Annotated in this window: 44 protein-coding genes (1 of these 44 running past the window's edge); 20 read left to right on the plus strand and 24 right to left on the minus strand. The window is 72.4% G+C overall.

The features are described from left to right. Nucleotides 1-583: 583 nt before the first annotated feature. Nucleotides 584-4225 carry an SCO7613 C-terminal domain-containing membrane protein gene (locus CRYAR_RS27150; RefSeq protein ID WP_157018089.1) on the plus strand — a complete coding sequence of 1214 codons (3642 nt, stop codon included), beginning with the start codon at nt 584-586 and terminating at the stop codon, nt 4223-4225. Between the two features lie 18 nt (nt 4226-4243). Here the strand turns inward: CRYAR_RS27150 and CRYAR_RS50340 are convergent, their stop codons facing one another. From CRYAR_RS50340 to CRYAR_RS27190, 8 genes are all read right to left on the minus strand, one after another. Then, a complete protein-coding gene (locus tag CRYAR_RS50340; protein WP_281174632.1) occupies nt 4244-4369 on the minus strand; it encodes a hypothetical protein in 126 nt (41 codons plus the stop codon). A 407-nt stretch (nt 4370-4776) separates the two neighbouring features. Then, on the minus strand, nt 4777-7782 hold the full coding sequence (locus CRYAR_RS27155) for a coiled-coil domain-containing protein (RefSeq protein WP_035856216.1): 3006 nt from the start codon (nt 7780-7782) through the stop codon (nt 4777-4779). Further along, entirely contained in the window at nt 7779-8396 is a 618-nt protein-coding gene (locus CRYAR_RS27160) for a hypothetical protein (RefSeq protein ID WP_035856217.1), read from the minus strand. The genes CRYAR_RS27155 and CRYAR_RS27160 overlap by 4 nt, the downstream gene beginning before the upstream one ends. A gap of 2034 nt (nt 8397-10430) precedes the next feature. Then, nucleotides 10431-11648, minus strand: coding sequence for a hypothetical protein (locus tag CRYAR_RS27175; RefSeq protein ID WP_084700998.1), 1218 nt, complete (start codon nt 11646-11648; stop codon nt 10431-10433). A gap of 84 nt (nt 11649-11732) precedes the next feature. Continuing rightward, on the minus strand, nt 11733-11855 hold the full coding sequence (locus CRYAR_RS27180; protein ID WP_035856220.1) for a ribosomal protein bL36: 123 nt from the start codon (nt 11853-11855) through the stop codon (nt 11733-11735). 179 nt (nt 11856-12034) lie between these two features. Next, the gene (locus CRYAR_RS27185; RefSeq protein ID WP_157018091.1) at nt 12035-12247 is read right to left on the minus strand and encodes a hypothetical protein; all 213 of its coding nucleotides are present in this window, start codon (nt 12245-12247) and stop codon (nt 12035-12037) included. Between the two features lie 1697 nt (nt 12248-13944). Beyond that, nucleotides 13945-14070: a hypothetical protein gene (locus CRYAR_RS50345; RefSeq protein ID WP_281174633.1), complete on the minus strand. Its 126-nt coding sequence runs from the start codon at nt 14068-14070 to the stop codon at nt 13945-13947. Between the two features lie 147 nt (nt 14071-14217). Beyond that, the gene (locus CRYAR_RS27190) at nt 14218-15291 is read right to left on the minus strand and encodes a hypothetical protein (RefSeq protein ID WP_157018093.1); all 1074 of its coding nucleotides are present in this window, start codon (nt 15289-15291) and stop codon (nt 14218-14220) included. Nucleotides 15292-15570: 279 nt separating this feature from the next. Between CRYAR_RS27190 and CRYAR_RS27195 the strand changes: the two genes are divergently transcribed. Further along, the gene (locus CRYAR_RS27195) at nt 15571-16353 is read left to right on the plus strand and encodes a hypothetical protein (RefSeq protein ID WP_035856223.1); all 783 of its coding nucleotides are present in this window, start codon (nt 15571-15573) and stop codon (nt 16351-16353) included. A 4-nt stretch (nt 16354-16357) separates the two neighbouring features. Next, on the plus strand, nt 16358-16768 hold the full coding sequence (locus tag CRYAR_RS27200; protein WP_169745089.1) for a hypothetical protein: 411 nt from the start codon (nt 16358-16360) through the stop codon (nt 16766-16768). Here the strand turns inward: CRYAR_RS27200 and CRYAR_RS27205 are convergent. After that, nucleotides 16747-18333, minus strand: coding sequence for an MFS transporter (locus CRYAR_RS27205; protein ID WP_063725768.1), 1587 nt, complete (start codon nt 18331-18333; stop codon nt 16747-16749). The two genes, CRYAR_RS27200 and CRYAR_RS27205, sit on opposite strands and share 22 nt — an antisense overlap. Before the next feature lie 175 nt (nt 18334-18508). On the opposite strand from CRYAR_RS27205, the gene CRYAR_RS27210 reads away from it, so the two are divergent. Next, complete coding sequence (locus CRYAR_RS27210; protein WP_035856225.1) at nt 18509-19489, plus strand: TetR/AcrR family transcriptional regulator C-terminal domain-containing protein; 981 nt, start codon at nt 18509-18511, stop codon at nt 19487-19489. Here CRYAR_RS27210 and CRYAR_RS27215 read toward each other — a convergent pair. Next, nucleotides 19478-20671, minus strand: coding sequence for an ROK family protein (locus tag CRYAR_RS27215; RefSeq protein WP_211247658.1), 1194 nt, complete (start codon nt 20669-20671; stop codon nt 19478-19480). The genes CRYAR_RS27210 and CRYAR_RS27215 overlap by 12 nt on opposite strands. An 85-nt stretch (nt 20672-20756) precedes the next feature. Between CRYAR_RS27215 and xylA the strand changes: the two genes are divergently transcribed. From xylA to CRYAR_RS27255, 8 genes are all read left to right on the plus strand, one after another. Beyond that, complete coding sequence (gene xylA, locus CRYAR_RS27220) at nt 20757-21944, plus strand: xylose isomerase (RefSeq protein ID WP_035856226.1); 1188 nt, start codon at nt 20757-20759, stop codon at nt 21942-21944. Between the two features lie 158 nt (nt 21945-22102). Beyond that, nucleotides 22103-23551 (plus strand): dihydrolipoyl dehydrogenase family protein, encoded by a 1449-nt coding sequence (locus tag CRYAR_RS27225; protein WP_211247659.1) that lies wholly within the window; start codon nt 22103-22105, stop codon nt 23549-23551. Nucleotides 23552-23615: 64 nt separating this feature from the next. After that, entirely contained in the window at nt 23616-24062 is a 447-nt protein-coding gene (locus tag CRYAR_RS27230) for a hypothetical protein (RefSeq protein WP_035856228.1), read from the plus strand. Nucleotides 24063-24316: 254 nt separating this feature from the next. Continuing rightward, nucleotides 24317-25276, plus strand: coding sequence for an ABC transporter substrate-binding protein (locus tag CRYAR_RS27235; protein WP_035856230.1), 960 nt, complete (start codon nt 24317-24319; stop codon nt 25274-25276). After that, a complete protein-coding gene (locus tag CRYAR_RS27240) occupies nt 25266-26099 on the plus strand; it encodes an ABC transporter permease (protein ID WP_035856231.1) in 834 nt (277 codons plus the stop codon). The genes CRYAR_RS27235 and CRYAR_RS27240 overlap by 11 nt, the downstream gene beginning before the upstream one ends. Continuing rightward, nucleotides 26096-26860 carry an ABC transporter permease gene (locus CRYAR_RS27245; protein WP_051571011.1) on the plus strand — a complete coding sequence of 255 codons (765 nt, stop codon included), beginning with the start codon at nt 26096-26098 and terminating at the stop codon, nt 26858-26860. The genes CRYAR_RS27240 and CRYAR_RS27245 overlap by 4 nt, the downstream gene beginning before the upstream one ends. Before the next feature lie 2 nt (nt 26861-26862). Continuing rightward, nucleotides 26863-27630: an ATP-binding cassette domain-containing protein gene (locus CRYAR_RS27250; RefSeq protein WP_035866672.1), complete on the plus strand. Its 768-nt coding sequence runs from the start codon at nt 26863-26865 to the stop codon at nt 27628-27630. 131 nt (nt 27631-27761) lie between these two features. After that, on the plus strand, nt 27762-29168 hold the full coding sequence (locus CRYAR_RS27255; RefSeq protein WP_035856235.1) for an amidase: 1407 nt from the start codon (nt 27762-27764) through the stop codon (nt 29166-29168). Between the two features lie 72 nt (nt 29169-29240). On the opposite strand, the gene CRYAR_RS27260 is transcribed toward CRYAR_RS27255, so the two are convergent. After that, nucleotides 29241-30299: a hypothetical protein gene (locus tag CRYAR_RS27260; protein ID WP_035856237.1), complete on the minus strand. Its 1059-nt coding sequence runs from the start codon at nt 30297-30299 to the stop codon at nt 29241-29243. Between the two features lie 122 nt (nt 30300-30421). Beyond that, the gene (locus tag CRYAR_RS27265; protein ID WP_051571012.1) at nt 30422-31360 is read right to left on the minus strand and encodes a transporter substrate-binding domain-containing protein; all 939 of its coding nucleotides are present in this window, start codon (nt 31358-31360) and stop codon (nt 30422-30424) included. A 189-nt stretch (nt 31361-31549) separates the two neighbouring features. On the opposite strand from CRYAR_RS27265, the gene CRYAR_RS27270 reads away from it, so the two are divergent. Further along, complete coding sequence (locus tag CRYAR_RS27270; protein ID WP_035856238.1) at nt 31550-32563, plus strand: sporulation protein; 1014 nt, start codon at nt 31550-31552, stop codon at nt 32561-32563. 87 nt (nt 32564-32650) lie between these two features. Here CRYAR_RS27270 and CRYAR_RS27275 read toward each other — a convergent pair whose 3' ends face one another. The 8 genes from CRYAR_RS27275 to arc form a co-directional block, all read right to left on the minus strand. Then, a complete protein-coding gene (locus tag CRYAR_RS27275; protein ID WP_051571013.1) occupies nt 32651-33535 on the minus strand; it encodes an SdiA-regulated/phytase-like domain-containing protein in 885 nt (294 codons plus the stop codon). A gap of 95 nt (nt 33536-33630) precedes the next feature. Beyond that, nucleotides 33631-34641 carry a helix-turn-helix transcriptional regulator gene (locus CRYAR_RS27280; protein WP_051571014.1) on the minus strand — a complete coding sequence of 337 codons (1011 nt, stop codon included), beginning with the start codon at nt 34639-34641 and terminating at the stop codon, nt 33631-33633. 119 nt (nt 34642-34760) lie between these two features. After that, complete coding sequence (prcA, locus tag CRYAR_RS27285; RefSeq protein WP_035856239.1) at nt 34761-35528, minus strand: proteasome subunit alpha; 768 nt, start codon at nt 35526-35528, stop codon at nt 34761-34763. 21 nt (nt 35529-35549) lie between these two features. Beyond that, nucleotides 35550-36374: a proteasome subunit beta gene (gene prcB, locus CRYAR_RS27290; RefSeq protein WP_211247661.1), complete on the minus strand. Its 825-nt coding sequence runs from the start codon at nt 36372-36374 to the stop codon at nt 35550-35552. A gap of 105 nt (nt 36375-36479) precedes the next feature. Next, nucleotides 36480-36692, minus strand: a complete 213-nt coding sequence (locus CRYAR_RS27295; protein ID WP_035856241.1) for a ubiquitin-like protein Pup — start codon at nt 36690-36692, stop codon at nt 36480-36482. An 81-nt stretch (nt 36693-36773) separates the two neighbouring features. Beyond that, a complete protein-coding gene (gene dop / locus CRYAR_RS27300) occupies nt 36774-38297 on the minus strand; it encodes a depupylase/deamidase Dop (protein WP_035856242.1) in 1524 nt (507 codons plus the stop codon). Between the two features lie 70 nt (nt 38298-38367). Further along, nucleotides 38368-40947 (minus strand): hypothetical protein, encoded by a 2580-nt coding sequence (locus CRYAR_RS27305; RefSeq protein WP_157018097.1) that lies wholly within the window; start codon nt 40945-40947, stop codon nt 38368-38370. Nucleotides 40948-41084: 137 nt separating this feature from the next. Next, on the minus strand, nt 41085-42872 hold the full coding sequence (gene arc, locus CRYAR_RS27310; protein WP_035856245.1) for a proteasome ATPase: 1788 nt from the start codon (nt 42870-42872) through the stop codon (nt 41085-41087). Nucleotides 42873-43107: 235 nt separating this feature from the next. Between arc and CRYAR_RS27315 the strand changes: the two genes are divergently transcribed. Next, nucleotides 43108-43389, plus strand: a complete 282-nt coding sequence (locus tag CRYAR_RS27315; protein WP_035856247.1) for a ferredoxin — start codon at nt 43108-43110, stop codon at nt 43387-43389. Here CRYAR_RS27315 and CRYAR_RS27320 read toward each other — a convergent pair. Continuing rightward, entirely contained in the window at nt 43386-44306 is a 921-nt protein-coding gene (locus CRYAR_RS27320) for a tRNA (adenine-N1)-methyltransferase (protein WP_084701000.1), read from the minus strand. The two genes, CRYAR_RS27315 and CRYAR_RS27320, sit on opposite strands and share 4 nt — an antisense overlap. Before the next feature lie 133 nt (nt 44307-44439). Here CRYAR_RS27320 and CRYAR_RS27325 point away from each other — a divergent pair, with 133 nt between their 5' ends. From CRYAR_RS27325 to CRYAR_RS27350, 6 genes are all read left to right on the plus strand, one after another. Then, the gene (locus CRYAR_RS27325; RefSeq protein ID WP_035856248.1) at nt 44440-45309 is read left to right on the plus strand and encodes a RecB family exonuclease; all 870 of its coding nucleotides are present in this window, start codon (nt 44440-44442) and stop codon (nt 45307-45309) included. Between the two features lie 1326 nt (nt 45310-46635). Then, nucleotides 46636-47871, plus strand: a complete 1236-nt coding sequence (locus tag CRYAR_RS43725; RefSeq protein ID WP_157018099.1) for a sensor histidine kinase — start codon at nt 46636-46638, stop codon at nt 47869-47871. Between the two features lie 16 nt (nt 47872-47887). Beyond that, nucleotides 47888-48571, plus strand: a complete 684-nt coding sequence (locus tag CRYAR_RS27335; protein WP_035866734.1) for a response regulator — start codon at nt 47888-47890, stop codon at nt 48569-48571. 50 nt (nt 48572-48621) lie between these two features. After that, entirely contained in the window at nt 48622-49314 is a 693-nt protein-coding gene (locus CRYAR_RS27340; protein WP_035856249.1) for a Clp protease N-terminal domain-containing protein, read from the plus strand. A gap of 231 nt (nt 49315-49545) precedes the next feature. Next, entirely contained in the window at nt 49546-50319 is a 774-nt protein-coding gene (locus tag CRYAR_RS27345) for an ATP-binding cassette domain-containing protein (protein WP_035866746.1), read from the plus strand. Continuing rightward, complete coding sequence (locus tag CRYAR_RS27350; protein ID WP_035866754.1) at nt 50319-52853, plus strand: ABC transporter permease; 2535 nt, start codon at nt 50319-50321, stop codon at nt 52851-52853. The genes CRYAR_RS27345 and CRYAR_RS27350 overlap by 1 nt, the downstream gene beginning before the upstream one ends. A gap of 198 nt (nt 52854-53051) precedes the next feature. Here the strand turns inward: CRYAR_RS27350 and CRYAR_RS27355 are convergent, their stop codons facing one another. From CRYAR_RS27355 to metH, 3 genes are all read right to left on the minus strand, one after another. Continuing rightward, a complete protein-coding gene (locus tag CRYAR_RS27355; RefSeq protein ID WP_035856251.1) occupies nt 53052-53699 on the minus strand; it encodes a hypothetical protein in 648 nt (215 codons plus the stop codon). A gap of 63 nt (nt 53700-53762) precedes the next feature. Next, a complete protein-coding gene (locus tag CRYAR_RS27360; protein ID WP_035856253.1) occupies nt 53763-54428 on the minus strand; it encodes an HAD family hydrolase in 666 nt (221 codons plus the stop codon). Next, on the minus strand, nt 54425-57671 hold the 3' portion of the coding sequence (gene metH / locus CRYAR_RS27365) for a methionine synthase (RefSeq protein WP_035856255.1). 317 nt of this gene lie beyond the right edge of the window; the window shows 3247 of its 3564 coding nt (coding positions 318-3564); the start codon falls outside the window, past its right edge; it ends in the stop codon at nt 54425-54427. The genes CRYAR_RS27360 and metH overlap by 4 nt, the downstream gene beginning before the upstream one ends.

Genomic DNA, 57671 nt, shown 5'->3' on the forward strand with positions numbered 1-57671 from the left:
GCGGGACGGGGCGGGGCGGGACGCGCTGCGCAGGGCGGGTACTTCTGCTCAGGCGTCGCGGGGCGGGGGGCGACAGGGTGTACGCATGTACCCGGATCATGAGGCGGCTCGGCGAGAAGCGGCTCGGCAGGAGTTGGCGCGGGCCGACGCTGCGGTGGTCGTGACGGCGCGGACGTTGTCGGTGGCGACCGGTCGCGCGCGGGCCGCGAGGTTCGAGGCCGACCGAGCGGAGAACTACGCGGCGGCGGCGTACCACGCGTGGGCCGGAGCCTCGGCGCATCGAGCGCGTTTGCTCGCCCAGCGCTTGGTCTCGCCCGGACTCGCGGGGACTGGATCCGGGGTCGCAGGACCCGGAGCCGCAGTGCCCGGGGTCGCAGGACCTGGAGCAAAGGGGTCCGGAGCAGCGGGGCGCGGCGGGGTCGGAGCCGGGTACGCGGCGCCCTATGCCGCGAGCACCGAGGCCGGCGCACCGGGGCACACGGCACCCGCATACGCGTCTCCGGCTGCCGGTGGGGCTGCTCCTGGCGTCTCCTGGCCCGGCGCGGCCGGACCTGGCGCGGCCGGGCCTGGTGGGGTGGGGCCGGTGCCGCCGTGGGTGGGGCCGGTCGGCGAGCCGGTGCGCCCCGAGGCGTCGGCCTGGTCGGTGCAGACCGTGCTGCTGGCCCTCGGCGGCGCCCTGCTGGCCGTCGCCGCGGTCGTGTTCACCGTGGTCGCCTGGGGCGCCTTCGGCATCGGCGGACGGGCCGCCATTCTCGCCGGCATCACCGCGATCACCTTCGCCGTGCCCGCGCTGCTGCACCGCCGCGGCCTGACCTCGACCGCCGAAACCATCGGCCTGCTCGGCCTGGTCCTCCTCGCCCTCGACGGCTACGCACTCCACCACGCCGGACTGGTCCCCTCCGGAGGAGCGAGATACGCGGGAATCGTGCTGGGCACCGTCGCGGCGATCGCCCTGGTCTACCCCGCCCTGGTTCCCCTGCGCACCCTCCGCCCGGCGGGCCTGGTACTCGCGCACCCCGCGGCGCTGCTCCTGTTCAGCCCTTCGCTCGACGTGCTCGCGGCCTACGCGGCACTCGGTCTCGCGCTGGTCGGAGCCGACGTCGCCATCCGCTGGTTCAGCCGGAACCAGGCGCTCCGCACCGTGGCCCTCGTCTGCGGCGCCTTCACCGCCCTCGGCACCGCCCTGAGCGCCTTCGTCGCCGCCGCCGCCCCGACCGGAGCGACAGCAGCCCCGGCCCAGCGCCTGGTCGGCACCCTCGTCCTCATCGGCCTCGCCGCAGCCATCCTCCTGGCCGCCGAAACCGCCACTCCTGCCCGCACCACCTCCACGTCCGCCCGCACCACCTCCACGTCCGTCCGCGCCACCTTCAGTCGCGCCGCTCTCCCCTCACCGCCCGCCAACCCCGCCAACCCCGCCGAGCCCACCAACCCCACCAACCCCACCCAGCCCGCAACCGCGCCCCACGCCTCCGGCGCCGACTCCCACCCGACCGGGCCGGCGCACCCGTCCACCGCGCGTCCGGCGGCACCCACCCCGGCTGACGCACCCTCGGCGGAGCGTGGGGCGGACGGGGCGTCGGCGGTGGCTCGTGGGCTGGCCGCGGGGGTCGCGGTGCCGATGGTCCTGGCCGGCCCGGTGGTCCAGTGGCTGCTCTTCGGTCCCCGCGGCTGGGGCCTGACCGGGGTCGCGGTGGCGATCACCGCCGCCGCGGCGGTCACGCTCGCGCTGCGTACGCCGTGGCGCACCGGCACCGGAATCGCGTCCGCGGTGGTCGCGGCAGTCGCGGGTATCTCACCGGTCACCGCCGTCGGCTTCACGCTCCTGGCTCCTCTGGTGAGCCCCGAACTCGTCTGGCGCGCGACCTCGGTGACCCAGCCCGTCTGGGCCGTCCCCGACGCCCGTCCCAGCCCCGACCTGGTCACCGCACTACTGGCCCTGACCGTCGCCACCGGACTCCTTCTCCTCTCCCTGGACCGCCGCCCCTCCCCGAGCACCGCACCCGACTCCACGACCACCCCCCACGAAAAAATCCAGACCGCGCCGCGCGGCGTTCAGCCCACCTCGCCGCACGGCGAGGGGATCGCCCGGCAGGCGGCGAGCAGCGCGGCGCCGCTGGGCGTCGGTGCGGTCCTCGTGTTGGCCCCGGCGGCGTTCGGTGCTTCGATCTGGGCGACCCTGCTGGTCGTGGGCCTGGCCGCGGTCGCGGCCACGGTGGCGGGGATGGTCCGGCGCGCGCCTGTCCTCTCCTGGCTCGGCGGCGTCCTGGCCGCGCACGCCACCGTGGTGTCGCTGGCCTCCCGCGAGGCCACGCTCGTCACGCTCGGCCTCGTCGCCGCGCTCTACGGGATCGTGGCCGTTCGCTCCACCGGCACGCGTCAGGTGGTCGCCACCGGGCTCGCGCTCGGCACGCTCAGCGGTTGGGCGGCGGCCGTCGCCACCGCGGTCGCGAGGGATGCGTCCGGCTGGGTCGGGGGGCCCGGTCCGGCCGGCGTCGCGGTCGGGCTTTCCGCGCTCGTCGCGCTCACGATCGCCCGGCTGACGCGGGACGCGCGCCCGCACTCGGCCACGCTGGCCGCGATTCTCGCCGGGGTCACCGCCTACACCGGCGCCGCGCTGGCCGCCGCCGTGCCCGGCCCCGGTGGCGATCTCCAGCTCGTCGACCGCTCGGTCCTCGCGATCCTCGCCCTGACCGCCGCCGCCCTGGCCGCCGTCGCCGTCCACGCCGCCCTGCCCCGTCCGGCCGCCGGAATCACGGGGAACTCCCGCCCCACCGGGGAGTTCGCCACCGAGGGCCGGCGCCCGTCGGCCGGGCGGTGGGGCGCGGTGGCTGCGGCGACGCCGGGCATCGTCGTCGCCGCGTCGGCGCTGGTGCCGACGGTGCTCGCCGTGGTGGTCGGACCGCTCAGCTGGGTGACCGCCGTCTGGCGGGGCGCACCGGCCGACGCCGCCGCGCTCGGTCCGGCGCTGACCTACCCGGGCACCGTGCTCGACCCGGTCGTGCTGCTGGCCGCGGCCGTCGTGTTCCTCGGGGTGCGGTGGCGCGCGGACCGCCGAACGGCCCTCTGGTCCGCTGTTCCGGCTCTCGCTCCGGGCCTCGCCACGCTGGCCCCCGCGCTCCACGCCCCCTGGCCGATCGCCGTGACCGTGCTCCTGGCCCTGGCCGCCACCGGCACCGTCACCGCCTGCCTTCCCCTCCGCTCCCCCACCGCCGGAATCCCGGCCACTCCCCTCCGCCGGTCGCCGAACACCACCATCGCCGCGGCACTGGCCGCCACCGCTACCCTCAACGCCCTGGCCTGGGCCCTGGCCGACCGCACCGCCACCCTCGTCGTTCTCACCCTCGTGCTCGCCGCCGCCACCGCCGTCACCGCGCTCACCCGCGACAACACCCCCCGCGGCATCGGCGCCGCCGCCCTTACCGCCAGCGCCATCGCCCTGGCCTTCGCGACCGGCGCCGCCGCCGACCTCCCGGTGGCCTACCTCCTCGTGGCGCTCACCACCGTGCTCGTCCTACCCGGCCTCCTCGCCGCTCCCCACGTCGTCACCGACGTTCTCGACGCGGGCGCCGCCGTGGCCGGCCTCCTCGCCTTCGCACTGAGCGCCTCCGCGGCCGGGCTCCTCGAGCTCGGCACCACCGGCGATCCGACGTTCGCCCTCACGACGACCCTTCTCGGCGTCCCGCTCGGGCTCGTCGGGTTGCGCTCCGACCGGCGCCGGTGCGGATGGCTCGTGCCGGTCGTGGAGCTCGTCGCGCTGTGGGCCTGGCTCGGCCGGGCCGGGGTCACCGTGCCGGAGGCGTACACGCTCCCGGCCGCCGCGCTGACCGCAGCGTTCGGTCTCTTCACGCTGCGACGCCGACCGGCGGTGTCGTCGTGGCCTGCGCTCGGTCCGGCGCTCACGGTCGCGACCGTGCCGACCCTCGTGGTCGCGCTGGCCGCGGGCACGCTCGGGGTCCGCGCGCTGCTGCTGGGGATCGCGGCGCTCGCCGTGACGCTCGCCGGCGCGGCGACCCGGCGGCAGGCTCCGTTCCTGGTCGGGGCCGTCGTGCTGAGCCTGGTCACCGCCCGGGCGCTCGTGCCGGTGCTCCCCGCGCTCGCCGACACGGTCCCGACCTGGGTGCCGCTCTCCCTCGCCGGTGCGCTGCTGCTCGCGGTCGGCGCCACCTACGAGCGACGCCGCCGCGACGCCACCCGCCTGGCCGGCTTCATCCGCGCCATGCACTGACCGGCGCGGACAACCCGCTCACGAGAACCGCCCCAGCAACGACCGCACGCACGACGTCCCGAACTCCACCGCCTCGACCGGAATGCGTTCGTCCACCCCGTGCACGAGCGTCGTGAACTTCATCGACGCGGGCAGCGTGCTCACGCAGCACCGAGGCGAGCGTGTCGAACAGCCCCAGCGACGGTTCGAGCGTGACGGGATCGTGCCGCACGACGCCCAGCTCGACGTCGTCGCCCAGCAGTGCCCGAAGCTCGGCCACGAACGACTCGGGCCCGAAGCCGGGCAGCAACCGACCGTCCAGATCGACCGAAGCAGACGTAGGGCGCACGTTCACCGCGCCGCCGGGGCGGGCAACGCGGCGGCCACCGCCGGTCCAGCACCGGCAGCATCGATCCCAGCCGCGCGGTCACCCCACCCGGCCGGGCGAGCGACCCGTGACCGCCCGGAGCACGCACGACCGCCCGCACCGTGCAATTCTGCTTCTCCGCGACCTGAACCGGGTAGAACCGGCGACACCATCCGCAACACCGCGACCGGGTCGGGAACGGACATCAGACCTCCAGGAGATCGCCGGAGTAGCTTCCCGACAGCCACTCGCCCAGCAGCGCCACCCGGGCCGCCCGGCGGTCGAACCCGTGGATCACCGGCGCCTGGTTGTACGCCATCGCGTCCGACGTCCGGCGCAGCTTCACGTACTCCCCGCACGCGTCGATCGCGTACCGCTCCATGTCGTCCTGGAGCGCGCCGACGACCGTGATGCCGCTGTCGGCGCCGATCCGCTCGAACAGCGCCACCGCCTCGCGCCGGTGCTGCTTGCCGAGGTTGCGGCCCAACTCGTCCAGCACCAGCAGCAACGGCCGGCCGGTGCCCGACGCCAACGCCGCCGCGCACACCAGCTTCACCGCCTTCTCGTCCATCTGCGCGGTGTTCCCACGACGGTCGTAGGCGACCATCACGTTGCCCTCGGCCCGGCGCCACACCGGGGTGACCTCCCAGTTCCAGCGCTTGGTCGGGTCGGCCGGCGGTTCGGGCTCGACGAACCGCAGGCCCGCCCCGTACCCCCCGTAGGCCCGGTCGAGGTCGTCGAACTTCGCGCCGACCGCGGTGAGCCGGGCCGTGATCGCCCGGGCCAGCGACGCCCGCACCGCGGCGGCGGCCTTCGCCGCCTCCTCGTGACCCAGCGACGCCGCGTCGCGGGCCCGCCGCTTCTCGACCCGCTCGTCGGCGAGGCGGGCGCGTTGATGGGCGTCCTCATGGGCCTTGAGCGTGAGGTGGTCGCGGACCGCGGCCAGGAGTGCACCGAATGTCTGTTTCTGCCGGTCGGCCTGACCGCGGCCGGGAGCCGAACGCTCCTCGCCCAGCGCCGTGACCTGCGCCGGTACCGGGTCCCCGGCCCGGAAGCACAGGGCGAGAATCTCCGCGAGCACCGACTCGGCGGCGCGCCACCAGTCGTCGGAGTCGAAGAGCTGCTCCTCGTCGGGCAGGTCGGCGAGATGGTCCTGCGCGGCCTCCACGGTGCCGCCCCACTCCTTGAGCAGGGAGTCCAGGTCGACGATCCGGCGCCGGGTCTCGAGCCGGTCGCGTTCGGCCCGGAGTTCGTCGCGGCCGTCCTCGACCCGGCGCCGGTTGCCGAGCAGCGCCTCGGCCTGCTGCTGGCGGCCGGTCTCGGCCAGGCGGGCCAGGTCGTACTCGTGGCGGGCGGCGGTGAGCCGGGGCGCGAGCGCGTCCTCGCGGTCGGCGACCTCGTCGAGTTCGCGGCGGTGCGCGCGGATCCTGGTCCGGCGGGACTCCGCGGTCACCGCGGCGCGCGCCGCGACGACCCGGCGGTCGGCGACCGCGAGCCGCCGGTCGGCGTCGGCGAGCTGCGCGGACGCCTCGTCGAGGGTGGTCCGCGCGTCGGCGACCGACGCCTGGGCCCGCTCGATGCGTGCGGCCCGCCCGGTGATCGGGGCGGCGAATCCCCCGACGACGGTCACGCCGCCCGACGTGACGGCGGCGCCGTTCACCGCCGCCGCGGCCTCCAGCCGCGAGAGGAACGCCGACGGATCGGAGACGACGATCGAGCCCGGGATCCCGGCCAGCGCCGCCGTGGCGGCATCGAGATCACCCTCGCCGATCACCACCGCTTCGCGGTACGGCCAGAGCAGCGGCTCCCGCACCGCCCGCTGCGGCTCCGCGATCGTCACCGCGTCGACGAGCGCCGTCGCCGCGATCCCGGCGGTCCGCAGCGCGGCCAGCTGCGGGGCCGCGACGTCGTCCCCGGACTCCGCCACCCGCACCGCCGCCCGGGCCGCGTCCAGCGCCGACGCCGCGATAGCCCGGGCACCGATCGCCGCGGTGCGCACCGTCGCCGCGGCTTCTAGCTCGTCGGACGCGTCCGCCACCGACCGACCGTCCGTGTCCCGCGCCGTCGCCTCCAGCTCGTCGGCTTCCCGGCCGAGCCGCTCCAGGCTCCCGGTCAACGCCCGGCGGCGGTCACGTAGGGCCTGGTGGTCGGCGTCGACCGACGCGAACGACTCCTCCGCGCGGCGCAACCGGTCGCGCAGCGCGACGTCGTCGCCGAGCACGTGCAGTTCCTCGGCGATCGTCGCGAGCCGTTCGGCCTGCGCACCGTCGTCGGCGGCGATCCGCTCCAGGTCGTCCTCGATCGCCTCCAGCTCGTCGGCGCCCCGCGCGACCAGCACCGCCGCCCGCGACCGCCACCGGTCCCGCGCCGTTCCGGCCAGGTCGCGGGCCTGTTCCCGCCGCGCGATCGCGGACTCGATGTGGTGCGCCTGCTCTTCCCACTCGACGAGCTTGCGCTCGGCGTCGGCGGCCTTCTCCAACTCGGCGTGCTCGGTGTTGCGGTGGCGCTGCTCGTCGGCGATCTCGTGGTCGAGCCCGGTCAGCGCCGCGACCGCGGAGAAGATCCGGTCGGGCTTGAGCTCGTTGAGCGGCTGGGCCAGCAGGTTCGCGGTCGCCGACGGCCGTACCGACGTCGACAGGAACGACACGCACCGGATGTGGTCGCCGAACAGCACGCGGGACAGGTCACGCGCGTTGTAGTCGCGTCGACCTGCGCGGGGCGGGAGCGCCGCCCACAGCGTGTCCGCTTCCCGCTCGCGGTCGGCCTCCGACGCACCGACCGGCACGTGCAGCCCGTTCGCCCACCGCACCAGCACGTGCGGGGTGTCCCGTGAGATCCGCAGCCACACGGTGAGCGCGCTCGGCCCCGGGTCCTCGGCCTCACGGTCGGCGAACACCCCGATCACGTACCCGTGGTCCGCGCTCGCGTACTCCCGCTCCTGCGCGGCGATCTCCGCGGAGAACAACAGGTCGGCCGATTCGCGGGCCCCGGACGCCAGCCGCCACTGCTCGTCGCCGTGCAACAGCGTCAGCGCGGCGATGAACGAGGACTTCCCGGCCCCGTTCGAGTCCTTCGGCCCCTGCCCGGCGACCGTGATCAGGCACCCCGGCAGCAGCGGCACCGGGTGCGTCGAGAGCCGCGACACCCCGATCAGCTGGATCCCGATCGCGACCCGGTCACCCACGACGTCCAGGTGGTCGTCGATCCTCACTGTTCTCCTCTGCCCGCTCGAATCGCCGCCGCCAGGGGGCTCCCCGGGCCGGCGGCCAGCACCAACTCCTCCTGCAGCACCTTGCGCGCGGCCGGCGTCAGCCGGTGGAACTGCGCCCCCGGCACGTACCCCGCGCTGCGCGTCTGCCGGATCAGGTCGGCCGTGCGCAGCCGCTGCAGCGCCTCGCTGAGCTTGCCCCGCGCCAGCTGCGTGTGCCCGCGCAACTCGGCCACCGTGGTCGGCACCGCGGAGGCCCAGCTGTCGTCGGTGAGGTGCCCCTCCGACCGCGGGATCGCCACCGAGTGCACGAGGATCGTCGTGAGCACCGCGCGGTCGTACTCCGGCAGCGCACCCCAGCCGCGGGCCACGAGTTCCTCGCGCACGTCGTCGGCGTACCCGCTCGTCCACTGCCGACCGGCGGCACGCACCAGGTCACGCCCGGTCCGGCGCAGCACGGCCCGGAGCGTCTCGCGCAGCGCCGGGTCCCGGAGCGCGGCGAACCCGACCTCGTCGACCGGCTCCCGCCCGTACTCCACCGCGGCCCAGGCGGCCACGACTTCGTCGCGTTGCCGCTCCGACAGCGCCCCCAGGATGTCGTCCGCCGGATGAGTCACCCCGCCCCCTCGCGTGTACTTCCCGCTTCTTCTCCGTACGCCGCCCCGCTGCCCACCGCCCGCGCGGCGCCCCCACCCCGAAGCGCCTCCGGCGACGAGCCCGAAGCGGGCGAGACATCGGCGTCGGAAGTCGCTGGCTTCGGGGCCGGAGCCGGCGTCGTTGCCCGGGTAGCCCCCGGAGCCGCGGTGGGCAGCTCCGACACAGCCGACGTGGTCCCGCGGGAAGCGTCCCGCGGAGGCAGCATCGTGCCGCGGGTAGCGTCCGCGGCGGCCGACCCTGTCGTGCGCGGTTTCTCCGGTGGCATAGGCGGGGTGGGCATGGTGCGGCACAGCTCCCGCAGGGCCTCGAGTTCCGCGACCGGCCAACCCGCCACCCGCGGCCCGAGCCGGATCGTTCCCGCCCGCTCCCTCCACCGCAACCAGCCGGAGTCGTTGAGCTGCCGGAACGCCTCGACCGCGAACCGGTGATGGGTTTGCGGCAACCGAGTGGGCAGCAACTCCGCCAGCATCCCCATCACCGCGGCGACCGACGTCTCCCGCCCCGGCCAGGGCTCCCCGGCCAGGTCGCTCCAACAACAGCGCAGACACACGGCGAGCACCCGGCTCGCCTCGTTCCGATGGTCCAACGTGGGCAGCCCCAGCCGCAGATCACGCAGCGCCGCCGGGGTCACCCCATCCGGCCCGACCGGCACCAACCAGGCCCCGGACGGGCCCCCCGCCGCCCGGCGGACCTCACCACTCCCAGCCCTACCGAGCGCGCGGTCAGAAGGGCCGCCGACCTTCCCCTCATCCGGAGCACCACGAGAACTCTGGTCAAGCCCAGCGTTCCCATCACGCCCAGCACGCTCGACATCCCCAGCCTTCTCAGCACCCTCAGCACGGCCAGCACCCTCGGCACGCCCAGGGCCCTGGACACTTCCGGTGCCCTGGACACTTCCGACGCCCTGGACACTTCCGACGCTCTCGATTCCCTGGACAATCCCGATGCCCTGAGCGGTTTGGCCACTTCTATCGCTACGGCCGCGTTCGTCACTTCGGGCGTTTTCCTCACGCTGAGCACGCTGGTCACGCCGAGCGCTCTGGTTGCTTCGGGTGCTCTCGCCACTTCGGGCGCTCTGGTCAACTTGGGTGTTCTCGTTCCCCGGGGTGTTCATGGCGCTCTCTGGACTGTCTGCGCCCTCGGCGGTTCCGGCACCACCACGAGTCACGGCACCGCCGTCGGACACGTCATCCCGGACAGTCACGCGATCCCCACCGGCCACGCCGTCCCCCGCGGCCCCGCGGCCCCCTGCGGCTCCGCGGCCCCCTGCGGCATCAGGATCTCCAGCGGCTCCAGGATCCCCAGCGGTCCCCTGATTCCCGGCGGCCCCATCGCCACTCATGCCCAGCGCGCTACTCGCGCCCGTGTCGGTGCTCGCCGCACCATCAGCCACGGAAGTCACGCCGTTATCCGCCGAAACACCCGCTGGCTCCAGCAACCGCCGGAACCCGTCCGGTGCCGCCACCCCCGGCGCGACCGCCAACGGTCCCTCGGCGCGAGCTCGAGCCGCCCACAACGCCGCCTCGTCCAAAGCCGCCACCTCTACCACCCGCCCCGCAGCACAAAGCTGGCCCGCATCACAGTGCGACCCAGAACAGAGCGACCCAGAACAGAGCGACCCAGAACAGAGCGACCCCGCCGCACAGAGCGGTCCCCCATCACAGAGCGGCCCCGCAGCACAGTGCCAACCCGCAGCTCAAAGCCACCCCGCACGACAACCCCGCACGACACCCCGCCCCGCATCACAACAGCTGCCCGCTCTCCGAAGCCGCCTGCCGCAGCAGCGCGCACCTGCCCCGCAGCAGCGCGCACCTGCCCCGCAGCACGAGGCGACACCAACCCGCCGCTCGTCCGCGCGCCCGGCCGGATCCCGCCCGCCCACGCCCGGGCGCACCGCAACGCGGCATCGCCCACCACACCTGCGCCCACCACACCTGCGCCCAGCGCGGTGAGCGGCGCGAGGGCAGCCGGCACCCCCGCGATCGGAGGTGCGCTCATCCGGCGACCAACACCCGGCGGAACGTTCCCTGCCCGCGCCACGACGGCACGCCCCCGGCGTCGACCAGAAGACCGTCACCCCAGACGAGCGCGTACGGCAGGGACGGGTGTTGGGCCGCGGCGGTGAGGTCGGCGAGCAGGCGGCGGGCCGTGGGCCAGTCCCCCGAACCGCCGACCAGCTCGGCGACGGCCACCGCCTCCCGCCCGGCGAGCGCGGCCTCGGCCCGGGCGGCCAGGTCGGCGGCCTCGGCGTCGTCGGCGGTGCGTGCGGGTTCGGCGTCCATCGGCTCGTCGTCGGCCGGACGGGGCGGACGGATCCGCGCGGCGGTGGGTCGCTCGGCCTGCGCCACGGCCTCGGTGAGGTCGGCCGCCGACAGCCAGGCCCGGGGCGCGTCGAAGACGAGCCCGGCGAGCGGCGCGGCGAGCGCGCTCACCGACGAACGGCGCGTGAACGTGCGCCACACCTCGGGCGGCAGCAGGTCCAGCGCCCGGGTGGCGCCCACGGCCTGGGTGAGCCGGCCCGCCGCGGCCGTCGACACGTCGCGATAGGACGCGATCGCGGCACGCAGCTCCGTGCTCGGCCGGGTGAGGTCCGGCCAGCGCGACAGCAAGGTGTCGTGCAACCCGGTGGCTTCGCCGATCAGCGCGTCGGCGTTCCAGAGCAGCGGCGCTTTCTCCCGGAGCGTGTCGATCGTGCCGCCCGACGTCAGCATGAACAGTTCAGTGACGATCAGCCGGAACGCCTTCGTGAGGCGCGCCGCGGCCTCGCGGGCGTCGTCCTCGGTCGCGGACGGGTCGTCGAGGTTGAGGCGTTCGAGGCTCAGCATGCGGTGCAGCTCGAGCTGACCACCGCGGGTGAGCATCCGGCGGACGAAGAGCAGCGAGACGTAGCTGGTGAAACTGGCGCGGTAGACGTCCTGGTGCGGACGGTCGAACGCCTTCTGCACCGCGCCGAGCTCACGCAGCACGCGGACCCGCGACTGGAACACCGGCTCGGGGAAGCCCCGGCACGCGTGGCGCATCTGTTCCATCGTGAGGCCGTCGCTGCCGGCACTCGAGAACGCCGCGAACAGCGCGTCGGCCAGGTCGACCATCTCCGGGTCGGCGATGACGGACTGCGCCGAACTGCCCAGGACCGCGAACATCTGCCGGTAGACCGCGACGATCGCGTTGTCGTGTGCGGCGCTCTCCAGCGTCAGGTCATCGAAGTCCACAATCCGGTCACTCTAACCGGGCCGGGGCCCGGCATGGAGTAGGGCCCCGGTCGGTGACCGGGGCCCTACTGTACGTGCTGCGGTTCAGCCCTGACGGGCCTTCAGCCTGGGGTTCTTCTTGTTGACGACGAGGAGCTGGCCGTGGCGGCGAACCACGATCGAGCCGTCCTTCGCCTTCAGCGATCGGAGCGAGTTCCTGACCTTCATGACGGCCGTCCTCCCTGCTTCCGATGTCCCGGAAGCCTCACGTACCCGATAACGATTTTCATCTGGGGTACATTCCCGGGCTCTCGGCGATCGAGGCCCGCATCAGTGCGGGCGGTGGGTGTCGCCGCGACGTCGCGGCGGTGGCCGGCGCTCCTCGTCGGGCGCGCGGCGTCGTCGCGTCAGGCGGCGACGGGGGCGCTCCGACCGGGAAGCCGGTCGAGCGACGGCGTGAGGCCGTACGCGGCCTGGGCGCGCAGCGCCTCGCGCGTGTAGGAGTCGGCCAGCTGCCAGGCCAGGTCGTCGCGGTCGTCCGCGACCGCCTCGTTGATGCGAGCCGCGTACTCGTCGTGAAGTTCCTGCAGGTGCTGCTCAATGCTCAGTGCCGTAGGCACGGTGACCTTCCTCGGTTCGTTCGATCGGAACACTTGTTACTGTACCGATTCAGACGCCAAACGACCACTGAATATTCCGCCCGGAGCCGCCGCGCGGCGGGCATCACACGGATGACTACCCTGAGTCGGCCTCGCCGCGATGACCAGTCGCGACGAGAGCGTCACCGAAGGAACAAAAGACCACTGAGGACACCGGAATATGTCCGATCGGACGAGGCGCGACCACCCACCCGGCCCCTAGCGTCCGGCGCCATGACCTCCGGAACCACCCCCAGCGCCGCTGGGGCAGCCGCCGCTGCGTCCGTCAACAACCCGGAGGCCACTGTCCCGCTCGAGCCGGTCCGGAGCGCCGGCCCGACGGCAACGGTTCCCTTGGTCACGATCGACCCCGATGCCGACGAGGCTGCGGACGACGCGCCGCTATCCGCCGCTTCGCCGAAGCCGACCGCCGACGCCCGATCCGCTGAGTCCGCGTCGGCCGACGGGCCGGAGCAGGTTGACACCGAGGTCGGGCGCACTGCGGCTGCGGAACAAGCCCCGCGGTCCGACGAGGAGCGCACGAACGCCTCGGCGGAGAACGCCGCTGATGATGCGGCCGCACGAGCGGATTCATCTGACCCGGCCGTGGCGCCGGTCGTTGAGCCGCCCATTCGTGCAGCCGCCGGGGACGATCGCCGTCCGAACGCCGCTCCACCGGGCTCGGCCGACGCACGCTCCGGACAAAGCCACCGGCCGACGCCGAACGGTGGGACGTCCGAGGTGAAGCCTGCTCGTCCAGCACCGACCCCTACGGCCGCGGCAGCGATCGCGCTGATCAGCGCCCGCCGCGGTGCACCCACGCCGCGCGACGCGGACTCCACCCCACGTGAGGCGAGTTCGACCCCACGCGACGCGAGTTCCACCCCACGCGATGCGGGCTCCATTCCACGCGGCGCGCGGCCGACGGGATCGGATCACGCGCGTCCGGCCGGTCCTGGCGACGCACGGCCGACCGGGCCTGGCGACGCACGGCCAGGCGGGCCGGGTGACGCGCGGCCGGCCGGGCCGGGTGACGGAGCCGTGGCCTCGCGTGACGCGTCCGGCGACGAGCAGCGGGGATCTGCGCCCGGTGCGGGGCGGGACCGTGAAGGGACCGGGGCGCGGGACCTGGACCGGCAGGGGCCTTCCGACCCCCGGGCGGCCGGTGGCACCTCGTCCGGGCCGCTCGACCGCGTGACCGAGCCGGGTGCGGGCCCGGCGAAGTCTCCTGCGCCCTCCGCGAAGTCGCCGACCCGGCCGGTGGGACGTACCTACGGCTCCCCGTCGAACGACGCTCAGCCGTCGAGCGGACCGAGCACCTACCACCGAGCCGGGAACCCACCCGCACGACCGGTCGGCCGTACCTACACCACGTCGTCCGGCAACGCTCCCGCGCCGGAACCGGCGACGGGCTCCGGCAACGAGGGCCCGCCTGCCGGCCGGACCGACACGCGGTCCGGCGCTGACGACCGGTCGGCGAAACCGGCCGGGCGGATCTACTCCGGCGGGTCGAGCGCCGATCGGGGAGCTGACGGCTCGGAGGCCGGGGGAAGACCCGACCCGACGATCCAGCGCACCGGGCGGACCTACTCCGGTGCGGTCCCGGCGGACAGCAGGTCCGCGGCACGTGGTCCTCGGACCGACGAACCGAGAACCGCAACCCGGCCCGCCGGGCGCACCTACTCCGGCACCGTCCCGGTCGGCGACGGCATCCCGGCGACGCGAGCCCCTCGCACCGAGGAGTCGCCGAGCGGCAACCGGCCTTCCCCACGCACGTACACCAGCTCGGTCTCGGCGGACGACACCGGTCGGACGACGGCTCCGACGCGGCCGGGGAGTCGACCGGCCGGCGGCGACCAGCAGGGCGCCCCGGCGCGTACCCCCGGGGCGGGCGAGGCGCGTACCCCCGGGGCGGGCGACGCGAAGGTCGGCACCCGGCCGGTAGGACGGACCTACTCGGCCTCGGCGTCACCTCGAACCGAGGACGACGCCGAGCCCGCCGAGCCGAAACAGGCTTCGGAGATCTTCAAGGTGGCGCCGGGGTCGGCGCTCGCGGCGCTGTTCGCGATGACCGACAAGTCCTCGGCCTCGGCGGCGAAGGACGACTCGGGAACGGCCACGACGGCTGAGCCCGCCTCCCCGTCCTCCCGTGCTCCGGGTGGGCGGAAACCCGCGTCATCGGCGGCTCGAGGCACGCCGGCGTCTCCGGCGTCTCCGGCGTCTCCGGCCGATCCGGATGCCGCGTCGGTAGGCGACTCCGAGGACGCGCCGCCCGCTCGGACGGGGAACGGTGCGGCGACGAGCGCGCAGATCCCCACGGGGGCCTCCGGCGCGAAGGCTGGTTCCGAGGGGCTCGGTCGGTCGACGTCGGCAGGAGTGTCGCGGGCTCCGTCCCGGCCGAACTCCGCGGCGGCGGACCCGACCACGGCGGCCCACCCCGGTTCGGCCTCGGCGTCCGCGCTCGAACCGTCCGACGACGCGACACCCGCCCCCGCGCCGACGGAGAGAGGACGCTCGCGACCGGCGACCACCGCACCCGAAGCGCGGACCACCGACGCCGACGCGCCGCCGAGGCCCGCGCGGGCAGCTGTTCCGCCCGGTACGGCGACGGTCAGCAGGGCTTCGATCCCGCACATCCCGACCCAGCGCGCGACGGCGCCCGTCTCGGCGCCGCCGAGCAGCGGCTCCCGCACCGCGCCGCCGGACTCCGCGCGATCGAACTCCGCGCCGCCGGACTCCGCGCGATCGAACTCCGCGCCGCCGGACTCCGCGCGATCGAACTCCGCGCCATCCGACTCCGCACCGTCGGATTCCGCACCATCCGACTCCGCACCGTCGGATTCCGCACCATCCGACTCCGCACCGTCGGATTCCGCACCGCCCGGGTCAGTGCGCGGCGCGGCCACGCCGACTTCCGCGCCGCCGACCACTCCCCGGTCCGCGGCAACACCGCAGCCGGCCACTTCCACGCGGGCCACGGTCACACCGGTCTCCGCACCGCCGCACAGCGCTCGGGCTGCGGTCACGCCGCCAGTCTCCGCACCGCCGCACAGCGCTCGGACCACGGCCACGCCGCCAGTCTCCGCACCGCCGGTGACGCCGCGGCCGTCGGTAACTCCGCGGCCGTCGGCGACGCCGCATCAGGCCGCCGCCCCGACCTCGGCCCCTCCCGCCGCCGCACGACCGACCGCGATGCCACCCGGCGGCGCGCAAACCGCGTTCGCGCCGCCTGTCCCCGCGCCACCAACCGGCACGCGGGGAGCAGCCACGCCACCAGTCCCCGCCTCCGCGCGACCGGCGAGCACGTGGGGCGCGGTCACACCACCGGTCTCCGCACCGCCGGCAAGCGCCCGCGCCGCGTCGCCCACCTCCGCACCACCGGCGGACGCCCGCGCCGCGTCGCCCACCTCCGCGCCGCCGACCGGCACCTGGGCCGCCGCCGCAGCACCCACCTCCGCGCCTCCGTCCGGCACCTGGGCCGCCGCCGCAGCACCCACCTCCGCGCCTCCGTCCGGCACGCGGCCCGCTACCACCCCGCCCGTTTCCGCCCCACCGGCCAACGGCGCGCCGCCCGCCTCCGCCTCCCCCACCGGCACCTGGGGTGCAGCCTCCCCGCCTTTCTCCGCACCACCGGTCAACGCCCGGCCCGCCACCACGCCCACCTCCGCACCACCGGTTGGCGCGTGGGGTACGGCCGCACCGCCCACCTCCGCACCCCCGGCCGGCACCTGGGGCGCCGCCGGTCCGCCAGTCTCCGCGCCGCCCGCCGACGCCCGGGCCACCGCCGCACCGCCCACCTCCGCGCCACCGGCCAATACCTGGGGTGCGACCGCCCCGCCGGTTTCCACGCCACCGGCCGGAACGTGGGGTGCGGCCACGCCATCGGTTTCCACCCCACCGGCCGGAACGTGGAGTGCGGCCACGCCATCGGTTTCCACCCCACCGGCCGGAACGTGGAGTGCGGCCACGCCATCGGTTTCCGCGCCTCCGGCGCCGGTGGGCGGCGCGGCCGCGCCGCCCGTCTCCGGCCCGCCGACCGGAGCGCAATCGGGCGCCTACCCCGGCGGGCGGGTCGAGGAGACGCCTAACGCGTTGCCGTCCAACGCGGCTGATCCGACGCTTCCGATGCACGTGCTGCCGGCCAAGCGGGAGCGACCGGAGCGGCCACGGCCGGTCGTCGCGGCGATGGTGCTGGTGAACCTCACCGGGGTCGGGTTGTTCGGGCTCTCGCTGCTGTTCGCGACGCTCGGACCGGCGGTGTTCTTCGTGCCGCTCGCCGCGGCGGTGATGATGGGCTGGCTGGGGCGGGGTATCTGGCGCGGTAGCCGCGGGGCGTACGTGATCACGCTGGCGATCGCGTCGTTCGTGGTGCTGGCCGGGTTCGCCTCGATCGGCGGCGCGTCGATTCTCGTCACCGGGCTGCAGTTGTTGTTGCCCGTGGTGCTGATCGGGTTGCTCACCGGCCAGTCCGCCACCCGTGCCTACTTCTGGACGGCCCGCTGACGCACAGTCGGACCCGCTCCCTCGGCCTCCACCTCCCCCGTCCCACCCGCCGGCGAGAGCCCTCGAAGCCCCACCGCGGCCACCACCGCGGCCCCGACCATCACCACCGCCGCAGCCACCCCCGCCGCATGCATCCCCTCCACAAACGACTCCCGGGCCAGCCGCAGCACGGCGTCCCCGACGGACCCCGGCAACGATCCCGCTACCGCTTGCGCGCCGCCGAGCGTCTCCCGCGCCACGTCCAGCGCTGACGACGGCACGCCCTCCGGCGCACCCGACGTCACCGAGCTCCGGTAGATCGCGCTCCCGAGACTGCCGAGCAGCGCCATCCCCAGCGCACCCCCGAGTTCGGTCGCCGACTCGAGAATCGCCGACGCCGACCCGGCCCGCTCCGGCGGCGCGACCCCCAGCGCCACTTCGGTGACCAGCGCCATCACGGTCACCAGACCGGCCGCGTAGAGCGTCGCCACGAGCAGTACCAACGCCAGCCCGGTGTCCGGGGTCACCCGCGTGACCAGCAGGAACCCGCACGCGGCGACGGCGAAGCCGCCGGCCATGACCAGGCCCCGGTCGAACCGCCGCCCGAGCGCGGTCGCCAGCGGCGCCACTCCGCCGATCACCAGCGACGGCGCCACGCTCCAGAGCGCGGCACGCAGCGGGCTGAGCCCGAGCACCGACTGCAGGTACTGCGTGGCGAACAGCGCGAAGCCCACCACACCGAACATGGCGACGACGTTCAGCGCGGCCGCGCCGCCGAACGCGCGCCGCCGGAACAGCGCCACGTCGACGAGCGGCGAGGGGTGCCGGACCTGGCGGCGGAGGAACACGACCCCGACGGCGAGCCCGACCACGATCGCCCCGGCCGACGACACCAGCGTGCCCGTCCGGGCGAGCTCCTTCACCCCCCAGATCACCGGCAGCACCGCCCCCAGCGACAGCACCCCGCTGAGCCAGTCGAACTTTCCGAGCCCGGCGGCCCGGAACTCCGGCACCAGCACCGGCGCCAGGACCAGCAGCAACGCCATGAACGGGAGGTTGATCAGGAAGACCGAGCCCCACCAGAAGTGTTCGAGCAGCAGCCCGGAGAGCACCGGGCCGAGCGCGATGCCGGCGCTCGTCGCTCCGGTCCAGATGCCGATCGCGGTGCCGCGCTGCCGTTCGTCGTGGAACATGTTGCGGATCAGGGCCAGGGTGGACGGCATCAGCGTGGCCCCGGCGACGCCGAGCACCGCGCGGGCCGCGATGAGCAGTTCGGCGTTCGGGGCGTACGCCGCCAGCAGCGAGGCGGCGCCGAACGCCGCGGCCCCGAGCAGCAGCAGCCGGCGGCGGCCGATCCGGTCGCCGAGCGCGCCCATCGGGATCAGCAGGCCGGCCAGGACGAAGCCGTAGACGTCGAAGATCCAGAGTTGCTGGGTGCTCGTCGGTTCCAGCTCGACGCTCAGATAGGGCACGGCGAAGTACAGGACCGAGACGTCCATCGAGACGAAGAGCAGCGGGAGGAGCAGGACCGCGAGACCGGTCCACTCCTTCCGGCCGGCTCGGTGGACGGCGTACGAAGTGTTCATTATCCAGCTCCGGGACGAGGGGACGACGCCCTCCAGTGAAGCGCACTGTTTAGACCGTACGCAAGCAGTAAAAGGCCAGTTCAAAGGCCTTAGAACTGCACTAGTACGACGACATGGCCGACGACCTGCGGCACCACCGCTTGAGCAAATGCACCGAGGGTGGTGCACTAGTACGATGACCCCCTCGGCACGCATCACCGCGGAACTTCGCGAACGGATCACCTCCGGCGATCTCGCCCCCGGCGACCGCCTGCCGTCCACACGCCAGATCACGCGCCAGTGGGGCGTCGCGATGGCCACCGCCACCAAGGTGCTCACCGCGCTGCGTCAGGAGGGGCTGGTCGAGGCGGTGCCCGGCGTCGGCACCGTGGTGCGGTCGGTGCCCGCCGGCGAGCTCCCCCCGCCCGGCGTCGGCACCGTGGTCCGGTCGGCGTCCGCCGGCGAGCTCCCCCCACCGGGCCTCTCGGCCGCGGCAGCGCGGCGCCCCCGCGAGGGCTCGCTCAGCCGGGAGCGGATCGTCGACGCCGCGGTCCGGATCGCCGACGCCGACGGCATGACCGAGCTGTCCATGCGCCGGGTCGCGGCCGAGCTCGGCGTGGCCACGATGGCGCTCTACCGGTACGTCCCGAGCAAAGAGGACCTGATCACGCTCATGCTCGACGCGGTGTTCGGCACCGTCGAGCTGATCCCCGAGCCGCAGCCGGTGGGCTGGCGTGCCCGCCTGGACTCGATCGCCCGCATCCAGTGGGCCGCCTACAAACAGCACCCGTGGATGGCGGGCGCGCTGTCGTTCTCCCGTCCGCAGCTGGTGCCGCGCGGAATGGTGCACACCGAGTACGCGATGGCGACGCTGCACGAGGCCGGGCTGGAACCGGCCGAGTACCTCAACGGCGCGGTGAGCCTGTTCAACCACGTGCGGGGCATGGCGATGGTGTTCGCCGACGAGCAGCGCGCCATCCAGGACACCGGCCTGAGCGCCGACGAGTGGATGCAGGGCAACGACAGCTACTACCTGGAGGTGATGGCCACCGGCCGGTTCCCGATGATGGCCCTGGTGAGCACGATCCCGGAGGACGTGCTCACCCTCGAGTCGCTGTTCGAGTTCGGGCTGGCCCGCTACCTCGACGGCTTGGAGGTGCTGATCTCACGGCGCTAGCCAGCCCGCCGGGTCGTCGAGCACCCGGTCGAGCACCGACCAGGCGGCCCCGAGCGCCGCCGCGTCGGCCCCCAGCACCGACGCGCGCACGGCCGGCCGGGACACCGCGGCCCCCACGAGCCGCCGGGACAACTGCGCTTCGATCGGCTCGACCAGCCAGGGCGCGAGCTCGGCGTGCGCGCCGCCGAGCACGACCGCGTCGAGGTCGAGCAGGTTCAGCGCACCGGCCAGCGCGATCCCGAGCGCCTCCCCGGCCTCCGCCAGCGCGGCGAGCATCGCCGGTTCCCCGGCGGCGGCCCGCGCCGCGAACGACGCCGGCTCCGCCGCCCCCCGCGGCTCTAAGGCCCGCGCGATCGCCCGCACGCCCGCGTACTGCTCCAGGCACCCGTCGCTCCCGCACCCGCACGCGCGACCTCCCGGCCACACCGTGACGTGCCCGAGCTCGCCGCTCCACCCGTGGCGGCCGCGGTAGACCTGGCCGTCGAGCACGAGCCCGGCCCCGATCCCCACCTCCCCCGAAACCTGCAGGAACGAGCGCGGTGCCGCGGATCCGAGCGCGCGCTGCTCGGCCCGGGCGGCGAGCGTCGCCTCGTTCTCGACCAGGATCGGCCCCCCGCCGAGCGCCGCGACCAGCGACGAGCGCACGCCGGCCGCGTCCAGGTTCGGCGTCACGACCAGTTCGCCGGACGACGGGTCGACCAGGCCGGGCACCGCGAGCGCCGCCCCCGACAGCGTCAGCGCCAGCGACTCGGCCTCGGCGACGACCTCGCGGGCCATCGTGGCCAGCAGGTCCGCGCGCGGGACGCCGGGGTCCGAGAGCGCGGCGGTCCGCCGCACCCGCACCGCGCCGGTCAGGTCGGTGACGCAGATCGCGACGTGCTCGACGTTCAGCTCGATACCGAGCCCGGCCGGCCCGGCGGCGTCGAGCACGAGGCCGGTGGCGGGACGCCCCACCCCGGCTCGGGTCGGCGTACCGGTCTCACGCACGAGGCGACCGTCGATCAACGTCTCGACCAGCGCCGACACGCTCGCGCGGGTCAACCCGGTGCGACCGGCGACCGAGGCCCGGGAGATCGGGACGCCGGCGTAGGCGACCGCACGCAACACGAGCCCGAGATTGTGGGCCCGCACCGATCCGGTGCGCGCCGGAGCGTCACCATGGTGGATGAACGGAGGTTGCACCACCCGCACCTCTCCCGTTTTTCGCCGTAGGGGGATATGTTAACCCCCTGAACTAATCATCAGCACCGCACCGGAGGTAACCGCCATGGCAGCGCAGCCGACCCCCGCCGACAAGTTCACATTCGGTCTCTGGACCATCGGCTGGGAAGCCCGCGACCCCTTCGGCGACGCGACCCGCGCCCCGATCGACCCGGTGGAATCGGTCCACAAGCTGGCCGAGCTCGGCGCCTACGGCGTCACGTTCCACGACAACGACCTGATCCCGTTCGAGGCCGACGAGGACGCCAGGGCCAACCACATCGCCCGCTTCAAGAAGGCGCTCGAAGAGACCGGCCTGAAGGTCCCGATGGCCACCACCAACCTCTTCACCCACCCCGTCTTCAAGGACGGCGCGTTCACCAGCAACGACCGCGGTGTCCGCCGGTACGCGCTGCGCAAGACGATCCGCCAGATCGACCTGGCCGCCGAGCTCGGCGCCACCACGTTCGTCTGCTGGGGTGGCCGCGAGGGCTCGGAGACCAACGCCGCCAAGGACGTCCACGCCGCGCTCTCCCGGTACGCCGAGGCCATCGACACGCTGGTCCAGTACTCCCTCGACAAGAACTACGACCTCAAGTTCGCGATCGAGCCGAAGCCGAACGAGCCCCGGGGCGACATCCTGCTGCCCACCGTCGGCCACGCCCTCGGCTTCATCTCGCAGCTGCAGCACGCCGACCGCGTCGGGCTCAACCCCGAGGTCGGCCACGAGCAGATGTCGAACCTGAACTTCGTCGACGCGATCAGCCAGGCCCTCTGGCAGGGCAAGCTCTTCCACATCGACCTCAACGGTCAGCACGGCCCGAAGTTCGACCAGGACCTGGTGTTCGGCCACGGCGACCTGATCAACGCGTTCTTCCTGGTCGACCTGCTCGAGCACGGCCCGCTCGGCGGCGGCCCGGTCTACGACGGCCCCCGTCACTTCGACTACAAGCCGTTCCGCAACGAGGACGCCGAGGGCGTCTGGAACTCGGCCGCGGCCAACATGCGCACGTACCTGCTGCTCAAGGAGCGCGCGCAGTCGTTCCGCGCCGACCCCGAGGTGCAGGCCGCCCTGGAGGCGCACGGCGTCACCGGCCTGGCCCAGCCGACGCTCAACGAGGGCGAGTCGATCACCGACCTGCTCGCCGACCGCAGCGCCTTCGAGGACTTCGACGTGGCCGCCGCCGCGGCGAAGGGCTCCGGCGCCATCAAGCTCGACCAGCTCGCGATCGAACACCTGCTCAACGCCAAGTAAGTCGTCACGCCTGCCGGGCGCGCGCCGGTCGCCTCCGCGACCGGCGCGCGGCTCCGCGCGCCGAGTCGTCCCGACGCGCCGTAGCGGGTTGCGCGCCAACCCTCCGATTGCGGGGGGTGTGCCGGGTGACCGCCGGGTTCGCGGGGCACACTGGCCCCGTGAGCGCATCCTTGAACCCGGACAAGACCGAGTGGGACGTCATCGTGATCGGCGGCGGCCCGCCCGGTGAGGTCGCCGCCCAGTACGCCACCCAGCACTCCGGCCTCGACGCCGTCCTCGTCGAGAAGGAACTCGTCGGCGGCGAGTGCTCCTTCTGGGCGTGCATGCCCTCCAAGGGCCTGCTCCGGCCGATCGAGCTCGTCAACGACGCCGCCGACGTGCAGGGCGTCACCGGCGCGACGGTCGACGTGGCCGCGGTCCTCGCCCGGCGCGACACGATCGTCAACCACCACGACGACACCTCCCAGGTGAACTGGGCCACCGGCGTCGGCATCGACGTGATCCGCGGGCACGGCCGCCTGGCCGGCGAGAAGACCGTGGACGTCGACGGCAGGCGCCTCACCGCCCGGCACGCGGTCGTGCTGGCCACCGGCACCCGCGCGAACGTGCCGCCGATCGACGGGCTGCGCGAGGCCCGTCCCTGGGTCTCCCGCGACGCCACGAACGTGCACGAGATCCCGCGCCGCGTCGTGATCGTCGGCGGCGGCGTGGTGGCCTGCGAGGCCGCCACCTGGCTGCGCGGCCTCGGCGTCGAGGAGCTCACGATCGTCGAGGGCGGCCCGCGCCTGCTCGGCAAGAACGAGCCGTTCGCCGGTGACCTCGTCGGCGCCGCGCTCACCGAGGCCGGCGTCACCGTGCGCACCGGCACGCGCGTCGCCGCGGTGTCGCGGCCGGACGTGAACGACGCCGGCGAGGGGCTGATCCACGGCGGCGAGGTCACGGTGACGCTCGACGACGGCTCGACCGTGGCCGCCGACGAGATCCTCGTCGCGGCCGGGCGCACCCCGAACAGCGACGACCTGGGGCTGGACACGGTGGGCCTGGAGGCACACGGGTACGTCTCCGTCGACGACCACCTCACGGTGCCCGGCCGGGGCTGGCTGCACGTCGTCGGCGATCTCAACGGCCGCGCGCTGCTCACCCACATGGGCAAGTACCAGGCCCGCATCGCCGGCGAGGTCATCGCCGCGCGCGCGGCCGGCGAGCCGCTCGACGGCTACCGCTACGCGGTCCGGCCGGTCGTGCCCCAGGTGACGTTCACCGACCCCGAGGTCGGCTCGGCCGGGCTCACCGAGGCCCAGGCCCGCGAGGCCGGGGTCGACGTCGAATGCGTGGAGTTCGACCTCGCCGCGCTGGCCGGTACCTACGTGCTGCGTGACCACTACGTCGGCCGGGCCAAGCTGGTGCTCGACCGCGCCACCGACACGCTGGTCGGCGCGACGTTCGTCGGCAGCGCGATCGCCGAACTCGTGCACTCCGCGACGGTCGCGATCGTCGGCGCCGTGCCGGTCAGCGACCTCTGGCACGCGGTGCCGAGCTACCCGACGGTCAGCGAAGGCTGGTTGCGCCTGCTGGAGACGCTCGATCAGCAGCGCCGGGGGAAGTAACCAGGTCCGGATCCGGGAAGGCTAGGATTCGGACATAGGTTACTAATCCCTTCGGGAGCACTCCATGCGGTTCTTCGGCAAGCTGAGCCATCTGCCGCCGCGTCTGGCGGCCGGTGCCTACATTCTCAACTCGGGCCTCTCCAAGCGTCACGCCGACGAGGAGGCCGCGGCGGGGATGCACGGCATGGCGGCCGGGACGTATCCGTTCCTGGCCGGGATCGAGCCGAAGCAGTTCGCGAAATACCTGTCGACGGCGGAGATCGCGCTCGGCGCCGCGCTGCTGGTGCCGTTCATCCCGGCCGCGGTCGCCGGCGCCGGGCTGGTCGCGTTCTCCGGCGGGCTGCTCGGGCTCTATCTCGCGACGCCCGGGCTGCGCGAGGAGGGCAGCATCCGCCCGACGCAGGCCGGCACGCCGATCGCCAAGGACGTCTGGATGTTCGGCATCGGCGCCGGCTTGCTGCTCGACAGCATGGAGTCCGCCGAGTGCGCGAAGGGCTCGAAGAAGAAGTAGCGGGCGCGGTTCCACCGCCGTCCCGGCCTCGGCCGGGGCGGCGGTTTGCGTTTCTGAGATTGTTCACAACTTCGCGCCGCTTGTCGCGCGTCGACGACCGTTTGGCGCAGGTAGCACCGATACGCGGTGGCGAATGTCAACAATGAGGCCGACAAATTAGTTCGGTTGACGTGACTCAGCTCACGTCAATAGCCTTGATCCGTTCAACTGTTCACACTGCGCGCTCTCTTGCTCACACCCCCCTTGGAGCTTCCATGCGCCGTGCATTGGCGAGCATCGTCGCCGCCACCGTGGCCTTCGCCGTCGTCGGCTGCGGCGGGTCCGGCTCCGACGTCAAGACCGAGGGCGGCAACGCCCAGCTGACCGTCGGAGTCATCCCGATCGTCGACGTCGCCCCCATCTACCTGGGCAAGCAGAAGGGCTTCTTCGCCGAGCGCAAGATCGACCTGACGCTCAAGACCGCCGCCGGCGGCGCCGCGATCGTGCCGAGCGTCATGTCGGGCGAGTTCCAGGTCGGCTTCTCGAACTTCACCTCGTTACTCCTGGCCCGGGAGAAGGGCCTGCCGCTCAAGGTCATCGCGAACGGCGTCTCGAGCACCGGCGAGCAGGGCAAGGACTTCGGCGCGATCGTCGTGCCCAAGGGCAGCCCGGCGAAGAGCGCGAAGGACCTGGTCGGCAAGCGCGTCGCGGTCAACACGCTGAAGAACATCTGCGACAGCACGGTGAAGGAGTCCGTCCGCAAGGCCGGTGGCGACACGACCGGCCTCGACCTGGTCGAACTGCCGTTCCCCGACATGCCGGCGGCCGTCGCGGCCAACCGCGTGGACGGCGCGTGCATCGTCGAGCCGCAGCTCTCCCAGGTGGTCGCGGCCGGCGGCCGGGTGCTGACCTCGATGTACGTCGACGCGGCGCCGAACCTGAGCGTCGCCGGGTACTTCGTCAACGAGAAGCTGCTGAAGTCCGACCGCGACCTGGTCGACCGGTTCACCGAGGCGCTCAAGGAGTCGAACGCGTACGCCGACGCGCACCCCGACGAGGTGCGCCAGATCCTGTCGTCGTACACGAAGATCACCGCCGACCTGGCCCCGAAGCTGACGCTGCCGAAGTGGCCGGCCGAGATCAACAAGGACTCGGTGGCCACGCTCGGCCGGCTCGCGACCGGCGACAAGGTGCTCACCAAGGCGCCGGACCTGAACGCCCTCTATGCGGACTGAGTTCCCGCCCGCTCCGGTGGTCGCGCCCGTCGCGGCCGCCGGGGCACCCCGACGCACCACCGGCCCGCTCCGGGGCGCGGCCGGGGTGCTGATCGCTCTCGCGGTCTGGGAACTCGTTCCCCGCATCGGGCTCGTCCGCGAGGCCGATCTCCCGCCGGTCTCGAGCGTCCTGCGGGTGCTGGCCCGCGAGGCCGGGACCGGCGCGTACTGGACGGCGATCGGCCAGACGGTCTACGCCTGGCTGCTCGGGCTGGCGCTCGCGGCCGTCGCCGCGATCACGCTCGGGTTCGCACTCGCGCTGGTGCCGCGGGTCCGCGCGTTCACGACGTCGACGGTGGAGTTCCTCCGGCCGATCCCGTCGGTCGCGCTGATCCCGCTCGCCGTGCTGGTCTACGGCACCGGGCTCGGATCGTCCCTGCTGCTCGTCGTGTACGCGGCGTTCTGGCAGATCTACGTGCAGGTCCTCGCCGGGGTCGCCGACATCGACCCGGTCGCGGACGAGACCGCCCGCTCGTTCCGGTTCAGCCGGTGGGGGCGGATCCGTCACGTCGTCTGGCCGTCCGCGCTGCCCTACGTGCTCACCGGGGTCCGGCTGGGTGCGGCGGTGGCACTGATCCTCGCGGTCACCGCGGAGCTGGTCATCGGCGCGCCCGGACTCGGGCTGGCGATCGCGGTCGCGCGGTCGGGCACCGAGCCGGCGCTGGTGTACGCGCTGGTGCTCACCACCGGCGTGCTCGGGGTGCTGGTCAACGTCGGCGTGCGGGCCGGTGAGCGGAGGTTGCTGCGATGGCACGCGTCAGTGCGGCGGGAGGTGCCGGTATGAGGATCCTGCGCTGGTTCCTGCTCCCGCTGGTCCTGATCGGCGTCTGGTGGGCCGCCTCCGCCGGCGGGACGAACTTCTACCTGCCGACGCCGGACGCGGTGCTGCGCGCGGTCGGTCCGACCTGGACCCCGGCGACCCTGCGCGCGGACGTGCTGCCCAGCGTCGCCCGGCTGCTGGCCGGGTTCGCGCTGGCCGGGGTCGTCGGCGTCGCCGCCGGGGTCGCGATCGGGCTCTCCCCCGCGCTCCGCGCCTACACCGAGCCGGTGCTGGAGTTCCTCCGGGCGGTCCCGCCGCCGGTCCTCGTCCCCGTCGTCATGCTGTTCGCGGGCATCGACAACACGATGAAGGTGACGGTCATCGTGTTCGGCTGCGTCTGGCCGGTGCTGCTCAACACGATCGAGGGCGTCCGCGCGGTCGACCCGGTGCTCGACGAGGTGTGTCGGGCCTACCGGATCTCGGGCTGGACCCGGCTGCGGACGCTCGTGCTGCGCGGCGCGAGCCCGCAGATCATGACCGGTCTGCGCCAGGCCCTGGCGATCGCGATCATCCTGATGGTGATCAGCGAGATGTTCGCCGCGTCCAGCGGGCTCGGCTTCACGATCGTGCAGTTCCAGCGCGGCTACGCGATCCCGGAGATGTGGACCGGCATCGTCCTGCTCGGCCTGCTGGGCGTCGTGCTCGCGGGGCTGTTCGGCCTGGGCGAGCGCGTCGTGCTGCGGTGGTACTTCGGTCTTCGCCGCTCGGGAAAGGGCACGTCGTGAGCCTGCTGGAGATCTCCGGGCTGCGGAAGTCGTACGGGCCGGTCGAGGCGATCCGGGACGTGTCGGTGTCGCTGCGCGACGGCGAGCTGGTGTGCCTGGTCGGCCCGTCGGGCTGCGGCAAAACGACGCTGCTCAAGTGCGCGGCCGGGCTGCTGAGCCCGAGCGGCGGGTCGGTGACGCTCGGGGGCCGGCCGGTCACCGCTCCCCCGCCGGACCTCGCCGTCGTGTTCCAGGAGTACGGGCGCAGCCTGTTCCCCTGGCTCACCGTGCGGCGCAACGTCGAGCTGCCGCTGAAAGAGAAGAAGGTCGCCCGCGACGAGCGGGCCCGGCTGGTCGACGAGGCGCTGACCGCGGTCGGGCTGGCCGAGCGCGGCGACGCCTACCCGTGGGAGCTCTCCGGCGGCATGCAGCAGCGGGTCGCGATCGCGCGTGCCGTCGCCTACCAGCCGTCGGTGCTGCTGATGGACGAGCCGTTCGCGGCCGTGGACGCCCAGACCCGGGCCGAGCTCGAGGACCTGATCCGGTCGATCTGGCGGACGTTCGGCGTGACGATCCTGTTCGTCACCCACGACATCGACGAGGCCGTCTACCTCGGGGAACGGGTCGTCGTGCTCTCCGGCTCGCCGACCGTCGTCCAGGAGACGCTCACCGTCGACCTGCCCGCCGAGCGCGACCAGCTGACCACCCGCTCCGACCCCCGCTTCACCGAACTGCGCACCCACGTGTACGCGGAGATCCAATCGGCCAAGAAGCCCGCCGCGTCGGCCTGACCCAGGCCGCGCTCTTCGGCGAGCATTGCGGGCCGCGGCTTCGTCGGTTGGCAGGTTCTGCCGGAGGGTGGGGCGGCTTGGCGGCAGAGTGATCCCGTGACACGGGACGCGACGGGGGCGAAGCTCGGGGCATGGACGAGCTCTGGGCCCTGGACGCGACCGAACTGGCTGACCGGCTGCGCCGGCGGGACGTCTCCGCCCGGGAGGTCGTGGCCGCGCACCTCGCGCGGATCGAGCAGGTGAACCCGACGATCAACGCGATCGTCACGCTCGACGCCGAGGGAGCGCTGGACGCCGCCGCGGCCGCCGACGAGGCGCTGGCCGGTGGCGCCGAACCGGGCCCGCTGCACGGGCTGCCGATCGCGTTCAAGGACACCCACGACACCGCCGGGATGCGCACCACCTACGGCTCCCCGCTCTTCGCCGACCACGTCCCGGCCGCGAACACGCTCATCGTCCAGCGCATCGCGGACGCCGGCGCGATCCGCGTCGGCAAGACGAACGTGCCGGAGTTCGCCGCCGGCTCGCACACGTTCAACACGCTGTTCGGCGTCACCCGCAACCCGTACGACCCGACCCGCTCGGCCGGCGGGAGCAGCGGCGGCGCGGCGGCCGCCCTCGCCGCGCGGCTCCTGCCGATCGCCGACGGCAGCGACATGGGTGGCTCGCTGCGCAACCCGGCGTCGTTCTGCAACGTCGTCGGGTTCCGGCCCACCCCCGGCCGGGTTCCGACGGTCCCCACCGACGACCCGTGGGACACGCTCGGCACGTCGGGGCCGATGGCCCGCACGGTCGCCGACGTCGCGCTCCTGCTGTCGGTGGTCGCCGGCCCCGACCCCCGCTCCCCGATCGCGCTCGACGACCCCGGCGCGACGTTCCGCGCACCGCTCGCCGCCGACCTGGGCGGGGTCCGCGTCGCCTGGAGCCCCGACCTCGGCGGGCTGCCGCTCGACCCGGACGTGCGCGCGGTCCTGTCCGGCGCGCCCGGCGTCTTCACCGCGCTCGGCGCGCACGTCGACGCGGCCACCCCGGACCTCACCGAGGCCGAACTCGTGTTCCGGACGCTGCGCGCGAACGCGTTCGAGGTCGCGTACGGCGCGACCTTCGACGAGCAGCCGGAGCAGTTCAAGCCCGCGCTGGCCTGGAACATCTCCCAGGGCCGCACGCTCAGCCGCGGCGACGTCGGCCGGGCCCGCACCGCCTGGGGCCGCCTCTACACCGCCGCCGCCGCGTTCTGGGACACCTACGACGTCCTGATCGCGCCGGTGAGCCAGGTCCCGCCGTTCCCGGCCGACTGGGAGTACCCCCGCACCGTCGGCGAGGCCGAGCAGCACTCCTACCTCGACTGGATGCGCTCGGCCTATCACGTCACCGTGCTCGGCGCCCCGGCGATCTCGGTCCCGGCCGGGTTCACCCCGACCGGCCTCCCGGTCGGTCTCCAGATCGTCACCCGCCCCCGCTCCGACCTGTTCACCCTCCGGGTGGCGGCCGCGTTCGAGGCCGCGACGAACCACGGCCGCCACCGCCCCACGCTCTGAACCGCCGGCGCCGACGGGTCGGGCGCCCCGGCGCGCCAGGGCGGGCTGTCGCGTCCGGGGCGGGCTGGCGCGTCAGGACGCGCCGGCGCTGCGGGGTGAGGTGCGGATCCGGCAGGTGGCGTCGACGAGCGGCGCCGGTCGGACGCGCCGGCCCCAGGCCTCCAGCAGCGAGTCCTCGATGTGCAGGTCGTGCACACGCAGCCGGTAGACCGGCACGTCGGGGGTCGCCGGACACAGCACCCTGGTCGCGACGGCGTCGTTGTGCACGTACCGCACGCCGCCGCTCTCCGACAGGATCGCGGTCAGCTCGTCGTCGGAGGCCACCACGTACCCGCGGATGCTCGTCGACTCCCCGTCCGGGCCGGTCAGCGTGGTGACGGTCAGCGGCAGCACCGGCATCGTCATCGAGGTGGCCGCGGCGGCGACCGAGAACGCCAGCACCGCGACCGGCCCGACGACGGCCAGCGGCAGCGCGAACCACCGCGGCACCCGCCCGCCGACGCCGAGCGCGAGCGCCGGTGGCACCGCGAACATCGCGAGCGCCAGGTGGGCCCGCTGGGCGTGGGCGTCGACGAGCGTCGGCCAGATGACGGCGGCGTACGCGGCGAGCACCACCCCGAGCACCGCGAGGCGGTGACGTGGCCGGGCCGCGCGCCACTCCCGGGTGGCTTGCGCGACGAGCACGAACGCGGGGATCAGCAGCGGCAGGTACAGGATCTGCCAAGTGGCCAGCGCCAGCCCGAACACCGCGGCCAGCAGCCACGGTGGTGTGCGGCTCGTCCAGCGCGCGAGCCACCGCTGCTCGAAGCCCGGGGCGCGGCTCAGCACGCCGCCGAGCGCGAACGCGAGCACCAGGACGCCGGTGACCAGGCGCATGCTGACCAGGAACGTCGTCGCGAACAGGTTCACCGGGTTGACGTTCTGCACCAGCAGCAGCGTCGTCTGGAACTGGCCACCGGCCTCGATCCAGAGCCGCAGCAGCGAGAGCGCCGCCGGAAAAGCCACCGCGAGGCTCCAGAACGACTGCGACCCGGAACGCGCAGGCGGCTCGACCGCCTCGGCACCCCGCCGCGCCGCGCCGGGCCCGACGGCGGTCGCGGCGGGCACGGCGGCGGGCACGGCGGCGGGCACGGCAGGCGCGGCGGGTTCGGCTTGTGCCGTTGGCACGGCGGGCGCGGCCGGACGGGCCGGCCTGGGCGGGCGCGTGAGCCGGCTGCGGGCCGCGGGGAGGCTCGACGAGCGGCGGTGCCGCGTCATTCGGCCGGGTACTTGGCGTCGCTGTCGATGAGGTCCGGCGGGTCGTCGGGTTTCGGCTGGGTGAGCGGGCCGAGCCCGGACAGGTACCGGCGGTAGGCCTGGTCCCACGCCGTCACCTCACCCTTGCGGTCGGCCCGGTAGCTCTTGTCCAGGTAGTAGTCGACGAGTTCCCGCAGCGCGGTGTTCGACTTCTGCACCCCGACGCCGATCCGCTCGACCGCCGTGCCACCGCCCTCGATCTGCAGTTCGACGTCGATGATCGAGTACTGGGTGCGGTGCTCCTCGTACAGGCCGAGCAGCACCGACCGGTCCGTGCTGATGGCGTCGTACTCGCCGTTCCGCATTTTCTGGAAGCAGAGCATGTCGCTGCCTTCGGAGCGGAACGGGATCCCGCGTTGCGTCAACAGCCGCTCCGACGTGGTTCCGGCACTGGTGCACATGCGGTACTTCGGGTTCTCGAGGTCCTGCACCGTGCGGATCCGTCCGGCCAGCTCGGTACGCACCATCACGGCCTGGTCGACGACCAGGTACGGCCCGGCGAGCAGCACCTCGTTCTTGCGCGCGTCGGTGATCGACAGGCTCGCGAACACCAGGTCGACCCGGTCCTGCTGGAGCGCCTCGATCCGATCGGCGACGTTGACCAGCGGCACCCACCGGACCTTGCCCTCGTAGCCGAGGTTGGCCGCGACGTACTTCGCGACATCGACGTCGAAGCCGGCGTGATTGCCCTTCCCGTCCAGGAACCCGAGCAGCGGCTGCCAGTCGTACACCCCGATCCGCAGCTGGTTCGGCCGGTTGTCGTCGAGCAGGCCCGCCTGGTCGAGCTTCTTCTGCACGGTCGCGCGGTCGGGCTCCCCGGTCCGGCCGTGGCAGGCGGCCACCGCGGCGACCACCACGAGCAGCAGCAGGCAGAGAACCCTGAGCGTGGTGCGCACCTGGCATCGACCCCTTCCTCACCCTTGGTGAGTCGATTAGCACACACAGTGACAGCGACATCACGGAGATTTTGTCCCGCCACACGCCGACTGTCGGGGAACCGACTGCTCACAGCGCGCGTTGACCGGGCACAAGGGAGGAATCCACCCGGCTTCCCCCATTGCTGACTTCGTGTCCGAGGAGATGTTGTGGTCTTCAGGAAGTTGATGCACGCCTTCGGCGCCGGCGGACCGTCCGTCGACACCGTGCTGGAGCGCAGCGACTGCCGGCCCGGCGAGCTCTTGCGGGGTGAGGTGCGGCTGCGCGGTGGCGACCGCACCGTCACCATCGAGCGCATCGAGCTGGGCCTCGTCACCCGCGTCGAGTTCGAGGGTGGCGACCACGAGCAGGCCGGCGGCGTCGAGTTCGCGCGGCTACCGCTCAACAGCCGGTTCGAGCTGCGTGAGAACACCGACCAGACGATTCCGTTCCAGTTCCCGGTGCCGTGGGAGGCGCCGGTCACCGCGGTGTTCGGCCAGCCGCTGCGCGGCATGGCGGTGGGGCTCAAGACCGAGGTGGCGGTCGCGAAGGCGATCGACGCCGGCGACCTCGACGCCGTACGCATCCACCCGCTGCCGGCCCAGGAGCTGTTCCTGGACGCGGTCGCCCGGCTCGGGTTCTCGTTCCGCAGCGCGGACGTGGAGTACGGCCAGCTGCGCGGCGTGCCCCAGCAGCTGCCGTTCTACCAGGAGATCGAGTTCTTCCCGGCCCCGCAGTACTCCGGGCGCCTGAACGAGCTCGAGGTCACGTTCGTGGCCGACCCGCACGCGGTCGACGTCGTCCTCGAGGTCGACAAGCGCGGCGGACTGTTCAGCGGCGGCGCCGACACGTTCCACCACCTGCGTATCGACTACGCGACGGCCGAGGCCACCGACTGGGCCGGCTACCTCGACGGGTGGCTCCAGCAGCTGCTCGCGAACGCCGGCGGCTTCGGCGGCCACGGAGCGGCCGCGTTCGGCGGGCACGGGGGCCACGGCGGGTACGGGGGGCACGGGGGTTACGGCAGCCACGGCCACCACGGGCACCGCCGTCACCGCAGCGGCCCGGGCATGGGCGCGATCGCCGGGGGCGCCGCCGCCGGGTTTGTCGGCGGCATGGTCGCCGGCGAGGTCTTCGAGGAGGTCTTCGACGACGACGGCGGCGACGACGAGGGCTTCTTCTGACCGCCCGCGCCGGCCGGCCCGGGGCCGGCCGGCGCACCGTTCACGCCGCCGGCCCGCGCACCGCGGTCGGCGGCCGGCGGACGTCGCTCAGCCGCGGATCGGCACCGCGGCGATCGGGGCGGGGATTCGCTCCGTCGCGGTGAGCAGCGTGCGGGCGTCCGCGGTGTAGGCGATCGCCTCGCCCTGGCGGCTCTCCGGCAGGTTGATGTGGCGCGGAACCTGCGTCGTCACCACCCGCGCGAGATCGCCGCGCGGCGCGTACCACTCGAACGCCCGGTCGTAGGTGCGCAGCACGGCCCGGGTGCCGTCCTTCGACACCGCTCCCCCGGTGATCAGACGGCTCCGGGCCCGGCAGTCCGGGCACGCCCGGCGCAGGTCGACCCGGCCGGCCAGGCGCAGCGAGCCGGTCGGCTTCAGGGGGCCGTCGGCGACGTAGAGACCGGCCGGTTCGCTGCTCTTCGTCGCGATCAGCACCTGGCCGCCGCGGGCCAGGAGCAGCGCCTCGGCGTCGTGGGCTCCGTCGGGGTAGCGCAGGTCGAACCGGGTCACCGCGGTCGACGCCGTGCCCATCCGCCAGCGGAACAGGGAGACCACGGTGCGGTACGTGGTGTTACCGCCGATGTCGGCGATCCACAGGTTGTTCTGGTGGTCCAGAGCGATGTCCTCGGTGTCGAACCGCTTGCCGGTGCGCGGCGTCGCGTTCGGGTCGTGGGCCGCGGGAGCCCGCAGCACCGCACGACGGATCGGGCGGCACCCGGCGTCGAGCCGCCAGACCACCGGGCCGGTGTCGTTGACGACCATGAAGCCGCCGGGCCGCTCGACCAGTCCGCTGATCTGACCGAGCCGCCGGTCGGCCACGACGCACCGGGTGACCGGGCGTCCCAGCTCACGCAGCGTGGCCCGGCCGTTCGCGCGGGCCGGGTGGCCCGCCGCCGTGATCGTGAGCCCGCCCGCGACGACCGCGCCGGTCAAGACTGTGCTCAGCGCCCTCAGGGTTCGCCGCCTCGTACGCACCGCAACCCCCGTCCGCCCGTAATGTCCGTTTCATCCGGGCGGTACGCACCGTACTAGATCCGCTGCGAGCGCGCGGGCGCGCCTTCCGGATACAGCGAACCGAGCGCCGCCACCGTGTCGGCGATCATCGCGCGCAGCTCCGGCGGGCCGAGCACCTCGACGTCCGCGCCGACCGCGAGGAAATCGCCGTGGGCCTTGCGGACGTGCTCGACCGGGATCCGGGTGCGGATCCAGCCGTCGGCGTCGGCCGGCTCGGCGTTCTCGTGCGCGGCCTGCACCATCGCCGGGCCGCCGAGCAGGTGTTGCAGCCGGTCGAGCCCCTGGGGGGAGATCCGCACCCGGGCCTCACCGCGGATCAGGCTCCGCTCGAAACGGCGGGTCCACTCATCCCAGTACTCGGCGAGCACGAAGCCCGGCGGGCGTTCGAACTGCTCCGGCTCCAGGTCGACGCCGAGCAGGTGCGAGACCTTGTACGCACGCACCTCGCCGTCCTCGGACCGGCGGGCCACGAAATACCAGACCCCGGCCTTGAGGACGACGCCGAGCGGGTCCCAGAGACGCTCGACCTCGCGAGGGGCCCGCCAGCGCCGGTACCGGGCGCGGATGCGGCGCTGGTTCCAGACCGCGTCGGCGACCGCAGCAAGGTGCGGAACCGGCTCGGCCTCGCGGAACCAGCCCGGTGCGTCCAGGTGGAACCGTTCACGCATGCGCCCGGCCCGGGTGCGCAACTCGGCCGGGAGCGCCGCGAGCAACTTGAGCTCGGTGGCGGCCAGCTCGGTGCCGAGGCCGAGCGCGGCGGCCGGGCCGGGCATGCCGACGAGGAAGAGCGACTCGGCCTGGTCGATCGTCAGGCCGGTCAGCTTCGTGCGGTACCCGTCGACCAGCTGGTAGCCGCCGGCCGGGCCTCGGTCGGCGTAGAGGGGTACCCCGGCCGCGGAGAGCGCCTCCACGTCCCGGTACACCGTGCGCACCGACACCTCGAGCTCGTCCGCGAGCTCCTGCGCCGTCATCCGCCCCCGGGTCTGCACCAGGAGCAGCAGGGACAGCAGTCGGTCAGCGCGCACACCCCAGTGTCGCGCGGGATCCTGCCACCCCGTGACAGGTTCTCGGTCCGACGACGGGTTCTCGGGCCTTCAGCGGTCCCGGTAGGCCCGGGAAACGCTGACGGCCCGAGACCCTGTGGTCAGGAGTCCTGCGACTCGTCCGACTCGGAGGTCTCGGTGGATTCCTCCGAGGACTCCTCGGTGGAATCCTCGGTGACGAGTAGGCCCTCCAGGGCCGCACCCACCAGACGACGGAACGCCCGGCCGGGGCGGGCACGGTCGAGGACCGCCACCTCGAGCTGCGCCGCGGACAACGTGCGCGGGTTGCCGTTCTCCCCGCCGATCGACGCGAGCGCATCGACCGCGACCTTCAGCGCCCCGCGCAGGTCGGCCTCCCGCGACTGCTTCTCGCGCAGCTGCGACGCGATCGCCTCGGACTGGCCGCCCATCGCGATGAAGCCGGGCTCGTCGGTGACCGAGCCGTCGTAGGTGAGCCGGTAGAGCTCGTCCGCGGCCGCCGACGCCCCGACCTGCGCGACGCAGACCTCGACCTCGAACGGCTTGGACTGCTCACCGAAGATCGCGCCCAGCTGCTGCGCGAACGCGTTCACCAGCCCGCGCGCGGTGACGTCACGCCGGTCGTAGGAGTAGCCACGCAGGTCGGCGTAGCGCACGCCGACCTGGCGCAGGGCCTCGAACTCGTTGTACTTGCCGACCGCCGCGTAACCGATGCGGTCGTAGATCTCGCTGACCTTGTGCAGCGCCTTCGACGGGTTCTCGGCGACGAACAGCACGCCGCCGGCGTAGCTGAGCACGACGACGCTGCGGCCGCGGGCGATGCCCTTGCGCGCGAACTCCGAGCGGTCGCGCATGAGCTGCTCGGGAGAGGCATAGAACTGCATTGCCATGTTTGCTGGATGCCCCTTCGCTTAGACGCCGGGATTGGCGGTACGGTCGGCGATCACCTCGGCGACGACCGCGCCCACCTCGTCGTCGGTCAGCCGGCGAACACCCTCGGCGTCGACGACCGCGAGGATCGGGTACAGCTTGCGGATCAGGTCGGGACCACCGGTCGCCGAGTCGTCGTCGGCGGCGTCGTAGAGCGACTCGACCAGGATGCGTACCGCACCGGCCTCGTCGAGCGACGGCTTCCAGAGCTTCTTCAGCGACGACTTGGCGAACACCGAGCCGGAGCCCACCGAGGAGTAGCCCTGCTCCTCCCAGCAGCCGCCGGTGACGTCGAATCCGAAGATGCGGCCGGCCTTCGCCGGTTCCACGGCGTCGAGGTCGAACCCGGCGAAGAGCGGGATCACGGCCAGGCCCTGCAGCGCGGCGCCCAGGTTGCCGCGGATCATCGCCGAGAGCCGGTTGGCCTTGCCGTCGAGCGTGAGCGGCGTGCCCTCGATCTTCTCGTAGTGCTCGAGCTCGACCTGGTAGAGCCGGATCATCTCGATCGCGATACCCGCGGTACCGGCGATGCCGGCCACCGAGTACGAGTCGGTCGGGAAGACCTTCTCGATGTCACGCTGGGCGATCATGTTGCCCTGGGTGGCGCGGCGGTCGCCGCCCATCACCACGCCACCGGAGTAGGTGGCGGCCACGATCGTCGTCCCGTGGGGCGCGATGGCCCCGTGGTCACCCGGCGGCAACGGACGCCGTCCGGGGAGCAGCTCGGGGGCCGCCTGGCCGAGGAAATCGGTGAACGACGATCCCCCCGGGGCGGTGAACAAGTTCGAGAAACGGCCCGTTGCCACCTGGATCCTCTCTCGTACGTCCGCGTGAATCTCTTCGCAACCCTACCGTCAGGTGCACGAAGGCCGCCCGGCAGCCATCGCTGCCGGGCGGCCTCCGTGAGGGGGCTACTCGCCGCCCTTCTGCACGTATCCGCGGACGAACTCCTCCGCGTTCTCCTCGAGTACCGAGTCGATCTCGTCGAGCATGTCGTCGACGTCGGCGGTGATCTCCTCGACCCGCTCGGCTACCTCAGGATTCGCCTCGACGGCCTCGACCTCGTCGACGTCCTGCCGGGCCCGACTGCTCTGCGACTGACCGCCGCTGTCCCTGGTGCTCATGGCGTCTCCCCTCGGTTCGCATCTCGACGGTACCTCCCCGGAAGGCCGATTGGCCCCGAGTTAACGCCCCGACTGTTTCACTTAACGACCAGGGCCGGTGAGCGCGTCCAACAGCTCAGTGGCGCTGTCGCACCGATCGAGCAGGTTACCGACGTGGCTGAGCGTGCCCCGCTCGGGCTCGAGCATCGGCACCCGCACCAGCGACTCCCGCCCGACGTCGAAGATCAGCGAGTCCCAGCTCGCCGCCACGACCGCGGAACCGTACTTCTCCAGGCACCGACCGCGGAAGTACGCGCGGGTGTCGGTGGGCGGCTTGAGCATCGCCCGGGTGACCTCGTCGTCGTCGAGCAGCCGCTTCATCGCGCCCCGGGCCACCAGGCGGTGGTACAGGCCCTTCTCCGGGCGCACGTCGTGGTACTGCAGGTCGACCAGTTGCAGGCGGGGCGAGTCCCAGCCGAGCCCGTCGCGGTCGCGGTAGCCCTCCAGCAGGCGCAGCTTGGCGACCCAGTCGAGCTCGGTGGCGCAGAGCATCGGATCCTGGCGCAGGCGCTGCAGCAGCGACTCCCACCGGTCGAGGACGTCGGCGGTGTCCGGGTCGACGTCGTCGCCGAGACGGTCGGTGACGTAGTTGCGCGCCCGCTCGCAGTAGATCTCCTGGATGTCCAGCGCGGTCATCTTGCGGCCGTCGCGCAGGCTGACCTTGTGCTGCAGCGCCGCGTCGTGCGAGACCGCACGCAGGTCGCTGACCGGCTCGGCGAGCGCGAGATCGCTGGGCAGCGCCTTGTCCTCGATCATCGAGAGCACCAGGGCCGTGGTGCCGACCTTGAGGTAGGTCGCGATCTCCGACATGTTCGCGTCGCCGATGATGACGTGCAGGCGGCGGTACTTCTCGGCGTCGGCGTGCGGCTCGTCGCGGGTGTTGATGATCGGCCGCTTGAGCGTCGTCTCCAGGCCGACCTCGACCTCGAAGAAGTCGGAGCGCTGGCTGATCTGGAAGCCGCTGCCCGAGCCGTCCTGGCCGATGCCCACCCGACCGGCGCCGCAGATGACCTGGCGGGTGACGAAGAACGGCGTCAGGTGCGTGACGATCTCGCTGAACGGCGTCCGCCGGCGCATGAGGTAGTTCTCGTGGGCGCCGTACGAGGCGCCCTTGTTGTCGGTGTTGTTCTTGTACAGGTTGATCGGGGGCGCGCCCGGCACGGTCGCGGCCCGCCGCGACGCCTCGGCCATCACCCGCTCGCCGGCCTTGTCGAACAACACGATGTCCCGCGGGTTGGTGACCTCGGGCGTCGAGTACTCCGGGTGGGCGTGGTCGACGTAGAGCCGGGCGCCGTTGGTGAGGATGACGTTGGCCAGCCCCAGGTCCTCGTCGGCCAGCGCCTCGGCCGGGTCGTAGAGCGCGCCGCCGTAGTTGAACCCACGGGCGTCGCGCAGCGGCGATTCCTCTTCGTAGTCCCATCTCGCCCGGCCCTGGCGCGACGGGTCGTTGCGGGCCCCGTACGCGTTCACGATCTGGGACGAGGTGACCATCGGGTTGGCGCCGGGCTGGCCCGGGACCGAGATGCCGTACTCCACCTCGGTGCCCATGATTCGTCGCGCGCTCATGGGTGAAGCCTACGTACCTCGGCGGCTCGCCGCCCGGTTCGCCCGTCGCCTGATGCACCACATCGGGTGATCACGCCGGCGCACCGGGTCGCGCGGGCGCCTCGAGGCCGGACCGCGGATCGTCGGGGGTGAGGTCGTCGGCGGGCAGCCGGGGCGCGTTCAGGTCGGACTCGGCCGCCCCGGGGAAGGGACCGGCCGGGCCGGCGGTCACCCCGGCGGCGACCGGCACCGGGCTCTCGATCGCCCGGTCCTCGGCCGGGTCGGGCGAGCTCTCCTCCGGCACCTCGGGCCGCAACCGCCGCGACAGCGACACCAGCAGGCCGACCGTCGTCAGCAGGAACAGCGGGTAGACGGTGCTGAACTGCCGCGCCCCGGACGGCACCCCGACCAGCAGGCCGAGCAGCACGCTGACGATGCCGCCGCCGAGCGCGAGCGCGGCCAGCGGATCACGCAGGGACCGCAGCGGCGCGGCGATGACCGCGATCATCAGGACGGCGCAGAGCAGCGCGTCCGCGGCGATGTACGTGCCGTCGATCGAGGTCATCTCGTGCAGCCGGTCGGCGATCGAGCCCGCGACCCCGCCGGTGCCCTCGGAGATGACCTCGCGCGCCCGGCCCAGGTAGCGGGCGTCGACGATCGCGCTGACCTGACCGAGCGACACGACACCCACCGCGGCCAGCCCGGCGACACCGGCGAACGGCGTCCACCGGTTGCGGACCGACCGGGTGACGAGGCTGTGGCAGAGCCAGCCGACCCCGATCGCCCCGACCAGCGTGATCGACGTCGACCGGCTGGCCAGTGCGAGCACCAGCAGCACGCCGAACGTCGCCACGGCTCTCTTGGTGCGCCGTTCGTCCAGCGGGAGCGTGAACAGCATCCCGATGCCCAGCGCGATCGCCAGCATGTCGCCGGTGCCGGCCAGGCCTGCGCTCGCGATCCGGTCGGTGAGCAGGAACCCGACCGCGGTCAGCGTGCCCGCCGCCGGTCCCCAGCGGCGGGTCGCGAAGAGCGTCAGCATCACGATGGCGACGAGCATCGCGATCACCGGCACCACGAGCAGGCCGGAGAAGCCGTAGAAGTGCACTAACGGCGCCGAGAGCAGCGGGTAGACCAGGTTCGGGTCGCCGGAGGTGGCGTGCTGGTAGATCCAGTAGTCGCCGTACTCCCAGCACGGGCCACCGCACCCGGAGCCGAAGAACGGCATGTTGTGCAGGTCGTCGTAGGTCTGCGCGGTGGCGTCGGCCGGTGAGTAGCCGAGGATGCGGTAGGTCCAGGCCAGGTGGTAGATGCTGCTCGGGCCGTAGTGCCAGGTGCGGTCCTGCAGCTCCCAGAACGTCACCACGGTGAGCGCGCTGATCACCAGCCAGGCGTGCACCGGGAGCTCGCCGATCCAGCGCAGCCCGTTCACCGTCGGCTTCCAGCGTCGAGCGGGCTTTTTCTCCGGTGGTGTCGTCACCCGGTAAGCCGGTGGCCGGGGCACGGCCTCGGTGGAGCGGGACGGACGCTGTCGCAGCGGGCCCCACAGGTCGGCCAGCAGCGCGACCGCGGCCAGCACCAGCAGCGGGACGATCGGCGCGTGGTAGCGGAACGCGGCCGGCCAGAACTCGACGATGTTGATCGCGCTGACCGACAGGAACGCGCCCGCGGCCATCGCCGACAGCTCGCTGCGCGACCGCCAGACGACCGCGACCGTCACCAGCACCAGCAGCGCCATCAGCGGCAGGTCGTAGCGGACGCGCAGCAGGTCGGACGTGATGACGTTCCAGGTGACCTCGGGGATCGCGGCGAGCCCGGAGGACTGGAAGTACTGCGTGGACAGGTCGTTGAACTGCCCGATGAGCGAGAGTTCCTCGCCGCCGAAGATCATCGGGGTGATCAGCATCTGCGCCAGCAGGATGCCGAATCCGACCAGATTGCCCCAGAACGCGAACGGGAACCAGACGTTGAAGAACCTGCGGTCGCGAAGGAACACCAGCAGCCACGCGAACCCGACCGCGACCGGCAACGCGATCGCGAACTGCCGGTTGAGCATGCCGAGGCCGACGAGCGCCACGTAGGCGATCAAATGCTTCCGGCCGACGCGCCGAGCCAGCGGGAGCAGCAGGAGCGGCACCGCGAGGAGCGCGAACGCGGGGCCCTCGGTGTGCGCGACGACGCTCCACCGGGAGACGTAGACCGGCAGCAGCAGCACCGCACCGGCCACCAGCGCCCAGCGCTGACCCCAGAGACGCGAGGCGAGCAGGACGGTGGCCACGACGGCCAGGGCGTACCCGACGATCGGCACCACGAGCATGCCCATCGGCCCCATCAGCGCGACGAACGGCGCGGACAGGAAGGGGAGCAGCACGCGTGGCCCGACGACGGCCGCGTACTGCCCGGTGAAGAACTTCTCGTGGTAGTCGTCGGGCCAGCAGGACCAGCAGTCCTTCAGGCCGGTGTTGTCCCACAGGTAGTTGTAGGAGAGCTGTGCGGCCTCGGCCTGCGGGTGGCCCAGGTACCAGTACGTCCAGGCCAGGTAGATCCGGGAATCGGGACCGTACTGCGGGTTCGTGATGAGCGCGAGCCCCACCGCGAGGACGTAGAGCAACCCGAGGAGTAGCCAGCCACGCACGGGGAGTGCGTCGGTGAGCCGACGAGCGACCGTCCTCATCGAGGCCGCACCGAACAACGTGCGGTCCGTGTAGCGCCGGTGTTCGTCATCGCAGAGGTCGGATCCCGTGGTTCGTCGTGGCGCGGCGCCGCCCGGAGACCACGTCGGTCCCCGGGCGGCGGCCCGTCATAGCCGGGTCAGAGATACTGTCCCGTATTGCTCGCGGTCTCGATCGACCGCCCCGCTTCGCTGCCCTTACCCCCGGACACCAGGGTACGGATGTACACGATCCGCTCACCCTTCTTGCCGGAGATGCGAGCCCAGTCGTCGGGGTTCGTCGTGTTCGGGAGGTCTTCGTTCTCCCGGAACTCGTCGACGCAGGCGTCCAGCAGATGCTGCATCCGGACACCCTTCTGGCTCAGCGTCAAGAAGTCCTTGATCGCCATCTTCTTCGCCCGGTCGACGATGTTCTGGATCATCGCGCCCGAGTTGAAGTCCTTGAAGTACAGGACTTCCTTGTCGCCGTTGGCGTACGTCACCTCGAGGAAGCGGTTCTCCTCGGTCTCGGTGTACATCCGCTCGACAACACCTTGGATCATCGCGTCAAGCGTCGCCTGCCGCGAGCCGCCGTTGGCGGTGATGTCCTCGTCGTGGATCGGCACTCCGCCGGTGATGTACTTGCTGAAGATGTCCTTCGCCGCTTCGGCGTCCGGACGCTCGATCTTGATCTTCACGTCGAGCCGGCCCGGGCGCAGGATCGCCGGGTCGATCATGTCCTCCCGGTTGGACGCGCCGATCACGATGACGTTCTCCAGGCCTTCGACGCCGTCGATCTCCGACAGCAGCTGGGGAACGATCGTGTTCTCCACGTCCGACGAGACACCGGAACCACGGGTACGGAAGATCGAGTCCATCTCGTCGAAGAACACGATCACCGGGGTTCCGCCGGACGCCTTCTCGCGCGCCCGCTGGAAGATCAGCCGGATGTGCCGCTCGGTCTCGCCGACGTACTTGTTGAGCAGCTCCGGACCCTTGATGTTGAGGAAGAACGACTTGCCGGCGTCCGAGCCGGTGTCGCCGCGCACCTCGGCCACCTTCTTGGCCAGGGAGTTCGCCACCGCCTTGGCGATGAGCGTCTTGCCGCACCCGGGCGGGCCGTAGAGCAGGACGCCCTTCGGCGGCCGCAGCTCGTGCTCGCGGAACAGGTCGGCGTGCAGGAACGGGAGCTCGACGGCGTCCCGGATCTGCTCGATCTGCGAGGAGAGGCCACCGATCGACGAGTAGTCGATGTCGGGCACCTCCTCCAGCACGAGCTCTTCGACCTCGGACTTCGGGATGCGCTCGTAGGCGTAGGCCGACCGGGGCTCCAGCAGCAGGGCGTCGCCGGCCCGCAGCTGCACGTCGTCGAGGGTGTGGGCCAGGTACACGACCCGTTCCTCGTCGGCGCGGGAGAGGACCAGCGCGCGGTCCTTCACTCCCGCCTCGTCGTAGAGGATCTCCTTGAGGGTGACGATTTCACCGGCCCGCTCGACACCGAGGGCCTGCACGACATTGAGGGCATCGTTGAGCATGACCTCCTGACCGCGGGCGAGGCTCTCCACCTCGACCGACGGGGAGACGGCGACACGCAGTTTGCGTCCGCCGGTGAACACGTCGACGGTTCCGTCGTCGTGTGCGACCAGGAAGACCCCGTAGCCGCTGGGCGGCTGGGCCAGCCGGTCGATCTCCTCCTTCAGCGCGACGATCTGGGTGCGCGCTTCTCTGAGAGTCGAGGCCAGTTTGTCGTTCTGTTCGGTCAGGCGAGAGATCGTTGCTTGCGCGGTGGCAAGACGATCCTCGAGGGTCCGGACGTGCCGGGGCCCTTCCGTGAGCTTGCGGCGCAGGAGCTGGACTTCCTCCTGGAGGAAGTCCACCTGGGCCGTGAGATCGCGGACCTCTGCCTCCCGGCGCGTGTTGCCGTGCGCGTCGTTCGGATCTGTGTTCACGAGCGGCCACCTCCCCCGGTGATCGGTGCATCAACAGTACCGACTCACCCACAGAGCCGTCGTGCAGACGATGCCCGCGTCACAGAAGGGAAACTTTGTCCTGTTCACTCACGCGCCTTGGTTACACGCCGGGTTGACACGCCGTGTTCACCGACAGTCAACGAGGGCCCGGCCGTGTGGTCGACACGCGGTTTCCGTGCCTAGGCTGGCGGAGTTTCTTCCCGGAGGAGGGGCTTTGTCGGAGAGTGCACTGCTGCGGGTCTGGGTCGACCAGGACCTGTGTACCGGCGACGGTCTCTGCGTCCAGTACGCGCCGGAGGTCTTCGAGTTCGACGTCGACGGTCTCGCCTACGTCAAGGGCGATGACGGTGAGTTGCGGACCGACAAGGGCTCGCAGGTGCCGGTCCCGGCCGGACTGCGGCTGGACGTGATCGATTCCGCGAAAGAATGTCCCGGCGACTGCATCCACGTGGTGCGGGCCGACGACGGCGTCGCGGTCGCCGGCCCGAACGCCTAGAGCTCGGTTTTCGACGGGTCGGGCTTGCCGGCCTTCTGGGCCGCGTAGGCCTCCGCGCCCTTGGACGGCTTGCGCTGACGCTTCGGGGCGACCACGCCGTCGGAGAGCTTCCGCGTGCTGATCAGGAACGCGGTGTGCGCCACCATCCGATGGTCGGGCCGCACCGCCAGGCCGTCGACGTGCCAGTCGCGGACCAGCGACTCCCAGGACCGCGGCTCGGTGAACGAACCGTGTTCACGCAGCGCTTCGACGGTCGCCGAGAGCTGCGTCGTGGTGGCCACGTAGGCGATCAGGACGCCGCCGGGCACCAGCATCGGCGCCACCGTCGGCAGCACGTCCCACGGCGAGAGCATGTCGAGGATCACCCGGTCGACCTCGAGGCCGCTCGCGTCGGCCACGTCGCCGACGGTCAGCGACCAGGCCGGGTGGGGCGCGCCGAAGAACCGCTCGACGTTGAGCCGGGCGATGTCGGCGAAGTCCTCGCGGCGCTCGTAGGAGTGCACCGCGCCGTGCTCGCCGACCGCGCGCAGCAGCGAGCAGGTGAGCGCACCGGATCCGGCGCCGGCCTCGAGCACCCGCGCGCCCGGGAAAACGTCGCCCATAGCGACGATCTGCGCCGCGTCCTTGGGGTAGATCACCTGCGCGCCGCGCGGCATCGACAGCACGAAATCGCTCAACAGCGGACGCAACGCCAGGTACTGCGTGCCCGAGCCGGCCGTGACGACGATGCCCTCGGGCCGGCCGATCAGGTCGTCGTGGGCGAGCGCCCCGCGGTGGGTGTGGAAGGAGCGGCCGGGCTCGAGGAGCACGGTGTGCAACCGGCCCTTCGGGTCGGTGAGCTGCACACGGTCACCGGCAGCGAACGGCCCGCGGCGGTTCGCCCCGACGGGTCGATGAATTCCAGTGGTGTCGCTCACACTTTCCGTCCGGGCGTGTTCGGGTAGCACATCGGTCACGACGGACCAGCCTAGTCAGGGGTCGGTCGCCGGTTGTCCACAGGACGCGGGTGAGTGCGGCGAAGTGTCGGAGGGCTGTCCTAACCTCACCGGCATGAGCATCACGGCGGATGGGCGCACCGAACTGACGATCATCGGCTCGTTGTCCCCGTCGCGCGCGTCGGACTTCAAGACCTGCCCGCTGCTCTACCGCTTCCGCAGCATCGACCGGCTGCCGGAGCGGCCGAGCGCGGCGGCCACCCGCGGTACGCTGGTCCACGCCGTGCTCGAGCGCCTCTTCGACCTGCCGGCCGGGGAGCGCTCCCCCGCGGCGGCCGAGGCGCTGCTCGAACCGGAGTGGGCCCGGCTGGCCGACGCCGAGCCGGAGCTCATCGGCCTGTTCGAGACGCCGGAGGCGCTGGCCGACTGGCTGGAGTCCGCGCGCGGGCTGCTGGCCGGCTACTTCACGCTCGAAGACCCCAACCGGCTCGCACCGGCCGAGCGGGAGCGCCTGGTCGAGGTGGTCACCGAGTCGGGGCTGCGCCTGCGTGGCTTCGTCGACCGCATCGACGTCGCCCCCACGGGCGAGATCCGCGTCGTCGACTACAAGACCGGCGCCGCCCCCCGCGAGTCGTTCGAGGGCAAGGCGATGTTCCAGCTGAAGTTCTACGCGCTGGTCATCTGGCGCACCCGGGGCGTCGTCCCCCGGCTGCTGCGCCTGCTCTACCTGGGCGACCGCGAGGTCCTCGACTACACCCCCGACCTCGACGAACTGCTCCGCTTCGAGCGCACCCTGCAGGCGATCTGGGCCGCGATCGACCGCGCCACGGCCGCACGCGACTTCCGGCCCAGCCCGGGGCCGCTCTGCGGGTGGTGCGATCACCAGGAGCTGTGCCCGGCCCACGGCGGCACCCTGCCGCCATTTCCGGAGCAGCTGCCTCCGCTCACCGAATCCCCGGCCACCGACCCGGCCTCGGAGGATTAGGGCGTCATGGTGGTGTAGGCGGCGCGGGCGGCGCAGGCGCCCAGCTGGCACGGGCAGCGCTGGTGTCACAGGGCGCACAGGCATCGCAGGCACCGCAGGCACTGCAGGCACCGCAGGTCGCACGGACAGCGCGGGTGGCGCCGGCGTTACGGGAGGCACGGACAGCGCAGGCGGACTGGGGCGCAGGCACCACGAACACCGCGGGCACCGCGGGTCACACGAACAGCGCTGGTGTCACAGGTGGCACAGACAACGCAGGCACCGCAAGCGGACCAGAGGGGCTCAGGTATCGCGAACACCACAGGCACAACGAACACCGCAAGCACCGCGAGTAGCACGGGCACCGCGAACACCGCAGGGGACCGCAGGGACCGCAGGGACCGCAGGCACCGCAGGCACCGCGAGTAGCACGGGCACGGTGGGCAGCACAGACACCGCAGGTCACACGGGCACCGCAGGTCACACCGGCACCGCAGGTCACACTGGCACCGCAAGCACCGCAGGCACCGCGGACACGGCGGACACGGCGGGCGGCGCAGGCACCGCAGTTCGCACGGACAACGCGGGTGGCGGTGGCGGCGCAGGCGTCACAAGTGGCGCAGGCATCACAGGCGGTCTGGGCGTCACACGTGGCACGGGCGGCGCAGAAGGAGCAGTTGGCACGGGCGGCACATGCAACGCGGCAGCACAGATCGCGCGGACAACGCTGGCGTGACAGGCGGTGCTAGGCGTCACAAGTGGCACGGGCATCACGGCACCACAGGCGTCCTGAGCACCACAGGCGTCCTGAGCGTCACAGGCGGCGCAGGCGGCACGGGCGGCCGTTCGGATCGGTGACAATGAACGCCGTGCGCTTTCCGCTGCCCCTGATCGACACGCGGCCCCGTCTCGGCGCGGGCCGGTGGTTCAGCGCGTGGCGATGGTTCAGCACCGGCCGGTCCCCCAGCGCGGAGCGGCCCCCGAGCGCGGAGCGGCCCCCGAGCGCGGAGCGGCCCCCCGAGCGCGGAGCGGCCCCCGAGCGCGGAGCGGCCCCCGAGCGCGGAGCGGCCCCCGAGCGCGCACCAGCCCCCTAGTGCGAGGCAGCCCTCCAGCGCGGAGCGGGCCCCCAGCGCAGGAAAGCCCTCCGGCCCAGGAAAACCCCCCAGCGCAGGGCAGCCCTCCGGCCCAGGAAAGCCCCCCGGCCCAGGAAAGCCCTCCGGTGCGGACCGGTCCCCCAGCGCGGCGCAGCCCTCCGGCACGGAGTGGTCCCCCGGCGCAGGGCACCCCTCCGGCACAGGAAGGCCCTCCGGCGCGAGGCGGTGGCTCGACGGGCGGCGGTGGCTCGAGGTGCGGCGGTGGGGCGGTGGGTTCGGGCGGGGGCCGTGGGAGGAGCGCGACCTCTCGGGGCCGCCGCCTTTCTGGCGGACGCTCGGCGTCGACTCGGCTCTGGCGCTCGCGATCCTCGCGCTGTTCGCGGTGGCGGCCGGTCCGATCGGGCCCGATCCGAGCACGGCCGGTCGCGGGACGGACTGGTTCGTCCTGCTGCCGGCCTTCGCGCTGCTTCCGGTCGCGCTGCGCCGGGTCGCCCCGCTGACGTCGGTCGGTCTGGTCTGTGTCTCGCTGCTCCTCACCGAGTGGCACGCCGACGGTGCGACCGCCACGACGGTCGCGGGGCTCGTCGTCACCTACACCCGCGCGGCGCTCGCCCCGGTGCGCCAGGCCGTCCTCGCCACCACGGCGCTGGGCGTCTGCGGCAGCACGGTGGGGCTGGTCGGGCCGGAACCGAACCCGGAGCGCTGGGCCGCGGTGACGTTCGGCGTCCTCGCGCTGCTGGCCTGCTTCTTCCTCGGCCGGACGGTGTTCACCCGGCGGGCGTACACCGCGGCGCTCGAGGAGCGGGCCCGGGTCGCCGAACTCAACCGCGAGGCCGCCGCCGGCCAGGCCGTCCTCGACGAGCGCCGCCGCATCGCCCGCGAGTTGCACGACATGGTCGCCCACCACGTCAGCGTCATGGGAGTGTTGGCCACCGGCGCCCGGCGGACGCTGCGCCGCGACCCCGACTCCGCCGACGAGGCGCTCAAGATGATCGAGGACACCGGCCGGGCCAGCCTGCGCGAGATGCGCCGCCTGGTCGACGTCCTGCGCACCGACGACGAGCGTGCCCCCGACGAGCCGCCGCCCGCGTCGGGGGTCGCGGGGCTCGAGCAGCTCGCCGAGCAGGTCCGCGAGGCCGGCCTCGACGTGGAGCTCACCGTCTCCGGCGCCGCACCCCAGCTCGATCCCGGCCTCGACCTGACCGTCTTCCGGGTGGTGCAGGAGGCTCTCACGAACACGCTCAAGCACGCCGCCGCGACCCACGCGGTGATCACGGTGGAGTTCGCGGTCGACGGCGTCCGCATCACGGTGACCGACGACGGGCACGGGCCGGCACCCGGCGACGATCACCTGGGCCACGGGCTGGTGGGCATGCGTGAGCGCGTCGCCCTCTACGGTGGCACGCTGCGGACCGGTGCTCGGTCCGGTGGTGGGTTCCGGGTCTACGCCCGGTTACCCCTGGACGGCGCCTTCCGGGCGTCAGGCTGACGACGAGAGGGTGACGGTGACCGAACCGGCGCGACCACGACCGATCCAGGTGCTCCTGGCCGACGACCAGCCGCTGCTGCGTACGGGCTTCCGGATGGTGCTCGGCGCCGAACCCGACCTCGACGTCGTCGGCGAGGCCGGCGACGGGGTGGAGGCGGTGGAACTCACCCGGCGGCTGCTGCCGTCGGTCGTGCTGATGGACGTGCGCATGCCCCGGCTCGACGGTGTGGCCGCGACCAGGGCCATCGTCGCCGCCGGGCTGCCCGCCCGGGTGCTGGTGCTGACGACGTTCGACCTGGACGAGTACGTGGTGGGCGCGCTGCGCGCCGGGGCCAGCGGCTTCCTGTCCAAGGACGTGCCGGCCGAGGACCTGATCGCCGCGATCCGCACGGTGGCGGCGGGCGAGGCGGTGGTGACCCCGCGCATCCTGCGGCGGTTGCTCGACCAGTTCGCCGACCGCCTGCCCGAGCCGGGCGTCGACCCGCGGAGCCCGCTGAGCGTGCTCACCGACCGCGAGCAGGAGGTGCTGACGCTGATGGCCCGGGGCCGGTCGAACGGGGAGATCGCCCGCGAGCTGTTCGTCAGCGAGACGACCGTGAAGACCCACGTCGGTCACGTCCTCACGAAGCTGGGCATCCGCGACCGCGTGCAGGCGGTGATCCTCGCGTACGAGACCGGCCTGATCCGACCCCGCGCCTGAGTCGTCAACCTGAGGTTGACGGAGCCCCTGCGTCAACCTAGGGTTGACGCATGACGACACCTCAGCTTCCGCCCGGCATCGGACTCGACGCGCTGATCGCCGGCATCAAGAAAGCCCAGACCGACCCGCTCGAGCAGCTCTCCACCGCGGTACTCACCGCCGAGGCCGTCGGCGAGGTCGCCGACCACCTGATCGGGCACTTCGTCGACCAGGCCCGCCGGGCCGGCGCGTCCTGGACCGAGATCGGCAAGAGCATGGGGGTCACCAAGCAGGCCGCCCAGAAGCGCTTCGTGCCCGGCGACCCCGACCAGAACTTCGGCCGGTTCACGACCCGCGCGCGTAGCGTCATCGTCCACGCGCAGGAGGAGACGCGGCAGGCCGGGAGCCCGCAGATCGCACCGGCGCACCTCGTGCTCGGGCTGCTCGCCGAGCCGGAGGCGATCGCAGCCAAGGCCATCGCCGCGTCCGGGGTCACGCCGGACGCGCTGCGCGCCGCCGCGGCCGCGACGCTGCCGCCGCCCGCCGAGAGCCTGCCGGCGCTGATCCCGTTCGACGCCGCCGCCAAAAAAGTCCTGGAGCTGACGTTCCGCGAGGCGCTGCGGCTCGGTCACAATTATGTCGGCACCGAGCACATCCTGCTGGCGCTGCTCGAACACGAGAACGGCGACGGCCTGCTCACCGGCCTCGGTGTCACGAAGGCGACGGTCGAGCCGGTGATCGCCGAAGCACTGGCGGCCAGTTAGTACCCCAGAAGGAGTACAGCTCAGGGAAACCCTGAGAGCACACCCGGGGTCGGTGTCCCCCCTAGGTCGTACGAGCGGACCAGACCAGGCGACGACGAATACGCCTTGAGTCTCCCCTTACGTTGGGGTGGACGCTGCATCACGACAGCACACGGGGATGTGGCGCGGCTGTGGACGAATTCTGACGGCCGCGCCGATGTCAGGGGATGGAGAAGGGCCGTGACGACGCCGATGACCGACTCATCGACAGCCGACGCGATCGGCAGCACCGCCGCCGCGAAGGCGGTCGACGTGTGGAAGGTCTACGGAACCACCGAGGACACCCGGGTGAACGCACTCGCCGGTGTCAGCGCCGAGTTCGAGCGGGGCAAGTTCACCGCGATCATGGGGCCCTCCGGGTCCGGCAAGTCGACGCTCATGCACTGCCTGGCCGGGCTGGACTCGATCTCCCGCGGGGAGGTCTGGATCGGCGGCACCCGGGTGGACACCCTCGGGGACAAAGGTCTGACCCTGCTGCGCCGGGAGAAGGTCGGCTTCATCTTCCAGCAGTTCAACCTGCTGCCGACGCTCACCGCCGAAGAGAACATCACGCTGCCGCTGAACATCGGTAAGCGTAAGCCCGACCCCGAGTGGATGGCCACGGTCATCAAGACGGTCGGCCTGGGCGACCGCCTCAAGCACCGGCCGACGCAGCTCTCCGGCGGTCAGCAGCAGCGCGTGGCGTGCGCCCGGGCGCTGGTCTCGAAGCCCGACGTGGTCTTCGCCGACGAGCCCACCGGCAACCTCGACTCCCGCTCGGGCGCCGAGGTGCTGCAGTTCCTGCAGAACTCGGTCCGCGACTTCGGCCAGACGATCGTGATGGTCACGCACGACCCGAACGCGGCCTCGTACGCCGACCGGGTCGTGTTCCTCGCCGACGGCCAGATCGTGGACGAGATCTTCGAGCCCACCAGCGAGAGCGTTCTCGACAAGATGAAGTCGCTGGACACGTTCGGGGCCGCGTGATGTTTCGCGCGACCCTCAAGAGCCTGCTGTCGAGGAAGGTGCGGCTGACGCTCTCCGCGTTCGCCGTCGTCCTCGGCGTGATGTTCGTCGCGGGCTCCTTCGTCCTGACCTCGTCGCTGGCGAAGTCGTTCGACGCGCTCTTCGCCGGCATCAACAACAGCGTCGACGTCCAGGTGCAGGCGAAGTCGAAACTGGACAACAACGGCGGTTCGGACACCGCCACCTCCACGATCCCGGCCTCGCTGGTACCGAAGATCGAGGCGGCGCCCGGCGTCGCGAAGGCCAGCGCGTCCGTGTTCGTCAACGGCGCCCGGGTGATCGGCAAGGACGGCAAGGTCGCGGCGTCCGGCGCACCGCGCTTCGGGAGCAGCTGGGGCGGCGAGGACGACCTGATCAAGCTGCGTGAGGGCCGTGGCCCCACCGCGCCGAACGAGGTCGCCGTCGACGCCTCGATCGCCAAGTCGATGGATTACCAGATCGGCGACACGATCGGCATCCTCACGCTGCAGCCGAAGAAGGAGTTCACGCTCGTCGGCATCTTCGGCTACAGCGGTGACCGGGACACGCTCGGCGGTTCCCAGGTCGTCGCGTGGACGCTGCCGGTCGCACAGGAGCTCATGCTCGGCGAGAAGAACGCTTTCACCGACGTCCAGCTCCAGGCCGACCCGGGGGTCAGCCAGCAGGAACTGAAGAAGACGATCGAAGGCGTCGTCGGCAGCGGCTACACCGTGCAGACGCGGGACGAGGTGAACGAGCAGACTTCCAAGGACATCAGGGAGGGCTTCAAGTTCATCAACTACATCTTCCTGGGCTTCGCCGGTGTCGCGCTCTTCGTCGGCATCTTCCTGATCCTCAACACGTTCTCGATGCTGGTCGCCCAGCGGACCCGCGAACTGGCGCTGTTCCGGGCGATGGGGGCGGCTCGCGGGCAGGTGATCCGGTCGGTGCTGTTCGAGGCGCTGTTGATCGGCCTGCTCGGGGCGGTGCTGGGGCTGCTCGCCGGAATCGGGATCGGGTGGCTCCTCGGCAAGGTGTTCAACGCCTTCCTCAAAGCGGAGCTCGATCTGCAGCTGACGGTGCCGGTCTCGGCAATCGTCGGGTCGTTCGTGGTCGGCGTCGGGATCACGCTGATCGCGGCGCTGTTCCCGGCGATCCGCGCCTCCCGGATCCCGCCGATCGCCGCCATGCGTGACGCTGCCACCCCGGACAAGCCGCTCACCAAGATCACGTCGATCGGTGGCGCCATCTTCGTGGTCGGCGGTGCGCTGATGGCGTGGGGGCTGACCGACAACGGCTCCCTGTGGGCACTGCTGGCCGGCGTCCTGCTGGTGTTCATCGGGGTCGCGCTGCTGACCCCGATCATCAGCCGGCCGATCGTCGCGGTGCTGGGCCGGATCTTCGCGTGGTCGGTGCCGGGCCAGCTGGGCCGGCGCAACTCGGCCCGCAACCCGCGCCGGACCGCGATCACCGCGGGTGCGCTGATGGTCAGCATCGCGCTGGTCACCGGCGTCAGCACGATCGTCTCCTCGGCGAGCAAGAGCATCGAGTCCCTGGTCGGCGACCAGCTCAACGCCGAGCTGATCATCTCCGGGCAGCAGACCAGCGCCCAGCCGCCGGTGTTCGACGTCGCGACGCTCGACAAGATCGAGCAGACCGACGGCGTCGAAGCGGTCTCCGGGTACTACGTCGGTCCGGCCCGGATCAACGACCGGAACACCTTCCTGATGGCGATGAGCGATCCGGCGGCGAACCAGCGGCTGATCGGGCTGAAGGCGAAGTCCGGTGAGGTCGACCGGGTCGGGCCGAACGAGCTCATCGTCGACGAGGACACCGCGAAGGAGCAGCGGCTGTCGGTCGGCGACGAGGTTCCGGTGCAGCAGATCCGGGGCACCGCGGAGGACTACAAGATCGTCGGCATCTTCGAGAAGAATCCGGCCGCGGGTACGTTCATGGCCGGCGAGGACGCGGCGAAGAACTTCCAGATCGCCCAGCCGTCGCAGGCGTTCGTGAAGGTCGAGGACGGCGCTTCGGTGAAGGACGTCGAGGCCACGATCAAGACGCTGCTCGTGGACAGCCCCGAGGTGAACGTGCAGAACCAGAGCGCGTTCATCAACGACGTCACCCGTCAGTACGACATGATCCTGACGTTCGTGCAGATCCTGCTCACCCTGGCGATCCTGATCGCGGTCCTCGGCATCATCAACACGCTCGCGCTGTCGGTGGTCGAGCGGACCCGCGAGCTGGGGCTGCTGCGAGCGATCGGCCTGCGGCGCTCGCAGACCACCCGGATGATCACGGTGGAATCGATCGTGATCTCGATGTTCGGCGCCCTGCTGGGCATCGTGGTCGGTCTCGGGCTCGGCGCGGCCGTGGTGCAGGCGCTCAAGTCGCAGGGGCTGAGCCAGTTCGCCCTCCCCTGGGGCCAGATGGGTACCTACCTGGTCGCGTCGGTGCTGGTGGGCGTGATCGCGGCGCTGCTGCCGGCGCTGCGCGCAGCCCGGCTGAACGTGCTCGCGGCCATCTCGTACGAGTAGGGCGACCGGGTACGGCGTACCGGCCGGGCGGGGAGTTCTCCCCGCCCGGCCGTCGCGTGTGGAGGGCCGGGAAGAGCACGGCGGCCGTCCGCGCACCCCTCGCGCCCGGACGGCCGCTCGTGATCAACAGCAGCAGGCGTCACCCCGGCACCGTGCCGCGGGATCGACCGTAACGCAGGCGGGCAAGCAGGCCCGGGCTCAGCCCTTCGCCATCTGGATGAGGCCCTTGATGACGCCGATCACGCCGAAGATCATCGGGCCGGTGGCGACGAAGAAGTGGCCGCCCGGGTCGGCGAACGCGAAGGTGCCGACGGTGATCACGAGCCCGACGACGAACAGGACCGCGCTGCCGACGACGAGCTTGGTGCCGGGGCGGTGCCAGAGGCCGGCACCGGACGCGGCGGCCGGAGCCGCGAAGTTCTGCTGCTGCGGGTAACCCGGCTGCGGGTACCCGGGCTGGTGCTGCCCCGGCTGCTGGTGCCCGGGCTGCGGATACCCCTGCTGCGGGTGCCCGAGCTGCGGGTGCCCGGGCTGCGGGTGCCCGGGCTGCGGGGCTCCGTACTGGTGGCCCGGCTGCGGATACCCAGGCTGCGGCGCACCGGGGTACGGCGGCGCGCTCGGCTGCCCGTACCCCTGCTGGGGCGGGTAGCCCGGGTACGGCGGCGCGCTCGGCCGGCCGTACCCCGCCTGCGGCGTGTCCGGCGCGCTCGGCTGCCCGTACCCCGGCTGCGGCGGGCCGCTCTGCGGGTAGCCCGGCTGGGCCGCACCCGGGTACGGCGGAGCGGGTTGGCCGTACCCCGCTAACGGTGTCTGGCCGCCCTGGCCGCTGTAGCCCTGTGGTTGCATCACGTCTCCCCGTTAGTTGCGGGCCTCACCCGACCCGGGAGGCACTGTAGACCCGCCGGTGGGTCAGGACGCAACAGCCGTGAGGACGGCTCCGAGCTCCGGAAGGCCGACTCCGACCAGCGAATCCCGGTGGACGCGCCGCGGCCCGGCCGGCACCGGCGCCTCGCTCGGCACCACCAGCACCGGGCACCCGGCCGCCTCCGCCGACGCGGTGCCGTTCACCGAGTCCTCGATCGCGACGCAGTCCTCCGGGTTCACGCCCAGCAGCGACGCCGCCCGCAGGTACGGCTCGGGGTGCGGCTTCGAGTGCGCGACCTCGTCCCCGCAGACCACCGCGTCGAAGTTCTCCCGCCCGAGCGTGTCGAGCGCGACCTCGACGAGGTTGCGCCGGGTCGCGGTGACCAGCGCCGCCGGGATCCCCGCCGCCCGTACCGCCGTCAAGAGTTCCTGAGCGCCGGCCCGCCAGACGAGCGACGTCGTGAACAACGTGCGCATGTGGTCCTCGAGCCAGGCACCGCTGGTCGCGATGTCCAGCTCCGGGCGCCCCAGGTCGGCGTGCAGGATCTCCATCGACATCGCCAGCGGCGCGCCGATCATCGTCGTGCGCGCCGCCTGCGACAGCTCCCCGCCGAGGTGCTTCGCCAGCTCGTCCAGGCCGACGTCCCACAGCTTCTCGCTGTCGAACAGCGTCCCGTCCATGTCGAAGAGGACGGCGTCGGGACGTCTCATCGGGCCGCGAAGTATTTCGCTTCGGGGTGGTGCACCACGATCGCCGACGTGGACTGCTCCGGGTGCAGCTGGAACTCCTCGGACAGCTTGACGCCGATCTGGTGCGGCTTGACCAGCTCGAACAGCTGCTCCTGCTGCTCAAGGTCGGGGCAGGCCGGGTAGCCGAACGAGTAGCGGGCGCCGCGGTACTGCAGGTCGAAGAAGTCCTCGACCTTCGTCGGGTCCTGGTCGCCGAAGCCGAGCTCGGAGCGGACCCGCTGGTGCCAGTACTCCGCGAGCGCCTCGGTGAGCTGCACGGACAGCCCGTGCACCTCGAGGTAGTCGCGGTAGGAGTTCGCGGCGAACAGCTCGTTGGCGTACTCGGCGATGCGGTTGCCCATCGTCACGACCTGGAACGCGACGACGTCCGTGCGGCCCTCCGCGGTCGCGGCCTCGCGCGACCGGAAGAAGTCGGCCAGGTTGAGCCGCCGGTCGCGGACCTGCCGCGGGAAGCGGAACCGCACCCGCTCGGCCGACGCCGGGTCGGCCGACTCCAGCACGATGAGCTGGTTGCCCTCCGACACCGCCGGGAAGTAGCCGTAGACCACGGCGGCCTCGAGCACCTTGTCGGCGAGCAGCCGGTCGAGCCAGTAGCGCAGCCGCGGCCGGCCCTCGGTCTCCACCAGCTCCTCGTAGGACGGACCCTGGCCGCCGCGGGCGCCGCGCAGGCCCCACTGGCCGAGGAACGTCGCCCGCTCGTCGAGCAGACCGGAGTACTCGGCCAGCGGAATGCCCTTGACCACCCGGTCGCCCCAGAACGGCGGCGTCGGCACCGGGTTGTCGGTGGCGACGTCGGACTTCACGCTCTCGTCGTCGACCGAGATCTCGGGACCGGCCTTCGCCTTGCGCTCGGCCGCGATCCGGGCCGACCGCTCGTGCCGGGCCTTGCGCTCGGCGGCCTTGCGCATCTCTTCCTCGCTGTCGGCCGGCGCGACGCCGCCGCGCTTGGCCAGCATCAAGGCGTCCATGAGCCGCAGGCCCTCGAACGCGTCGCGGGCGTACCGCACGTCGCCCGCGTACATCTCGGCCAGGTCGTTCTCGACGTAGGCGCGGGTGAGCGCGGCGCCGCCGAGCATCACCGGCCAGCGCGCGGCGACGCCACGCGTGTTCATCTCGGCCAGGTTCTCCTTCATGACCACGGTGGACTTCACCAGCAGGCCCGACATGCCGATGACGTCGGCCCGGTGCTCCTCCGCGGCGTCGAGGATCGCGTTGACCGGCTGCTTGATGCCGATGTTGACGACGTTGTAGCCGTTGTTGCTCAGGATGATGTCGACGAGGTTCTTGCCGATGTCGTGGACGTCGCCCTTGACCGTGGCGAGCACGATCGTGCCCTTGCCCTCGTCGTCCTCGTTGCGCTCCATGTGCGGCTCGAGGTGCGCGACCGCGGTCTTCATCACCTCGGCCGACTGGAGCACGAACGGCAGCTGCATCTGGCCGGAGCCGAACAGCTCGCCGACCGTCTTCATGCCGGAGAGCAGCGTCTCGTTGATGATGTCGAGCGCCGACTTCTGCTGCAGCGCGGCGTCCAGATCGGCTTCGAGGCCGTTGCGCTCGCCGTCGACGATCCGCCGTTGCAGTCGCTCGTCGAGCGGCAGCGCCGCGAGCTCCTCGGCGCGGGAGGCGCTCGTGGACTTCGCGTCGACGCCGTCGAACAGCTGGAGCAGGTGCTGCAGCGGGTCGTAACCCTCGCGGCGGCGGTCGTAGATGAGGTCCAGCGCGGTTTCGCGCTGCTCCTCCTGGATCTTGCTGATCGGCAGGATCTTGCTGGCGTGCACGATCGCCGAGTCGAGGCCGGCCTCGCGGCACTCGTGCAGGAACACCGAGTTGACCACCTGGCGGGCGGCCGGGTTGAGGCCGAACGAGATGTTCGAGAGACCCAGCGTGGTCTGGACGTTCGGGTGCCGCTGCTTGAGCAGGCGGATCGCTTCGATCGTCTCGAGGCCGTCGCGGCGGCTCTCTTCCTGGCCGGTGGCGATGGTGAACGTCAGCGTGTCGACCACGATGTCCGACTCGGCCATCCCCCACGTCTCGGTGAGGTCGGTGATCAGGCGCTCGGCGATGCGGACCTTGTGCTCGGCGGTGCGGGCCTGGCCCTCCTCGTCGATCGTCAGCGCGACGACCGCGGCGCCGTGCTCGCGGATGATCGGCATGATGCGGGCGTAGCGCGACTCCGGTCCGTCGCCGTCCTCGAAGTTGACCGAGTTGACGATCGAGCGGCCGCCGAGCGACTCCAGGCCGGCCTCGATCACGTCGATCTCGGTGGAGTCGAGCATGATCGGCAGCGTCGACGCGGTGGCGAAGCGCCCGGCCAGCTCGCGCATGTCGTCGGCGCCCTTGCGGCCGACGTAGTCGACGCAGAGGTCGATCAGGTGCGAACCGTCGCGAGTGGCCTCGCGGGCGATCTCGACGCAGTCCTGCCAGCGGCCGTCGAGCATGGCCTCGCGGAACTTCTTCGAGCCGTTGGCGTTGGTGCGCTCACCGATCATCAGCGCGCTGGCGTCCTGGCGGAACGGCACCGACTGGTAGATCGACGCGACCGACGCCTCGCGGTCGGGGTTCTTCACCGCCGGCGTGAGGTCCTTGACCGCCTCGGCGACGTGGCTGATGTGCTCGGGCGTCGTGCCGCAGCAGCCGCCGACCAGCTGCGCGCCGTACTCGGTGACGAACCGGGTGAGCGCGGTGGCCAGCTCGGCCGGGCCGAGCGGGTAGACCGCGCCGTTCGGGCCGAGCTCGGGCAGGCCCGCGTTCGGCATCACCGAGAGGCCGACGTGGCCGTGCTGGGAGAGGTAGCGCAGGTGCTCGCTCATCTCGGCCGGGCCGGTGGCGCAGTTGAGGCCGAGGTAGTCGACGCCGAGCGGCTCGAGCGCGGTGACCGCGGCGCCGATCTCGCTGCCCAGCAGCATGGTGCCGGTGGTCTCCACGGTGACGTGGCAGATCAGCGGGATGTTCTTGTTCAGCTTGGCCATGGCCCGCTGCGCGCCGATGATCGCGGCCTTCGCCTGCAGCAGGTCCTGACAGGTCTCGACGATGAACGCATCGGCGCCGCCGGTGAGCAGGCCCTCGGCCTGGATCTGGAACGCGTCGCGCAGCTGGGCGTAGGGCGCGTGGCCGAGCGTCGGCAGCTTGGTTCCGGGACCGATCGACCCGAGCACGAACCGGGGCCGGTCGGCCGTGCCGAAGCCGTCCGCGACCTCGCGCGCG

The sequence above is a fragment of the Cryptosporangium arvum DSM 44712 genome (assembly GCF_000585375.1).
GTDB classification, from domain to species: Bacteria; Actinomycetota; Actinomycetes; order Mycobacteriales; family Cryptosporangiaceae; genus Cryptosporangium; species Cryptosporangium arvum.

Excerpts from the sequence above, each read along its gene's own strand:
- CRYAR_RS27350 (WP_035866754.1), top strand. The coding sequence starts at position 50,319 with ATGTTTCGCGCGACCCTCAAGAGCCTGCTGTCGAGGAAGGTGCGGCTG.
- CRYAR_RS27245 (WP_051571011.1), top strand. The coding sequence starts at position 26,096 with ATGAGGATCCTGCGCTGGTTCCTGCTCCCGCTGGTCCTGATCGGCGTC.
- CRYAR_RS27255 (WP_035856235.1), top strand. The coding sequence starts at position 27,762 with ATGGACGAGCTCTGGGCCCTGGACGCGACCGAACTGGCTGACCGGCTG.
- CRYAR_RS27325 (WP_035856248.1), top strand. The coding sequence starts at position 44,440 with ATGAGCATCACGGCGGATGGGCGCACCGAACTGACGATCATCGGCTCG.
- CRYAR_RS27230 (WP_035856228.1), top strand. The coding sequence starts at position 23,616 with ATGCGGTTCTTCGGCAAGCTGAGCCATCTGCCGCCGCGTCTGGCGGCC.
- xylA (WP_035856226.1), top strand. The coding sequence starts at position 20,757 with ATGGCAGCGCAGCCGACCCCCGCCGACAAGTTCACATTCGGTCTCTGG.
- CRYAR_RS27305 (WP_157018097.1), bottom strand. The coding sequence starts at position 40,947 with ATGAGGACGGTCGCTCGTCGGCTCACCGACGCACTCCCCGTGCGTGGC.
- CRYAR_RS27360 (WP_035856253.1), bottom strand. The coding sequence starts at position 54,428 with ATGAGACGTCCCGACGCCGTCCTCTTCGACATGGACGGGACGCTGTTC.
- CRYAR_RS27345 (WP_035866746.1), top strand. The coding sequence starts at position 49,546 with ATGACCGACTCATCGACAGCCGACGCGATCGGCAGCACCGCCGCCGCG.
- dop (WP_035856242.1), bottom strand. The coding sequence starts at position 38,297 with ATGAGCGCGCGACGAATCATGGGCACCGAGGTGGAGTACGGCATCTCG.
- CRYAR_RS27240 (WP_035856231.1), top strand. The coding sequence starts at position 25,266 with ATGCGGACTGAGTTCCCGCCCGCTCCGGTGGTCGCGCCCGTCGCGGCC.
- CRYAR_RS27235 (WP_035856230.1), top strand. The coding sequence starts at position 24,317 with ATGCGCCGTGCATTGGCGAGCATCGTCGCCGCCACCGTGGCCTTCGCC.
- CRYAR_RS27355 (WP_035856251.1), bottom strand. The coding sequence starts at position 53,699 with ATGCAACCACAGGGCTACAGCGGCCAGGGCGGCCAGACACCGTTAGCG.
- CRYAR_RS27340 (WP_035856249.1), top strand. The coding sequence starts at position 48,622 with ATGACGACACCTCAGCTTCCGCCCGGCATCGGACTCGACGCGCTGATC.
- CRYAR_RS27180 (WP_035856220.1), bottom strand. The coding sequence starts at position 11,855 with ATGAAGGTCAGGAACTCGCTCCGATCGCTGAAGGCGAAGGACGGCTCG.
- CRYAR_RS27295 (WP_035856241.1), bottom strand. The coding sequence starts at position 36,692 with ATGAGCACCAGGGACAGCGGCGGTCAGTCGCAGAGCAGTCGGGCCCGG.
- CRYAR_RS27210 (WP_035856225.1), top strand. The coding sequence starts at position 18,509 with ATGACCCCCTCGGCACGCATCACCGCGGAACTTCGCGAACGGATCACC.
- CRYAR_RS27205 (WP_063725768.1), bottom strand. The coding sequence starts at position 18,333 with ATGAACACTTCGTACGCCGTCCACCGAGCCGGCCGGAAGGAGTGGACC.
- prcA (WP_035856239.1), bottom strand. The coding sequence starts at position 35,528 with ATGGCAATGCAGTTCTATGCCTCTCCCGAGCAGCTCATGCGCGACCGC.